General features: G+C 39.5%; 47 protein-coding genes and 4 pseudogenes (2 of these 51 running past the window's edge). 35 read left to right on the top strand and 16 right to left on the bottom strand.

What is annotated here, in order from left to right; translation table 11 throughout:
* Positions 1–26, top strand: the 3' portion of a protein-coding gene (rlmH, locus tag KS242_RS16440; protein WP_217322324.1) for a 23S rRNA (pseudouridine(1915)-N(3))-methyltransferase RlmH. The gene continues 454 nt to the left of window position 1, outside the view; the window shows 26 of its 480 coding nt (coding positions 455–480); the start codon falls outside the window, past its left edge; the stop codon is at positions 24–26.
* Positions 27–97: 71 nt separating this feature from the next.
* Here rlmH and KS242_RS16435 read toward each other — a convergent pair whose 3' ends face one another.
* Complete coding sequence (locus tag KS242_RS16435) at positions 98–412, bottom strand: nucleotide pyrophosphohydrolase (protein WP_217322323.1); 315 nt, start codon at positions 410–412, stop codon at positions 98–100.
* Positions 409–2,055 (bottom strand): DUF2075 domain-containing protein, encoded by a 1,647-nt coding sequence (locus KS242_RS16430; protein ID WP_217324207.1) that lies wholly within the window; start codon positions 2,053–2,055, stop codon positions 409–411. The genes KS242_RS16435 and KS242_RS16430 overlap by 4 nt, the downstream gene beginning before the upstream one ends.
* 503 nt (positions 2,056–2,558) lie before the next feature.
* On the opposite strand from KS242_RS16430, the gene KS242_RS16425 reads away from it, so the two are divergent.
* The 3 genes from KS242_RS16425 (at position 2,559) to KS242_RS16415 (ending at position 6,030) form a co-directional block, all read left to right on the top strand.
* On the top strand, positions 2,559–4,007 hold the full coding sequence (locus KS242_RS16425; protein ID WP_217322322.1) for a sensor histidine kinase: 1,449 nt from the start codon (positions 2,559–2,561) through the stop codon (positions 4,005–4,007).
* Positions 4,008–4,109: 102 nt separating this feature from the next.
* Complete coding sequence (locus KS242_RS16420; protein ID WP_217322321.1) at positions 4,110–4,742, top strand: copper homeostasis protein CutC; 633 nt, start codon at positions 4,110–4,112, stop codon at positions 4,740–4,742.
* Positions 4,743–4,929: 187 nt separating this feature from the next.
* Entirely contained in the window at positions 4,930–6,030 is a 1,101-nt protein-coding gene (locus KS242_RS16415; protein ID WP_254391749.1) for a hypothetical protein, read from the top strand.
* Between the two features lie 70 nt (positions 6,031–6,100).
* Here KS242_RS16415 and KS242_RS16410 read toward each other — a convergent pair whose 3' ends face one another.
* Both KS242_RS16410 and KS242_RS16405 read right to left on the bottom strand, forming a co-directional pair.
* Positions 6,101–6,853 (bottom strand): IclR family transcriptional regulator, encoded by a 753-nt coding sequence (locus tag KS242_RS16410; protein ID WP_217322320.1) that lies wholly within the window; start codon positions 6,851–6,853, stop codon positions 6,101–6,103.
* A gap of 178 nt (positions 6,854–7,031) precedes the next feature.
* Positions 7,032–8,486 carry a SulP family inorganic anion transporter gene (locus tag KS242_RS16405; RefSeq protein ID WP_254391748.1) on the bottom strand — a complete coding sequence of 485 codons (1,455 nt, stop codon included), beginning with the start codon at positions 8,484–8,486 and terminating at the stop codon, positions 7,032–7,034.
* Positions 8,487–8,835: 349 nt separating this feature from the next.
* On the opposite strand from KS242_RS16405, the gene KS242_RS16400 reads away from it, so the two are divergent.
* From KS242_RS16400 to KS242_RS16380, 5 genes are all read left to right on the top strand, one after another.
* On the top strand, positions 8,836–9,207 hold the full coding sequence (locus tag KS242_RS16400; RefSeq protein ID WP_217322319.1) for a DUF956 family protein: 372 nt from the start codon (positions 8,836–8,838) through the stop codon (positions 9,205–9,207).
* Between the two features lie 443 nt (positions 9,208–9,650).
* Positions 9,651–10,625 carry a mannose/fructose/sorbose PTS transporter subunit IIA gene (locus tag KS242_RS16395; RefSeq protein ID WP_217322318.1) on the top strand — a complete coding sequence of 325 codons (975 nt, stop codon included), beginning with the start codon at positions 9,651–9,653 and terminating at the stop codon, positions 10,623–10,625.
* A 37-nt stretch (positions 10,626–10,662) separates the two neighbouring features.
* Positions 10,663–11,472: a PTS mannose/fructose/sorbose transporter subunit IIC gene (locus tag KS242_RS16390; RefSeq protein WP_217322317.1), complete on the top strand. Its 810-nt coding sequence runs from the start codon at positions 10,663–10,665 to the stop codon at positions 11,470–11,472.
* Between the two features lie 20 nt (positions 11,473–11,492).
* Complete coding sequence (locus KS242_RS16385) at positions 11,493–12,404, top strand: PTS system mannose/fructose/sorbose family transporter subunit IID (RefSeq protein WP_217322316.1); 912 nt, start codon at positions 11,493–11,495, stop codon at positions 12,402–12,404.
* Positions 12,405–12,505: 101 nt separating this feature from the next.
* Positions 12,506–13,522: an oxidoreductase gene (locus tag KS242_RS16380; protein WP_217322315.1), complete on the top strand. Its 1,017-nt coding sequence runs from the start codon at positions 12,506–12,508 to the stop codon at positions 13,520–13,522.
* Positions 13,523–13,704: 182 nt separating this feature from the next.
* Here KS242_RS16380 and KS242_RS16375 read toward each other — a convergent pair whose 3' ends face one another.
* From KS242_RS16375 to KS242_RS16365, 3 genes and pseudogenes are all read right to left on the bottom strand, one after another.
* Positions 13,705–17,307: a family 78 glycoside hydrolase catalytic domain gene (locus KS242_RS16375; protein WP_217322314.1), complete on the bottom strand. Its 3,603-nt coding sequence runs from the start codon at positions 17,305–17,307 to the stop codon at positions 13,705–13,707.
* A gap of 388 nt (positions 17,308–17,695) precedes the next feature.
* Entirely contained in the window at positions 17,696–19,141 is a 1,446-nt protein-coding gene (locus KS242_RS16370) for a DEAD/DEAH box helicase (protein ID WP_217322313.1), read from the bottom strand.
* A gap of 290 nt (positions 19,142–19,431) precedes the next feature.
* Positions 19,432–20,100 (bottom strand): annotated as a pseudogene (locus KS242_RS16365) (YetF domain-containing protein).
* Positions 20,101–20,498: 398 nt separating this feature from the next.
* Here KS242_RS16365 and KS242_RS16360 point away from each other — a divergent pair.
* From KS242_RS16360 to KS242_RS16350, 3 genes are read left to right on the top strand one after another with little or no spacing between them, the layout of a single operon-like run.
* Positions 20,499–21,782: a M20/M25/M40 family metallo-hydrolase gene (locus tag KS242_RS16360; RefSeq protein WP_217322312.1), complete on the top strand. Its 1,284-nt coding sequence runs from the start codon at positions 20,499–20,501 to the stop codon at positions 21,780–21,782.
* A complete protein-coding gene (locus KS242_RS16355; protein ID WP_217322311.1) occupies positions 21,766–22,596 on the top strand; it encodes a DUF3100 domain-containing protein in 831 nt (276 codons plus the stop codon). The genes KS242_RS16360 and KS242_RS16355 overlap by 17 nt, the downstream gene beginning before the upstream one ends.
* Positions 22,574–23,062, top strand: coding sequence for a hypothetical protein (locus KS242_RS16350; RefSeq protein WP_217322310.1), 489 nt, complete (start codon positions 22,574–22,576; stop codon positions 23,060–23,062). Before KS242_RS16355 ends, KS242_RS16350 begins: the two co-directional genes overlap by 23 nt.
* A gap of 105 nt (positions 23,063–23,167) precedes the next feature.
* On the opposite strand, the gene KS242_RS16345 is transcribed toward KS242_RS16350, so the two are convergent.
* From KS242_RS16345 to KS242_RS16335, 3 genes are all read right to left on the bottom strand, one after another.
* Positions 23,168–23,764: a pyroglutamyl-peptidase I gene (locus tag KS242_RS16345; RefSeq protein WP_256444505.1), complete on the bottom strand. Its 597-nt coding sequence runs from the start codon at positions 23,762–23,764 to the stop codon at positions 23,168–23,170.
* 15 nt (positions 23,765–23,779) lie between these two features.
* Positions 23,780–25,765 carry a S9 family peptidase gene (locus tag KS242_RS16340; RefSeq protein ID WP_217322309.1) on the bottom strand — a complete coding sequence of 662 codons (1,986 nt, stop codon included), beginning with the start codon at positions 25,763–25,765 and terminating at the stop codon, positions 23,780–23,782.
* 119 nt (positions 25,766–25,884) lie between these two features.
* The gene (locus KS242_RS16335) at positions 25,885–27,015 is read right to left on the bottom strand and encodes an amidohydrolase (protein WP_217322308.1); all 1,131 of its coding nucleotides are present in this window, start codon (positions 27,013–27,015) and stop codon (positions 25,885–25,887) included.
* 188 nt (positions 27,016–27,203) lie between these two features.
* On the opposite strand from KS242_RS16335, the gene KS242_RS16330 reads away from it, so the two are divergent.
* From KS242_RS16330 to KS242_RS16270, 13 genes are all read left to right on the top strand, one after another.
* The gene (locus KS242_RS16330; protein WP_217322307.1) at positions 27,204–27,650 is read left to right on the top strand and encodes an Lrp/AsnC family transcriptional regulator; all 447 of its coding nucleotides are present in this window, start codon (positions 27,204–27,206) and stop codon (positions 27,648–27,650) included.
* 17 nt (positions 27,651–27,667) lie between these two features.
* Complete coding sequence (locus KS242_RS16325) at positions 27,668–28,726, top strand: M42 family metallopeptidase (RefSeq protein ID WP_217322306.1); 1,059 nt, start codon at positions 27,668–27,670, stop codon at positions 28,724–28,726.
* 58 nt (positions 28,727–28,784) lie between these two features.
* Positions 28,785–29,633, top strand: a complete 849-nt coding sequence (locus KS242_RS16320) for a M55 family metallopeptidase (protein WP_217322305.1) — start codon at positions 28,785–28,787, stop codon at positions 29,631–29,633.
* Between the two features lie 37 nt (positions 29,634–29,670).
* On the top strand, positions 29,671–30,597 hold the full coding sequence (locus KS242_RS16315) for an ABC transporter permease (RefSeq protein WP_217322304.1): 927 nt from the start codon (positions 29,671–29,673) through the stop codon (positions 30,595–30,597).
* A gap of 1 nt (position 30,598) precedes the next feature.
* Positions 30,599–31,549, top strand: a complete 951-nt coding sequence (locus tag KS242_RS16310; RefSeq protein ID WP_217322303.1) for an ABC transporter permease — start codon at positions 30,599–30,601, stop codon at positions 31,547–31,549.
* 8 nt (positions 31,550–31,557) lie between these two features.
* Positions 31,558–32,577, top strand: coding sequence for an ABC transporter ATP-binding protein (locus tag KS242_RS16305; RefSeq protein ID WP_217322302.1), 1,020 nt, complete (start codon positions 31,558–31,560; stop codon positions 32,575–32,577).
* A complete protein-coding gene (locus KS242_RS16300; RefSeq protein WP_217322301.1) occupies positions 32,574–33,530 on the top strand; it encodes an ABC transporter ATP-binding protein in 957 nt (318 codons plus the stop codon). The genes KS242_RS16305 and KS242_RS16300 overlap by 4 nt, the downstream gene beginning before the upstream one ends.
* A 21-nt stretch (positions 33,531–33,551) precedes the next feature.
* Positions 33,552–35,156, top strand: a complete 1,605-nt coding sequence (locus KS242_RS16295; RefSeq protein WP_217322300.1) for a peptide ABC transporter substrate-binding protein — start codon at positions 33,552–33,554, stop codon at positions 35,154–35,156.
* An 80-nt stretch (positions 35,157–35,236) separates the two neighbouring features.
* Positions 35,237–35,605, top strand: a complete 369-nt coding sequence (locus tag KS242_RS16290; RefSeq protein WP_217322299.1) for a DUF3899 domain-containing protein — start codon at positions 35,237–35,239, stop codon at positions 35,603–35,605.
* Between the two features lie 498 nt (positions 35,606–36,103).
* A complete protein-coding gene (locus KS242_RS16285; protein ID WP_217322298.1) occupies positions 36,104–37,714 on the top strand; it encodes a DUF262 domain-containing protein in 1,611 nt (536 codons plus the stop codon).
* A gap of 179 nt (positions 37,715–37,893) precedes the next feature.
* Entirely contained in the window at positions 37,894–38,289 is a 396-nt protein-coding gene (locus KS242_RS16280; RefSeq protein ID WP_217322297.1) for a (deoxy)nucleoside triphosphate pyrophosphohydrolase, read from the top strand.
* A gap of 83 nt (positions 38,290–38,372) precedes the next feature.
* A complete protein-coding gene (locus KS242_RS16275; protein WP_217322296.1) occupies positions 38,373–41,258 on the top strand; it encodes a DEAD/DEAH box helicase in 2,886 nt (961 codons plus the stop codon).
* A gap of 100 nt (positions 41,259–41,358) precedes the next feature.
* Positions 41,359–43,269: a DEAD/DEAH box helicase gene (locus KS242_RS16270; RefSeq protein ID WP_217322295.1), complete on the top strand. Its 1,911-nt coding sequence runs from the start codon at positions 41,359–41,361 to the stop codon at positions 43,267–43,269.
* Positions 43,270–43,508: 239 nt separating this feature from the next.
* Here KS242_RS16270 and KS242_RS16265 read toward each other — a convergent pair whose 3' ends face one another.
* Both KS242_RS16265 and KS242_RS16260 read right to left on the bottom strand, forming a co-directional pair.
* Entirely contained in the window at positions 43,509–43,979 is a 471-nt protein-coding gene (locus KS242_RS16265) for an antitoxin YezG family protein (RefSeq protein WP_217322294.1), read from the bottom strand.
* Positions 43,980–44,203: 224 nt separating this feature from the next.
* Positions 44,204–44,602 (bottom strand): annotated as a pseudogene (locus KS242_RS16260) (SMI1/KNR4 family protein); the annotation flags it as partial.
* A 284-nt stretch (positions 44,603–44,886) separates the two neighbouring features.
* Here KS242_RS16260 and KS242_RS16255 point away from each other — a divergent pair.
* Entirely contained in the window at positions 44,887–45,177 is a 291-nt protein-coding gene (locus tag KS242_RS16255) for a hypothetical protein (RefSeq protein ID WP_217322293.1), read from the top strand.
* A 238-nt stretch (positions 45,178–45,415) separates the two neighbouring features.
* Here the strand turns inward: KS242_RS16255 and KS242_RS16250 are convergent, their stop codons facing one another.
* Entirely contained in the window at positions 45,416–45,886 is a 471-nt protein-coding gene (locus KS242_RS16250; protein ID WP_217322292.1) for a DUF6985 domain-containing protein, read from the bottom strand.
* Positions 45,887–46,199: 313 nt separating this feature from the next.
* Here KS242_RS16250 and KS242_RS16245 point away from each other — a divergent pair, with 313 nt between their 5' ends.
* Both KS242_RS16245 and KS242_RS16240 read left to right on the top strand, forming a co-directional pair.
* Complete coding sequence (locus KS242_RS16245; protein ID WP_217322291.1) at positions 46,200–46,493, top strand: contact-dependent growth inhibition system immunity protein; 294 nt, start codon at positions 46,200–46,202, stop codon at positions 46,491–46,493.
* Between the two features lie 494 nt (positions 46,494–46,987).
* A pseudogene (locus KS242_RS16240) lies at positions 46,988–48,063 on the top strand (IS3 family transposase).
* Between the two features lie 191 nt (positions 48,064–48,254).
* On the opposite strand, the pseudogene imm47 reads toward KS242_RS16240, so the two are convergent.
* The 3 genes and pseudogenes from imm47 to KS242_RS16225 form a co-directional block, all read right to left on the bottom strand.
* Positions 48,255–49,048 (bottom strand): annotated as a pseudogene (imm47, locus tag KS242_RS16235) (Imm47 family immunity protein).
* Between the two features lie 26 nt (positions 49,049–49,074).
* A complete protein-coding gene (locus KS242_RS16230) occupies positions 49,075–50,733 on the bottom strand; it encodes an LXG domain-containing protein (RefSeq protein WP_217322290.1) in 1,659 nt (552 codons plus the stop codon).
* Positions 50,734–51,031: 298 nt separating this feature from the next.
* Positions 51,032–51,994 (bottom strand): bile acid:sodium symporter family protein, encoded by a 963-nt coding sequence (locus KS242_RS16225; RefSeq protein ID WP_217322289.1) that lies wholly within the window; start codon positions 51,992–51,994, stop codon positions 51,032–51,034.
* Positions 51,995–52,719: 725 nt separating this feature from the next.
* Here KS242_RS16225 and KS242_RS16220 point away from each other — a divergent pair.
* The 7 genes from KS242_RS16220 to KS242_RS16190 all read left to right on the top strand — a co-directional run.
* Positions 52,720–53,064 carry a hypothetical protein gene (locus KS242_RS16220; RefSeq protein WP_217322288.1) on the top strand — a complete coding sequence of 115 codons (345 nt, stop codon included), beginning with the start codon at positions 52,720–52,722 and terminating at the stop codon, positions 53,062–53,064.
* 24 nt (positions 53,065–53,088) lie between these two features.
* A complete protein-coding gene (locus KS242_RS16215; RefSeq protein WP_217322287.1) occupies positions 53,089–53,391 on the top strand; it encodes a WXG100 family type VII secretion target in 303 nt (100 codons plus the stop codon).
* The gene (locus KS242_RS16210) at positions 53,388–54,083 is read left to right on the top strand and encodes a DUF5081 family protein (protein ID WP_217322286.1); all 696 of its coding nucleotides are present in this window, start codon (positions 53,388–53,390) and stop codon (positions 54,081–54,083) included. Before KS242_RS16215 ends, KS242_RS16210 begins: the two co-directional genes overlap by 4 nt.
* On the top strand, positions 54,084–54,389 hold the full coding sequence (locus tag KS242_RS16205) for a hypothetical protein (protein WP_217322285.1): 306 nt from the start codon (positions 54,084–54,086) through the stop codon (positions 54,387–54,389).
* 3 nt (positions 54,390–54,392) lie between these two features.
* Positions 54,393–56,132: an HNH endonuclease gene (locus tag KS242_RS18135; RefSeq protein ID WP_254391746.1), complete on the top strand. Its 1,740-nt coding sequence runs from the start codon at positions 54,393–54,395 to the stop codon at positions 56,130–56,132.
* Positions 56,133–56,150: 18 nt separating this feature from the next.
* Positions 56,151–56,588 carry an SMI1/KNR4 family protein gene (locus KS242_RS16195; RefSeq protein ID WP_217322284.1) on the top strand — a complete coding sequence of 146 codons (438 nt, stop codon included), beginning with the start codon at positions 56,151–56,153 and terminating at the stop codon, positions 56,586–56,588.
* Between the two features lie 612 nt (positions 56,589–57,200).
* On the top strand, positions 57,201–57,671 hold the 5' portion of the coding sequence (locus KS242_RS16190) for a hypothetical protein (protein WP_254391745.1). It continues 216 nt past the right edge of the window; the window shows 471 of its 687 coding nt (coding positions 1–471); the start codon lies at positions 57,201–57,203; its stop codon lies beyond the right edge, outside the window.

Here is a 57,671-nt window from a genome sequence, read left to right as displayed (position 1 = left end):
TTAAGGGGGAACCGTACCATAAGTAATTAAGGTTTCTATAAGAGAATTCTAAACTGCGGTATCTCTAGGAGATTCCGCAGTTTAGGCTTAACGTATTTTAATTGTTAACATCCTCAACAGGATACTTTCTTTCATTCTTAACAATTTTCTCTTCAACAATCTTCTTAACATCCAATCCAAGATCAGAGCATAACATCAATGAATAGATTAAGACGTCTGCAATTTCCTCGCGAATATTTTCGCTATTTCTCATAAGAGCTTCACCACTGTTAATCCATTGAAAGTCTTCTAACAGTTCAGCTGCTTCAATGGATATTGAGATTGCAAGATCCTTTGGATTGTGGTACTGTCTCCAATCACGTTCATCTCTAAATTTGTTTATTTCGTCAATTAAATGCTGAACATCGCTCATGCCTTTCTCCTCCTGTCTAAATCTAGTAGGTGTTGTCTCAATGCAGGATCTGTCGCATAAATATATAATCCACGAATTCCGCGTTTCATTAGGACATTAATGGAATTGAGTATAATTTCTTCTTTGACTTCTTGATTCTTTTCATATGACAAATCTGAACGTGATGTGAATGCACCTGTATCTTTATATTTGGATGGATCAATAACTAGTAGACCTGTTCTTTTATCATAACCTACAGATGGGCCAAGAACTACACCGACATAGTTAAGGTCGAAGCCTTGGACAGTATAAATTGATCCAACTTCTCTAATAGATTCAGGATTTTCAGCCCAAGCTACGTTATTTGATGTATTATTCCAAGGCATGTTTATGCCTTCCTCATTAACAATGTAGGTTTCATTATCTTTTTTATGTAAATAGTCAAAGGTTGAAACAATACGGGATAATCCAAACTTATTATTTTTATCTTCTATAGCATGCTTAAATGACTCCGCATTTTCAAATACCTCAAGTTCAAATTCAGAACCTGTTTGTAAAGGTAATGGTAATATTTTTTTGGTTACAAAACGGTTAATCCAATTAATTGTTTCGTGGTTGGCGTTCATTCTCATTTGATCTGTCAGTTTTACTTTTTTAGCTGAATACTGATTGGTAATCTCTTCGAGTAAACGCTCATTCCAATAGCTTTTAATCTTTAGAACTTGTTTTGGGTCGAATATGACGACAGTAATCTTGCTGCGTTTTATAATCTCATCCAATTGATTATCATAGTGAAAATTATTATAGGTATCTTCCTTCGTTAAAAGTAAATGAGCTTCATCTATAAGAACGATGTCAGCACTAGTTCCCGACCTTGTTCTTTCATTGATGAAAGGCGTAGGCCTCTTAAGACTTTTTTTCTTAATGTTAGGTAGACTGTTAGCAATGCTTTTATATGTCTTCAGCATTTCACCATTGTTCACAAGAAGGTAATTATCAGTGCTTTCTAAGTTGGATCCTTCCTCCCTGGACAGATCTTGAATCGTGTTAAACAAAGAACTCAACAGAACACTCTTACCAGTCCCTGCATCTCCTTCGATTGTAATAACATGATTGCCATCTTTTTTTATATGTTCCTTACAGAAATCTAAAATATCATTCTTGATGTCAATCTGCAGAGGGGACAGTTCCTTATAAGGTGAGAGTTTATAGATATCCTTGTTTCGAAGGTTCTCAAGAGTATTACTTACAATATGTTCTTTAAGAAGGTTATCCCAGATTGTTTTAAAAAGTTCTTCATTGTAGAAAGGTTTATCATAGTAATTGTGCATTTCTCTTGTGCTGGTTTGACTTACATTTTGTAGCTGGTAGTGGTTATCGGCAATAAAAAAATTAATAAGATTGGACTCTATATTATATGTTGCAGACTGGTTGAACTTTTCGTGTCCAATTAGAATAGAGCGGTCTAGATTCTTCCGCCGCTTATTATCTAGATGATTCTTTAATCTTCTTGCAGCGTGAACTGTTTGTCCAATATACGCAGTTGGCTTCTTTTTTTCGTTATATAGAATATAGACAATAGGATAATTGTTTAAATGAATACCTTTAGCGATATTATAAGAATCTCTATTAAATTCTTGCATTTCAAATACTAGTTCACTCATAATAACAGCCCCGACAAGTTTATTTTGTCCTAATATTATCACAAAATTCTTTTGAGAAAGAGAATGAAATTCCAAGAAATAAAATCCTGTGTTGGTCTATATTCCGCAAGCTCCAAGATAGCTTTATTTATATAAAAGAAGGTCTGCGAAGGCATGGAGTATTAATTACACTAAAAATAAAAATTTTGTCGGCATCGAACTAAGTGTCTGCCAAGCATATCTGTATCTAAACGTAAACGTAATCGTAATCGTAATTAAACTGCCCCGCATGTTCTTTTAAGTTCTAACTACAATTTTAAAAAAGGTGATACTTCCCAACAGCTTTTCCTCCACTGACTGTCAAAGCGAAATGAAAACATCTGCTATAATGTAAGAACATAACTAACGAAGAAATATATATCAGAATAGCAGCTAAATCTACGGATATAGCTCCTAAATTGTGTAATGGAATCTCTACATTACTTTCACAAAAGAAAATAGTCAGCAGTTAGGGGTTAGTAGGTATGATTATTGGTATATTAATTTGTGCCATTGGGTTACTGCCGTTTTTTTTAGCATGGAGCATGAGCAAGGTATACGATGAAACAAAGTTATCGGCAGGCATGATTATATATATGATTTTGATTACAATTTGGCAGTTGGATACCGGAGTTCTTTATTTTAAGGATATTCTGTCAGAGGATACGGTTCTATTTCTGTTCAAGTTGTTTCGGATAGGACCAACTTTCGGTCTATCAATAGTATTATATGTAGCTTATAGAATTATTATAGACCAGCCATCAGTGGTGAAAAAGGGAAATTGGCTGGACGTTTTTTATGCTTTTTTCACCAAGAAAGCACTTATTGTCTTCACTATATGGAGTGCTGTTGTATATGTGATAAATTGGACTGACTTAGGTGTTAAAGGATTGACTGTGACCCATTCAAGGTTTACTGGTGTTTATTATTTTCCTGATTACGGACCGCTATTTTGGGTGTATCTTTTGCACATGGCTATTATTGTCTTTTTCTTAATTATTCTACCTATATTGTCGATGAGAATACGAAATTCATACTTTAAGAACTTCCTTATGGGTTTTTCACTTAATGCGTTGCTGCTGGTCATACCAGGAATCTTGAATTTCTTTCCTTTAACTGGCGTTCTTACTAGCAGCATTGGTGTCATTTTATTTTCAGTGGTCAACATGCACATTTTTGTGAAGTTGAATGTAGAATTGAAGGTTCATTCTTTTGAATTAATGCAAAAACAGAAAAAACTAGATTACACGGGTCACCTGACTGGCAGTTTGATTCATGAAGTGAAAAACACAAACTCTATTATTAAAGGTTTCTCCAGCTTGATGGACAAAAAGGGTTCCTTTGGTGAAGGGGATAAACGAAAACTGAATATGATAGCGAATGCATCGGACCATTTAGAGGAGCTGACAAATAATTATCGTACGTACATGAAGTCACCTGCAGTGACTTATAAAACAGATGATCTTGTGAAAATCATTCAAGAGTCTATTGCATTTACAGGAGGGATGCTCGAAGAAAACAAGGTTGAGCTGGAATTTACAAATATATATTCACCGCTCAATGTGTATCTGAATAAGACCAACTTGAAACAAGTGTTTATAAATTTGATTAAAAATAGTGTGGAAGCAATGCCTGAAAACAGGACGAGGAAGAAGATAACCATCAGCACCGAGGTTGATGATAGAAGTATAATTGTCCACTTTATAGACACGGGGGAGGGTATACTACCTGAAAACTGGGTGAGTATATTCGATCCTTTTGTGTCAGTGGGAAATAAAAGTGAAGGAATGGGATTGGGTCTGGCCTTTGTGAAGAAAATGATGATTGAACACCTGGGAGATATAAATATAGTCGACAGTTCACTGAATGGCACCCATTTCAAGCTGGTATTACCACAAGAAGGAATGCTGAGTGGCGGTGGCAATATAAGTTGATTCGGTAAGTGGAAGACAAGTACAGTTACCCTTCTTTTTCTAGCAGAAGACGGATTGACGCGCTTTCCTAGTGGTAACTTCATAAGTAAGGTGGTTATAAAAATGCTTAAAGAAGTCTGCGTAGAGAATTTTACAAAAGTCCCTGAAGTGATTGCTAAAGGAGCTGACAGGATTGAGCTTTGTGACAACCTTGCAGCCGGTGGGACAACAGTAAGCCATGGTGTAGCCGAAGTAACGATTAACTATTGCCGCAGTAATGATGTTCAGGTTATGACAATGATAAGGCCAAGGGGCGGCGATTTTGTTTACGGTAAAGAAGAAATAGAGATCATGAAGCGGGATCTTGTTCATGTAAAGAATTTAGGAACAGACGGAGTGGTGTTAGGTTGTTTAGATGCCGATGGCTGTATTGATGAACAAGCTATGAGCGGCTTACTAGATTTAGCCAAAGGACTAGAGGTCACCTTTCACATGGCATTTGATGAAATACGGCCTGAGAATCAGTTTAAAGCAATTGATTGGCTGGCCGAACATGGCGTGGAACGAATTCTAACGCATGGAGGTCCTTTAGCTACTAAGATTGAACAGAATCTAGTCAGGCTGAAGGAATATATTGCATATGCAAATGACAAAATTATTATTCTCCCCGGCGGAGGAATTACAACGAAGAATCTTACATCAATCACATCTGCTTTAAATATCCGAGAAGTTCATGGGACAAGAATCGTTGATTGAAAGAGCTATTGCATCTGTTAATGAAACTTTATCTTCCTACGTTTTAAAATTTCTCACTTGTGGTAAGTATAACAAGCAGCTTTTACATACAGGTTAATGAATACTAGATTTATAGTAGCGTGATAGGATACAATTTTCTTTGTTGGATCAACTATGAAATACGCATACATACAACAGGTGGGATAATTTGAAGAGATTAATAGGGACAGGAGCTATCTTGGCAGTCATGTTAGCTGGCTGTTCACAGAGCGCAGATTCACAACCAGATCAAATTGAAAAATCGGAGAAGGCCTTTACGGAGGAGCATTATGCAGAGGAGCAAATAGCTAGTTCACCAAGATTTGCTTCGGAAGCAAACTATCAAGCTATTGCACCGTCGGATTCAGCAGAGAAGCTTGAAACGCATTATACGGATAAGCAGCTGGCTGAAATGCCAAGTTCAGAGGCGCATGGTGATGATACGGATAGGAGTGTTCCGTTAGGCCAGACTTTGGAAAAAGGGGCAGAAGATCAAACGGATGGACCGCTGCAGGATCATCGAATCGTTTCCTATTATGGTCACCCACATTCAGAGAATATGGGGATTTTAGGTGAGTACAGCCCTGAAGTGTTAATGGATAAACTAAAAAACCAGACAGAGGCTTATTCCGAATTGGACCCGGAAAGACCTGCTATCCCTGCAATTGAATTGATTACCACAGTTGCGCAGCGAAGTCCTGGAGAAGAAGGGCATTATGTGCATGCAACACCGGATGAGGAAATTGAGAAATACGCCAAATTAGCGAAAGAAAATAATGCCCTGCTGATCTTGGATATTCAATTAGGGCAGGACACAATCATGAATCAAGTAAAATCTATAGAGAAATATCTGAAACTGCCATATGTTCATTTAGCGATAGATACAGAGTTTCATGTTAAAGAAGGACAAGTCCCTGGGGTGAATTTAGGGCGTGTTGATGGTAAAAATGTTCAAAAAGCCATCGACTATGTATCAAACCTAACTGAAGAAAACGGACTTCCAGACAAAGTAGTTATCGTGCACCAATTTGCCGATATCATTCTGACTAACAAAGATGCCATCCACCCGACAGCAAACGTAGAAGTCGTGTTAAACAATGATGGCCACGGGATCGCCGCGTTAAAACGATCAGGCTATCACCAATTAGTACATAATCAACCGATTCAGTACGGCGGGTTTAAGGTGTTTTACAAGAAAGACGAACCTGTCATGACACCGAAGGACGTGTTAGAACTAGACCCTGCACCGGCTTTTGTGAATTACCAATAAGCAGCTATCGAGCTGACATATAAGAAAAAGTGCCAAAATCAACTTTTGGCACTTTTTTTATACAGAACGGTTAGTCTTGTGCAATCGAAGTAGTGATTTCTTTTGCACATTCCTGAACTAAGTTTGCGTGATAGTCGTCTTTCTCTGTGGAGATGCGGACAGAAGGACCGGTCAAAGCAACGGCTGCGATGACTTTGTTGTTTTTCCAGATTGGAGCAGCAATACAGCGGACGCCTAATTCTCCTTCTTCATCATCAACACTATAGCCAACTTCTCGGATTTTTTGCAGCTCTTCCGCTAATGCTTCTTTGGTGACAATGGTATTTTCCGTATACGTTTCTAATGATAGTGCGTTTAAGATTCTTTCTCTGCTCGTTTCTTCGAGATGAGCTAAGATGCATTTGCCGATGGCGTTATGATGAATAGGACTGTTTGCACCGATTTCCATATGCGTTCTTGTCGTGTATTGTCCGTTCATCACCTGCGTAATAACAACTTCCAAATCCAGTAACATGCCTGTATAGATTGTTTCCTTCGTTTGCTGCCCCAGCTTTTTCATGGCAGGAACGGCTTTCCAGTCTAATTCATAGGAAGGAACATTTTCGTTTTGCAGGATCATGGATGATAAAGCATTGGATAGTTGATACCGGTTATTGTCAGTGCGCACAATAAATTGATTTTGTTCTAATGTGTTAACAAGTCTATATGTCGTACTTTTATTAATTTCCAGCGCATTCATGATTTCTAATACGGTAAGGTTAGGTTGTTTTAGTATCAACAAAAAAATGTCTAACCCTTTCTTTAAGGTGCCGACTTCATTCATAACTGACATACTCCTTCTAAACCTAAGTGTTTACGTAGGGACCGCTAAAATTAAGACAAACCAGACGCAGAAAAGTCCTCCTCGTACCGGATGAATCACTTAGCAGCACATTTAATCGCTATAGAAGTTCCAGAAACCACATTTCTCAAGAGAGGAATGTGGTTTCTAGGAGTGTTCATTAGGAACGAACAATTTCTTCTTTATGAAAATAATTTGTACTGTCTAATCCAATTATGGTGACAGAAATATTGTTTTGTTCGAATTTCTCTTTTACTTTATTTAATCCTTCAACAGCGGAATTGTCCCATATAATCGCATTGGTAAAATCAATATCAACAGATTCTACCGTATCGTTATAATCGAATTCTTCCATCAGGGCCGGTGAAGTGACAAAGAATAGCTGACCGCGAACAAAATACGTTTTCTTTGTTCCGTTTTGACTTAATTCAGTTGTCGTTTTTATTTTTGAGAAATTGGATACTTTCAGCATGAAGAAGAAAGCACTCAAAATAACACCTGCTAAAACGCCGATTGCTAAGTTATGTGTATAAACAACCAATGCAACCGTAATAATCATCGTGAATGCATCTGCTTTGGATACTTTATGAATCGTACGGACAGATCTCCAATCCATCGTACTAATAGCAACCATGAGCATAATACCGACAATTGCTGCCATCGGAATCTGGTTTACCACATCCGTGAACAGCAAGATAAGAATCATTAAAAATCCGCCTGCTACAAGCGTAGAAAGTCGACCGCGTGCTCCCAACGATACATTAATAACCGATTGTCCAATCATGGCACAGCCTGGCAGTCCGCCGAAGAATCCAGCGGTAATGTTCGCTATACCTTGGCCGCGACTTTCCATATTCTTATTACTGGACGTGTTTGTTGTCTCATCAAGGATCGTAGCTGTTAATAACGATTCAAGCAGTCCAACAATCATCATCGCAAGTGAATAAGGTAGGATGATTAAGAATGTCTCCATCGTCAACGGAATTTGAGGGAATAAAAACGTTGGTAATGTTTGAGAAAGACTACCCATATCTCCTACAGTATTAACATCTGCATGCAGATAAATGGATACAGCTGTTACAATAATGATCGCAACTAGAGGCGATGGCACTGCTTTCGTGATGCGCGGGAAGATGTAAATAATAGCGAGTGTTAGCGCCACAAAAGCATACATAATCCATGTTGCACCTTCAAAATGTTCGATCTGTGAGATGAAATAAAGAATAGCTAAAGCATTAACAAAACCTGTCACAACCGAACTGGAAATGAACTTCAAAAACCGTGAGAGCTTAAAAATACCAAAGAGAATTTGGAATATCCCAGCTAAAATCGTTGCTGCTAGTAAATACTGCAGACCGTGATCTGCCACTAAGCCAACAATCAGTAAAGCCTGCGCCCCCGTGGCAGCAGATATCATTCCTGGTCGGCCGCCCACTAATGAAATCATAATAGCAATACAAACTGAACCGTACATACCGACCATTGGGTCTACCCCAGCGATAACGGAGAATGCAATGGATTCAGGGATAAGTGCGAGCGCAATCACGATACCGGAAAGAACTTCTGTCTTGATACTGTTTCCAAACCATGAGTGTCTCCATGTTTGTGCTTTCAAATGAACAACTCCTTTTAATAGAATATAAAGTTATATAAATGACCCTCACTTTTATCGCTATCTGATATTTAGAACCGCGTCGTATAAGCACTATATTATAAGAGATTGTTTAATGGTGTGTCAATTATAGATAATGATTTCTCTATATTAGGGAAGGGGGGGCGTGGAGTGAGATATGCATGAACTGGTAACATATTTAATAGTATACCTCTAAGGAGCGTTATGAAGTAGGTACAAACAGTATAAAGTTCCTTATAGGTAGATATGATGGGGAATTTCTAGTGTTTTTGCTTAAAGCGGCAATCCGTGTATAATAATTATTAACAAAGGAAGAAATGGGGGAAACTAGATGGTTCAATCAATCAACACAAAAGTAGACTTCGTGATTGATGCAACTTCACATACAGGTATTTCGGCTTACGGAAAGATTATGGTTGGAGATAAGGGGTTTGAGTTCTTCAATAATCGTGATGCGCGCAAGTTTATTCAAATTCCTTGGGAAGAAGTTGATCACGTGGTTGCTTCGGTATTGTTTAAAGGGAAATGGATTCCGCGCTATGCGATTCAGACAAAGCAAAATGGGACTTATTCATTCTCTTCCAAAGATCCAAAAGGGGTTTTACGTGCGATTCGTGAATATGTGGAACCAAATCGATTGGTCCATTCATTGGGGTTTGTTGATGTACTCAAGCGTGGATTCAAACGTAAATCTGCCAAGTAACCTTTTATGGGAGACAAGCAGGAATTTGTCTGATTTTGCAGGACATATGCGGTGCTGGTCAACGATAGACTGTTACGGAGGAGGAGTAAGCTTAGCAAATTCCCGCTTGTAAGGGAAAAAGTAGTGTGATAAAATACTCATGGAAGCTCATAAAGTAATTCAGGCGCTTATTTTTTTGAACGATAATTAAAGCGCTTGCATAATAAATTTAATAGCTATCGCAATTATTTTTACGTGTTACTGATTCGATCAGGCATGAGTAAAAAGTGCGGTTAAATCGAAGCAAACAGGTCCTTCTATACCTCTGTCTTCTTTTAATCTACTTTTTACTCATGCCTTTTTTATTATCGGAAATGTAACCGGTTTATAGGAGCTGAAAAATTACTTTAGGGCTGACCATGATGATTGATGCTTTACCAAGTATTTTAATAGGAGGTAAAAGGATGGTAGGAATTATTATTGCCACGCACGGTGAATTCGCCGAAGGCATCTTGCAATCCGGCGAGATGATCTTTGGAAAACAAGAGAATGTAAAAGCTGTTACATTGATGCCGAGCGAAGGACCGGCAGATGTGAAGCTGAAGATGGAGAAAGCAATTGCCGATTTCGACAATCCGGAGGAAGTATTATTTCTAGTCGATCTGTGGGGCGGGACGCCGTTCAACCAAGCCAGCAGCTTACTGGAAGCACACAAAGATACATGGGCAATTGCTGCTGGTTTGAACTTGGCCATGTTGATTGAAGCCTTTGCATCGCGACTATCCATGGAAACAGCACATGAAATTGCAGCACATATTCTAGACACAGCGAAAGATGCGGTAAAAGTAAAGCCGGAGGAATTAGAACCAGCAACAGCACCAGCTGCCGCTAGTTCTGCACCATCTAACACAGCAGGAGCGCCAGGAACATTCAAATACGTGTTAGCGCGGATTGATACACGTTTACTTCACGGGCAAGTAGCAACGGCTTGGACCAAGACGACACAGCCAACACGAATCATCGTTGTATCGGATGAAGTGGCGCAGGATGAGCTGCGTAAGAAATTGATTCAACAGGCTGCGCCTTCCGGTGTACATGCACATGTTGTGCCTATCCATAAAATGATCGACCTTGCAAAAGATGATCAGCACTTCGGTGGCCAGCGCGCATTACTTCTGTTTGAAAACCCGCAGGATGTACTTCGAGCAGTGGAAGGCGGCGTTCCGTTGGAGACAATTAATGTTGGTTCCATGTCACATTCACCTGGTAAAGTGCAGCCGAATAAAGTATTAGCTTTTGATCAAGAAGATATTGAGACGTTTGCGAAATTAAAAGAAAAAGGCCTGCAGTTCGATGTGCGTAAAGTGCCGGGCGATTCGAAAGGCAATATGGACGACATTCTGAAAAGAGCGCAAACAGAGTTAAACAAACAGAGATAGATATAATAATCAGCAGATAAAAGGAGGATGAATAACCATGGATTTAACGATGATTCAGATAATATTAGTTGTTCTCGTGGCATTTTTGGCCGGTGTAGAAGGCATCTTGGATGAATTCCACTTCCACCAGCCAATCATTGCTTGTACATTAATCGGCTTGGTTACAGGCGAAGTAGTACCTTGTCTCATATTAGGCGGTACGCTGCAATTAATCGCGTTAGGCTGGGCAAACATTGGAGCTGCTGTAGCACCGGATGCTGCTTTAGCATCCGTCGCATCTGCCATTATTTTAGTATTAGGCGGACAAGGTGAAGCTGGTGTAACTTCTGCAATCGCCATTGCAGTTCCACTTGCAGTAGCAGGTTTGCTTTTGACAATTATCGTCCGTACGCTCGCAACAGGAATCGTGCATTTAATGGATGCAGCAGCGAGAGAAGGAGACTTCAAGAAAGTTGAAATGTGGCATATCATCGCGATTATCATGCAAGGGTTGCGTATTGCCATCCCAGCTGCACTGATTGTGGCAATTGGTGCCGCTCCGGTAAGAGATTTACTTACAGCAATGCCGGCTTGGCTGACAGACGGTCTGGCAGTTGGTGGAGGAATGGTTGTAGCTGTTGGTTATGCAATGGTTATCAACATGATGGCGACAAAAGAAGTTTGGCCATTCTTTGCAATTGGTTTTGTATTAGCAACAATCCCATCCATCACACTTTTGGGACTTGGCGGTATCGGTGTCGCGCTGGCACTTATCTATCTGGCGCTTACGAAACAAGGTGGTTCAGGCGGTAACGGTGGAAATGGAAACACAGGAGATCCATTAGGCGATATTATTGATAACTATTAATCAGAGGAGGAGGACAAAAAATGGCACAAGAATTGAAATTAACAAAAAGAGATCGCGTAGCTATTTGGTGGCGTTCCACTTTCATTCAAGGTTCTTGGAACTATGAACGGATGCAAAACGGCGGCTGGGCATTTTCCATGATTCCTGCAATTAAAAGATTATATAAATCAAAAGAAGACCGTGCAGCTGCACTAAAACGTCACTTAGAATTCTTTAATACACATCCATATGTAGCGTCACCTATTATTGGGGTAACGTTAGCGCTGGAAGAAGAACGTGCGAACGGAGCGCCGGTTGACGACAAAGCAATACAAGGCGTGAAAGTCGGGATGATGGGACCGTTAGCAGGTATCGGGGATCCAGTATTCTGGTTTACGTTAAAACCAATCCTTGGTGCATTAGCAGCATCACTTGCTTTAACAGGTAACATACTTGGACCAATTCTTTACTTTGTATTATGGAACTTATCTCGTATGGGCTTCACATGGTATACGCAAGAACTCGGCTACAAAGCGGGTTCCAAAATTACAGAAGATCTATCTGGCGGCGTGCTTCGAGATATAACCAAGGGCGCCTCGATACTCGGGATGTTCATCCTCGGTGCACTAGTTAACCGATGGGTATCGGTCGCCTTTACACCAACCGTTTCCGAGGTAGAGCTTGATGAAGGTGCTTATATTGATTGGGATAACTTGCCCGCTGGTTCAGAAGGAGTGCGCACAGCATTAGAACAGCAAGCCGCCGGCAGGTCATTAAGCGATACGAATGTAACAACTTTACAAGACAACTTAGACAGCTTAATTCCTGGTTTAGCAGGATTGCTGATCACACTTCTTGCGATGTGGCTGCTTAGAAAGAAAGTTTCGCCAATTGTAATGATTCTTGGATTGTTCGCAGTTGGTATCGTCTTCCACGTTATTGGCTTGATGTAAAATAAAGAAGTACCTTCTGGTATGATGAACTTATCAATCTCAGAAGGTATTTTTCTTTACACAGAAAAATTACATATAAATAAATTTTAGGAGGCTGCTAGATGCTAACTATCGGTTATATAGGAAATGGAAAAAGTACAAACAGATATCATCTGCCATTCGTTTTGCAAAGAGACAATATAAAGGTGAAAACAATTTACCGGAGAAGTCCAGAACGAGACAGCTGGGATAAAATCTCTGGAGTAACCTATACCTCTGATTTAGATGAAGTATTAAATGACCCCGACATTCAGCTTATTGTCATTTGTACAGGACATGACAGCCATTATGATTATGCAAAACAAGTATTAGAGCATAACAAGCACTGTTTAGTCGAAAAGCCATTTATGGAAACATCCGACCAAGCAAAAGAGATATTTGCATTGGCAAAAGAAAAAGGATTACTCGTGCAGGCATACCAAAACAGGCGCTTTGACAGCGACTTCTTAACGGTACAGAAGGTTATTGAAGGAGGGAAGCTCGGGGACTTGCTAGAAGTCGAAATGCATTATGACTATTACCGTCCCGAAGTGCCAGAATCTGTTCAATCTTTTGACCCTGCACAATCCTATTTGTATGGCCATGGCTGCCATACTTTAGATCAAGTGATCAGCTATTTCGGCAAGCCAGATCACATTCACTATGATGTGCGGCAATTATTAGGCCAAGGCCGAATGAATGATTATTTTGATTTGGATTTGTATTACGGCACGCTGAAAGTATCAGTAAAATCCAGTTACTTCCGAGTGAAAGAACGACCAAGCTTCGTTGTGCATGGCAAAAATGGAAGCTTTGTGAAAGCAACAAAAGATCGCCAGGAAGAACACTTAAAGCTATTCTACATGCCGGATAATAAAGATTTCGGTATCGATACATTACAGCATTACGGTGTGCTGACTTATGTGGATAAAGAAGGTACCGTTCATGATGAAACAGTGAAATCGGTCGATGGTGATTATGGACGTGTGTATGACGATTTGTATGAAGCGATTATAAATGGGAAAGAGAAGACTATTACAGATGAGCAGACGGTGCTGCAGATGGAGATATTGGAAATTGGGGTTAGGGATCTAAAGTAAAATAAGATAACAAAACAAGCGGAATGATTAAGCATCAAGTTATAAATTTCGATCTGCACCATGCTTATCAAGATGAAAAAGGTGTCATTTTAAAAGTGTCCTATATCCAGTGTAGTGGATATAGGACACTTTTTAGGGTTCTAATTTATTTTTATGAACAATCGTAAATTTAGAGGCGTCTTTTATTTCTCTCTTTTTCCTTTGTTTTTTTCTAATACATATCCATCCATCAGTGTCACTTTAAGCTTCCCTTTTTTCACGCTGAATTTATACCCGCCAGCTTCTAAATCAAATACAGCTACTTTATTGCCGGAGCGTTCTTCTATTCCTTTGTACTTAACGCCAGGAATATCTTTAGCAATGGATTCATCGCCTATTGGTAAATAAAGTGTGGCGGAAGTATTGGCTGGGACGACCGCATCATATGACTTCAATTTTCCATCGGCAGACTTCCAATTAGATTCTATTTCTCCATAATAGGAGTCGAATTTTGATTGTACACTGTTTATTCGTTCTTGCTCATTGTATTTTTCACCTGTATCCATGGTCGGCTGCAATATGATGTGTTTAAAACCTGGGTTCTGCTGATCCTTCTGAATTCCTGCCATATATTCAACCATCCATTCAACTACTGAACCGTACGCGTAGTGGTTAAAGGAGTTCATGCCTGCATCATCAAAGCCATAATCAGATGTATATGCATTCCAGCGCTCCCAAGTGGTAGTTGCGCCAAGCTTTACATGGTTAAGCCAGGATGGCATGTCATCTTGTAGCAAGAGATCATACGATTTATTAGAAAGTTGGTTTTCCGTTAGCACTGGCAATAACTCATTCACACCTAAGAATCCTGTAGACAATGTGTTTTCTCCTGCGTTGTATCTTTCTGAGCGGTTTTCATTCGCAATATTTTTGAGAAGGTTTTCGATAAAATTCTGCTTCTGTTCTTCAGAGTCATACAGCCCCATTTTTAGTGCATAAATGATGCTTGTTTGAGAATTGTCTTTGAACAGATCAATTAGAAATGCTCGGTCAAAATCATCAGCGCTAACAGAAAGGATATTATCGTTTTCATCCACATATTTTTCTGTCGCCAAATTAATCACCCGTTGTGATTCTTCAGCATACATGTCAGCATCCTTCGTTTCACCTAATATGGTGGCAATTTCTGTCATTCTTTGTGCATCTAGCGCATGATACATGGCACTCATAAACTCTGGCGCAGTACCTTCCATGGCTACCCAATCGCCATAATTAGCATTCATGCCGTCCGTCATGACATTGTCCATGTACTTCTGCATGGTCTCATATGTTTCTTCTAGGACGGTAATATCACCAGTGTGCATGTAGATATCCCACGGCAGTGTAATAATGACATCTGACCAACCTGCATTTGTAGCGGTGGTCTTGTTAATCGTCGGTAGGTATTCAGCTATATGCCCATCATTGTTCTTAGCATAGTCCTTGAGTATATCCAAATAATTATTCAAGAACGCAACGGAGTCATAATTGTAGAGTGCCGTATCTCCAAATACTTGAATATCACCAGTCCATCCTAGACGCTCTGAACGTCCGGGAGTGTCGGTAGGTATGGATAAGAAGTTGCTTTTTTGTCCCCATAGAGCATTTTGGAACAATTTATTAACGTTCTCATTATTCGTTTTAATGGATAAAGTATGATCGGTCGATGACGTAATTGGCTGTCCGTAGACATCTCGTATGATGATATCGTCAGTAGCTGTAATTTCGAGATACTGGAAGCCATGGTAAGTGAAGCTTGGAAGATAATGTTGTACTTTCTTCTCATTTAGGGTGTAGTGATCAGTATACCAATTTTGATCTTTCTCTCGTCCGCGAGTGATGCCTGACCAATAAAGTGTTCCCTTTGGTCCGTCACTTCCAAAGCTGCTGTTTTCATGATCTCTTCCATCATTAAGCATTTCAGCTCCACGCATACTTACAGTGGTACCTTTATCACCAGATACAGAAATGCCGGCTACTCCAGCTATGTTTTGACCAAGATTTACAATAAGTGTTTTACCTTTTGCAAGTTTTATATCCTTAGTTGGATCAACACTTTTTCGTTTTACTTCACCTAGTTTTAATTCTTCGTTGGAGTAATCGATATTCTTTGGATCAAAAATAAATGTATCTTTGTTGCCGGTAGGATGTATCCTGTCCTCCTTCAAAAGATAAGCAGCACCTTCACTGCTAGCGACAAGTTCTCCCTCGTAATCCAATATATTTACCTTATTCCATTTGGAATCATCAAACCCATTATTATTCCAACCAGCGACGTTTTTCTCCAAACGTGCATCATAGGTTTCGCCTATAAACAAATCATTAAGCTGAATGGGGCCTTCTGTGTATACTTTCCAATCTTTTTGATTGGATGTAATAACCTCTTCCTTCCCGTTCTCATAGGTAATAACAAGTTTAGAGAGAAGAGCCAATTCTTTTTCTAAATCGTTACCAATTTCATTGTAGATATTGCCGCCGCCATTACTTCCCGCCTGTCCGCCATACCATCCAGTACCGATTTTAACTCCCAACGTTACATTTTTTCCTTTCATATAGTCGGTAACGTCATATGACTGATAATTAACGTAGCTATGGTAATCAGTCCACCCGGGGTTAAATGTATCATCTAATCTCTTCCCGTCTTCTTTTGTAACCATCACTTCTTCTCCGTTGATATACGCTTCATATGCACCTAGGGAGGTTATATACAAACGAGCGGAATCAATTTTCCCTTTCTGTTTCAATTTCTTCTCTGTTCGGAACATTGGCATGGAAGTAAGCTCTTCTTGGTATTCTACAGGTTTTCCCTGGTAATTCTTTTGATAAGCTGTTACACCACTCAGTTTAAGGGTACCGTCATCATCCAGCTCTGCACCAGTGAATGCTGTGATTGGCTCTTCTTCTTTATCCACTGTGATTGCTACATCCTCGAAGCTCGCCTTTTGAGTTGGAGTATTTCTGCCGGCAGCATTTGCCGCAAGGGCGATATAAGATCCTTCAATTGGATAGGTTTTAGAGATTTTATTTACTAAAGATCCGTTGATATAGGTTTTGATGGATTTTGAGTTTGCTGTGACTTCTAAATTAAACGCCTCATTCACTGCAATTTTATCTTTTAAATCTACAGCTCCAATTTGTTTTGTCACACCATCTTTTGTAACACTCTGCGTAAGATTTGTCCCATTAAAACTCCAGACAAGTCCATTTGACTTATTTTTCATTCCCCAATTTAAAGTGAAACCACCTTGTTCTATCGTTGCATTCAGAGAAGTGCCTACACTTTTTTTGAAAAAGTCCTCTGATTCTTGCTTATGATAAATCCAATCTGCTTTGCCAAAATCTGTTCCTGTTTCAAAATATGCAGACTTAGAGTTCACTTTTTTTCCATTGGACAGCCTGATGTTAACATCCCAGGTGTAGCGTGATTCCAATTTGAGTTTTGGACCTCTATATGAGATACCGACTGATTCTGACTCTTTAACGACGCCACTATCCCATACTTTTTTTCCTTTTTCGTCTTTGACAGTAATCTGGTATGCTTTCTGTTGTATTCCTACAACATTAGATGAGAGCATCCAGCTAAAACGGACATCATCGGATTCTACTCCAATCGGATTCTCTTGATAATTTGTCTTCAAATCACTTATTTCAGTCTTGTCTTTTATTTTCTTAGCACTGGTAATACTGCTGGGAGTAATAGACATTAGTAATAATGAAAAAATAAACAAGAAACATAGCATAACGCGTGAAGTTCTCTTTGCTCTCATTATTTAACCTCCATTTATTCAGATAATAACTTTTGACAGTAAAATTATCACCAGACTACACATCCTGACCAGATATATCCCTCCCTCTAATGTATGCGCTTTCATAAATGGTAGCGATACTAAAGAAATAGATGAAGGAGGTGATTCTCATATTGGGGAGTTAAATGTCGGGTATTCTCAAAAGAATCGGTAAAATAATTACTAGATGTCTTTTTTTAGGAAGAAATAGAAACGGGGGCATATCTAAATTGTCGCCAAGTAAAGGAAGGGAATAGGTATGGTGTAGCAGAATGTGGCTTGTCTAAACCTAAAATAACATGTAGCACTGTTGCTGTAATGAAATAAGAATCCCCTAAATCTTTTGTATAGGGGATTCTTATTTTGGTAATTATTTAATTGCCTTGCTCACTCTTAATTTCTTCCCTTTAATCGTCGTGTTCTCCATTGCCTGTAAAACAATCGAGCCTTTACCGTTTAGAATATCAACATAAGACATTGTATCTTGAATGTTGATAATGCCGATATCTTCAGCTGTGACGCCGGGGATTTTTGCGATCGTTCCAACAAAATCAACTGCGCGGATTTTTTTCTTTTTACCGCCGTTGAAATGGAGCTTCATAATATCTTGATTGATGCGGGCTGTTTTATTATTTTTTACAATACGCTTGCTGCTCAGTTTTTCCTCGAAAGAAGCCTTAGCACCAGCTACTTCCGATTGGCTCGGTGCTTCTTCAGCAGGGATATCAAAGCCGATATATCTCTCGATTGCTTTAAGAAACTTTCCTTCGTAAGGTGTCGAGAATGTAATGGCTAGTCCTTTATTTCCGGCACGGCCAGTTCTTCCCGTACGGTGCACGTAGCTTTCTTTCTCCATTGGTACATCATAGTTGATAACTAGGTTTACATTATCAATATCAATACCACGGGCAGCGACATCGGTAGCTACTAGATAGCGGAATTTGCCCATTTTGAAACCTTCCATAACAGCAAATCGCTCATCTTGTTCTAGTCCGCCATGAAGCCGTTCAACAGGATAGCCAGCTTCATCTAGTTCGCTATACACCGTATCGACGTTTTCTTTCGTGCGGCAGAAGATCATGCAGCTGTCTGGATTTTCTACAACTGTGACATCTTTTAGTAGTGAAATTTTGCCTTCTTCTTTCACTTCTATTAAAGCATGTTCAATCGTATCGGCTGTTACCCCGGTAGATTCAATCTCAACATGCGCTGGATCTTTCATATATTTGTGGCAAAGGTTTTCAACATCCTTTGGCAAGGTAGCAGAAAAGACCATTGTCACACGGTCAGCAGGCAACGATTGAATGATTGCTTCCACTTCATCAATAAACCCTCTGTTAAGCATTTCGTCTGCTTCATCGATAACAAGATATTTTATTTGGTCCAAATCAAGTGTTTCGCGGTCGATATGATCCATTACACGTCCAGGTGTTCCCACGACCACATGCGTTTGCTGCTTTAATTCATCTTTTTGTTTCTTAAACGGCTCTTTTCCGTAAACAGCAACCGCTTTAATACGCTTAAATCTGCCGATATTCTTAATATCTTCCTGAACTTGAACCGCCAATTCCCGAGTTGGCGTAAGGATCAAGGCCTGTGGCTTCTTCTCTTCCCATATAATCATATCGTTCACAGGAATACCAAAAGCGGCAGTCTTGCCGCTGCCGGTTTGTGCTTTTACTACAAGATCTTGCTTTTCCATTGCTAGCGGAATAACTTTGCTTTGCACTTCTGTTGGCGTTTCGTATCGTAACACATCGAGTGCTCGTTTAATATCTTCGCTTACCTGATAATCCGAAAAACTTACATTACTCATTTTTTAGCCCCGTTTATTGTTTTTTCGTTATATGAATAGAATTCTCACCGAGAAATTTTATATGCATTAACTGAATTAGGTTCATTATACTTGAAAAGCAGGGGGCAAAACGGCTTTATCTTAAATTTACAACAGAAGATATTTGTCTCTGCATTGAGTTGAATTAAAAGTCTTCTAAAATTAATCTAAAACAATATATAAAAGGTATCTTATATAGCTTGAAGTGATCTTTCGCAAACAGAAAAGCCCACTCTGCGTTCTGTGAAGAAGGGCTCTTGTTAAAGAAGAAATCAACGATATAAAAAAACAGTAAGCTTCTCATTTTTATCAAGCGTCGCAAGCAGCACATTTCTAACATCAGTGTGATAACTGCTGCTTAATTGTGACACAACCCAATCTTCGTCCTTAGAGGTTTTCCGTAACTCTTTCTGAATAATTCTCCCATCTTTTATGATTGTCTGCGGCATTTGAAAAGGCTGGGTTTCTATCTGCATGAGCTCAGGAGTGACGGCTTCATATTTTGGATCGAGAAAGAACGACACCCTTCCTTCCGCTTCCCAAAGTGCTAACGCCACTTTTGTAACGTCCGCTACCTTCCCTTTACGCAATTATTCCAATAACACATCAACGGATATTCTGGCGTGCCGCAAGCCTTCAAAGAGAATCTTTCCATCTCGAACTATCGGAATTGGCTTGTGGTTAATTAAGTTCCGGAACCAAGGCCACCTTAAAATGAGAAAGATTCCCCCAAGGTATAAAAGCACCAATACAACTGTTGTAATGAGCGAGCCTTTCAAGCCCAAGTCTTCATCTGATAACGGATGGGCGATAATATTCCCGACAACTAAAGCAATAACAAAATCCAGAAGCCTAAGCTGTGAAATAGACCGCTGCCCCAGTACCTTCGCGACAATCAACAAAAAGATAAAAGAAACAACTGCTCGAAGTATCCATTGCATCGTAGTGAGTGTTTCCTGACTGTGGAAGAACTCCAAATATGACACATCCTTTTTTTGATAAGAACTCGTTTGGTTTATTTATTATTTCCCGATAGGTCATGCATATCCAATGGAATGGAGAGCCAATAAAAGGGTGTAGGAATTTGACATATTTTAGAAGGAGGTACTTTAGGCTGAATTTACTAATTAAATTTTATTAATAGTCTAAATGTTGTTAGGTAATCTGCATATGACGAATTATTTTATTTAAATATAAATAAAAGTTCGGTTTTATATTGATTTATAGCGTTTTTTAAGCAAAAAACAAGAATTATATCGTCTAAATCCGTTTGACAAGAATCGACACTTGTAGTTATATTGGTCTCAAATACTAAAAACGCAGAGGGAGTCGGGATACCTTGCAATCTGGTGGCAATTATGAAGAAATCAAAAAGCTTGGAGAATCAATCTATGCAAATCCGGAATTGGGATACAAAGAAGAACGGACAAAGCAGACCGTTGTTGAGTACTTGAAACGTTGTAATCCATCCTGTGAAATAGAGGAGTTTAGCACAACAGGTATAAGGACTACACTCGGAGAAGGAAAATCAATGCACCTTGCTTTCCTAGCAGAATTGGATGCGGTTTATGCCCCAACGCACTTCAAAGCAAATCCTGATACAGGTGCCGCTCACAACTGTGGTCACTATACGCAGGTAGCCATTGCTCTTTCCCTATACCAGCAACTAGTTGAAACAAAGGCTTATGAACAGTTTGATTATACAATCAGCTTCATTTTTGTTCCGGCAGAAGAATATTTGGATCTTCCTTATCGAGACCAACTCATGCAAGATAATGTCATTTCGCATTACGGCGGTAAACCGGAAGCAATGAAACTTGGAGTATTTGATGATATTGATCTTAGTATTTGTGTACATGCCATTGGTGGCGAAATTAAGAAGCGTACTATAGAAATTGATTGTGATCTGGCAGGATTTTTGTATAAACGTTACACATTTCAGGGCAAGTCGTCACATGCCGGATTTGATCCTTTCTCCTCTGTAAATGCTTATAATATGTCTACTTTATTCCATACTGCAATCAGCCTAGGGCGTCAGCAGCTGGATGAAAAGGAGAAGGTACGGCTGAACCCAATTGTTATGCAATCGGATATGTCAACGAATGTAATTCCAAACTATATTAAAGTCGGGACTGATCTGCGCACCTTGTCTACGCCTTATATGAAAACCGTGGCCAAACGTCTGGATGCAGCTGCAGAAGGCAGTGCGAAGGCGCTTCAAGGTGAAGTGAATATTGATACACAAATGGGCTATCTGCCATTCAAGCAAGATCGCTATCTATCTACGTTCGTCAAGGCTGCATATCAGATGAACAACCAAATTGAAGACATTTGGGAAGGTAACAGCATTAGTGCTGCTGGGGATATCGGTGATTTGTCTTATATGATGCCATGTATCCAAATTGGCTACAGCGGTTTTACAGGGACGATTCACGGCGATGATTTCATCGATGTAGATCCCGAATACATTTACGGTATTTTTCCAAGCTTTCTCTTCCAAGTACTTCACCAAATGAACGGAAAAATAGACAAAGCAAAGCTTTATAAGCGATCTTACCAGGAGTATGTACAAGTCATTCAATCTATATTGGACGAGAAAAAGGAGAATGGAATTGAAGCGTAATTATTTATTATTAATCATTTTCGCATTACTTGTTATTACTGCTGCAGAATGGATTGGATTCCAATCGATAGAACTTGGACCTGTTTCTATTTCGGTCCTTCCGCTCGCTTTTGCCATTGTAATTACGATGATTCTTGGCTTGCCGATTATTCGAAAAGGTATTTTGAAAAAGGTGTATAGCAAAGCCAATGTCCAATTTTCCAGTAAGTATTTGATTTTCATTATGCTGCCGCTAATGGCGAGATACGGTGCAGATGTAGCGCCACAGCTCAGAGAGATTTTCAGCGTAGGCTGGGTATTTATCGCTCAGGAATTAGGTAACCTTGGAACTGTATTGTTAGGCCTGCCGATTGCATTATTGATTGGCCTTCGCCGGGAAGCAATTGGAGCGACGCTTGGGCTTGGCAGGGAAGGGGAGCTTGCCTATATCTCAGAAAAATACACATTGGAATCCAAAGAAGGACAGGGCGTACTTTCCCTATACGTTATCGGTACACTTTTCGGTGCTATCTTCTTTAGTATTATTGCACCTGTCTTACTTGATATCGGATTCCGCGTAGAGGCCTTAGCAATGGCGTCTGGGGTAGGATCTGCCAGCATGATGACGGCTTCCTCTGCTACATTGGTGGAACGTGTGCCTGAGATGGAGAGCACAATTTTGGGTTATGCTGCTGCAAGTCAGCTGCTGACCAGCTTTCTTGGAACCTTTACGATGGTTTTCCTAGCGGTACCATTGCAGCGTTTTCTTTATAATAAACTGACGAAATCAAATAAGCAGCAGGAGGTGGCAGATGATGTCCGTGCAGCTGAATAAATATGTGAAATACGGCCTGGTCGTTTTACTTAGCACCGCATTAATTCTGTTTACACAGCAAATTAAGTTGTTTAAAGACCCATCCTCAGCACCTATCGAATTAATGACATTTATGGGTTTAGGAACATTGTGGCTTTTTTCTATGATGGGTATAGCACTAGCGGACGTCATGAAAAAAAGCCCGGTAAAGTTCTTACGAGACTTTCCGATACTAGGCTGGGTGTCTATCATATCGCTTCTCTTATGTATGTGCTTTGATTTCTTTGTCCAAGCAATTGGTCATGTTGATTTTCTTTCCATTACAACGCCGATACTGACTTTCGCAGGGGTTTCAGTCGTGGACCGTCTAACAGACTTGCGTAAAACTTCATGGAAGGTTGCAATTGTTGCTGTGTTCGTTTTTACTGGCACATATGTCGGAAGTGCATTGCTTTCAGAATTAGGATTATTATTAGCAGGAAGATGAGCTGAAGGGTAACTACCAGCTTCAGGCTGTCGAGGAGGTCTCGACAGCCTTTTTATTTGGAGGCAAAATAAAAGTACAGGACAATTCCTGCACTTTCATCTTTTATCATATTCCTTCAATAATAACTCGAACCGCTTCTTCTAAGTCCGTTATCGACCATGATGGCAGCTTGGGATTTGTTATTGCTAATGCATGATGTGCTGGTATGTGAACGAATCCAGATACGATATCTAGCTTGTTCGTTTCTATATGATGCCTTGCGGTGTACATTATTTGATTACATAAATAAGTGCCGGCCGTGTTAGAGATAGTCGCAGGCAGGTTATGCGCTTGCAGTCTTGAGACCATTTCTTTAATAGGTAGCGTTGAAAAATAGGCATCAGGTGCATCTTCTATTATTTTTTGACCGTTGTACTGATTGCCGCTATTATCTGCTTCGCCGTCCATACAGTTTATCGCTATGCGTTCTGGTGTGATTCTATTTCTGCCGGCAGCTAATCCTAAAGATATAACAGCTGCTGGCTGATAAGCTTTTAGATGTTCTAAAAGGATACCTGCGGATGTTGTGAAATCCACCGGAAGCACCTTTCCGATTATTTGTTTCCCGCCTATTGTGACACCGTCTAGCTGACGGACAATCACTTCTGTTGGATTGGAGGCCATTCCCAGAAAAGCTTCAAATCCAGTGAGTAAAATCTTCAAATCGATTACCTCTCTTTATTGTAAGTACTGATCAAACCAATTTGTTATCTCGTTCAGTCGAACGATTCGCAGGCTCGGATCTCCGCTTCGAGACAGCTCATGATTGGAATCAGGGAAACGGACAAAACGTGTTGGTTTCTTTTGCTGTTTTAAGGCTACATATAGTTGCTCGCCTTGTTCAATTGGACAGCGATAGTCGTTTTCACTATGCAAGATCAGCAGTGGTGTTTGGATATGCTTGACGTAACGAAGCGGTGAGATTCTCCATAGCTCATCAGGGTCCTCCATGATGGTCGTCTTATGCTCCCATTCGGTAAAGAAGTAGCCAATATCACTAACCCCATAGAAGCTAACCCAATTACTAATAGAGCGTTGCGTAACAGCAGCTTTAAATTTGTTCGTATGGCTGATAATCCAATTCGTCATGAATCCGCCATAGCTTCCGCCCGTAACACCTAAACGCAATGGGTCGATCCAATCGTATGTGTCTAACGCATAATCAAGAGCGGTCATCACATCATCATAGTCTACGCCTCCATAGTTTCCGCGTACGGCATCGACAAACTGTTGTCCATAGCCATGACTTCCTCTTGGGTTCATAAACAGGACACCATAACCTTTACTAGCGAGGACCTGAAACTCGTGCATGAACGCGTGGCTGTACATGGCGTGCGGTCCACCATGAATTTCTAACACAAGTGGATAAGATTCGCCTTCTTTCAATCCGACCGGCTTGATAATCCAGCCTTGCAAGTCAGTTCCGTCATTTGCTTTAAAGGAGAAATCTTCTGGAATAGCAATATCCTTCGTCTGCAGCAAGTGCTCGTTGGCTGCTGTTAAACGCTGTTCTTCATCTCCTGAGAAAGTGGAGAAGAATAGGTCACCTGGAATATCAGACTGGCTAACGGCATACACAAATTGCGCTTGATCCTTGTTTGTACTAAATGCATAAACTTGTCTTTTCCCACCAAGTATTTTGGTAATCTGTTTATCGAGTGTCACTCGATATAAGTTTGTTGCCCCTTGTTCACTAGCAAAGAAGTAAAGCGAATCATTTTCCTTGTGCCAGATGGCTCCCATATCTCCTGCACCAGTACCCATATCATTAATTGCCATATCACTGCACTCCGCATCCCACTCACTCGTCAAGCAAGTCAAATTCCTGGTTGCAAGGTCGAGCGACCAAACTCTAGTAAGCGTGGAACCTGCAAAAGCTAGATTATCTCCTAATAACGAGAGCTTTGTCCCATCAGGAGAATACTGCGGGGCGCGAAATCTTTTGTCGCTGCTCGTCAGTTTCTCTGTATCTTTCGTCGCTAGATTCAGCTGATAAATATCCGAGAAAAATGTTTGTTCCGGATCTTCGGAACGGTTGGCAGTATAAGCCACATGTGTTCCGTCTGGTGAGAAGACAGGATAATGATGATCATACACTCCATCTGTTAACAAAGTCTCTGTGCCAGTTTCTAAATCGATTAAGACAAGATGCTGAAATGTTTCATCGGAAAAACCACTCATGTCGGACTTGTAATGCAGTTTTGTTGTGATATAAGGTTGTAATTTGTCTTCTGTCGCTTCCTGCTTTGTTTCCTTTTCTTCTAAGCTATCTGATTTCGTGAGCGGCACTATGACAACCAGCTGTTTGCCATCGGGAGAACAAACTGGCTGTGAGGCACCTCTCTTGAACGAAGTGACTTGTGTTGCTTCACCACCGCTAAATGCAATACGCCAAATTTGCTGCCTTCCAGAGCGATTGGAGGTGAAGAATATGTCTTTCCCGTTAGCTGACCATCTAGGCTGCGTGTCGGAGAAATTGCCTTGGGTAAACCGGGTGACTTCCTTCGAATCTACATGTAAGACAAATAGATTTGATTGATATTTTTTCTCTTCATTGATAATGCGCTTTATAAAAACAACCCAGCCGCCATCTGGTGAGAGCTGTGGATCGGATAAGAATGAAAATTCAAACAAATCATCTGCTGAAACCCCATTGTTTGTCATCGTATGCTACCTCCATTACTATCTGAATATTTATCTTGTTATCTTGTTATAGAACAAGTCTCCTGATTTACTGCCACACAACAATCGTATGGCAGATCAGGAGACAGGGCATGTATGATTTATACTAATTCACCGTTGATATAGGTTTGTACGACTTTGTTTCTTAGATCAAACGGATTGCCATCCCAGAGAACAAAATCTGCGTCCTTGCCAACTTCTACGGAACCAACTCGATCGTCTACGCCTAGATGTTTCGCAGCATGCAGTGTAATAGCTTTTAATGCTTCTTCTTCTGGCAGACCATATTTAACGGCTAGAATTGCACTCGTCATCAAATGCTCAATGGCTATTACGGGATGATCTGTCGTGATAGAGAATGGAACAGATGCATCTGCTAGAGCTAGTAGGGTGTTCCAGCCTTTATCAGCAAGTTCTATTTTCGAACGTGGTGTCATTGTCGGTCCCACGGATACAGGGATATCATGCTTGGCGATAAATGGTGCGATTTGGTGGCCTTCTGTACAATGCTCAATGGTTAGATCAATATCAAACTCTCTTTTTAAGCGTAAGACAGTGACGATGTCATCGGCGCGATGGGCATGAACACGAAGGGGGATTTCTTTATTTAATACTTTAACAATATGTTCTAATCCAAGGTTTCTCGCCGTTTTTCCAGTTTTGCGCTCTTCCATATACGTTTGGGCTGCTATTAATTTTTCACGAAGAATGGCGGCTACTCCCATTCTTGTTGTTGGCATTCTTCCTTTATCGCCATGAAATCGTTTTGGATTTTCACCTGTTGCCGCTTTTAAGCCAGAAGGATTTCGAATGACCATCTCATCTACAATTGTGCCCGTGGTCTTCAATACACACATCTCTCCACCAATTACATTCGCACTTCCTGGCATCACTTGTACGGTGGTGACACCTGCTCGCCTGGCATCCGCAAAACCTTGATCTTTAGGGTTAATGCCGTCAATTGCCCGTACTTGCGGTGTAGCAGCTGCACTCGTTTCATTAAAATCATGACCTTCTTTACCGATTCCTTCTTCATGTACGCCTAAGTGGGTGTGCACATCAATTAGTCCCGGAGTAAAATATTTTCCCATCGCATCGATTACTTCATAGCCATTGGGAATGCTGGATGCTTCTCCTATTGAAGTGAATTTTCCATCCTTTATTAAAATCGTTGTATTACGTAAGTTCTTGCCAGTTCCGTCTACACCAGATACATTCGTGATGGCTTTCATCGTATAACCTCCATTAAAATCCGAATTATCATTGATTTCTGAAAATTTAACTTGTATAATACCCTCTATACCTGATTCCTTATAACGATAGTAAATCAATAATTAAGGAATGTAAATGTTAATTTATCTGACAATATGTATCTAAAAGGGTAATTTAATTGTAAATAAGTCCGAAAGTAGGAAGTATAGTGGAGTATCAAATTGATGAGTTAGACCGCGGTATAATCCGAATGTTATCAACAGATGGGCGCTTGCCATTTTCTGAGATAGCAAATGCATTAGATGTGTCAGAGAAAACAATCAGGCTTCGGTACAAAAATCTGGTTCAAAATAAGATTATCGAAGTTGTCGGTGTCGTGAATCCAATTGCGCTTGGTTTAAAAGCTGGAGCAATTATTCAAATAAAAACAGAACAACGGATGATGGCCAAAGTGAAGGAAGAACTTAGCACCTTGAAAGAAGTTCGCTATATTACGATGACATCAGGAGAATATCCGCTGCTTATTCAAATTAACGTAAGAAGCCAAGAGGATATAAGAGACTGTGTGCTTAACCTGGATCGTATTGAAGGGATTACAGCCATTAATACAATTATTCAATTAGAAAATTATAAAAATACGTTCGAATATCTATAGAAAGGAGCTTCTGTGACTTGATTGATTTACTAAAGACATTAACTAGCCTGCACGGTCCAAGTGGTTATGAGCAAGAAGTGAGTTATTTTCTTAGAGACTATTTGAAGGATAAAGCAGACCAAGTTGAGATAGATCCGATTGGTAATGTCATCGCCAAGAAAAAAGGAGCGAAACCAGGACCTGCTATTCTGTTAACAGCCCACATGGACGAAGTGGGCTTTATCGTCAAGAAGGTTGAGACAAACGGGTTTCTGCGATTTGAAAAGCTTGGCGGCAATGATGATCGAAACCTGGTTGCACAGCCGGTAAAACTATTAGGAGAAAAAGGGCATATCAATGGAATGATAGGAACACTTTCTGCACATTTTGCGAAGTTTGATGATGCGCAAAATGTGAGAAAGCATAGCGAGTTATACATAGACGTTGGCGCAAGCTCGTTTGAGGAAGTAGTCGACATGGGCATTGAGGTTGGGACACCAATTACGTGGGGGACCGACCTCCAAACCCTTGGAACAGCAGACGAACCGAAAGTACGTGCGAAATCATTGGATGACCGGGCAGGTTGTGCCGTTATCTTGCAAGTGTTGGAAGAGGTAGGGAATGATTTCGCTGGCGAGCTCATTTGTTTATTCACGGTTCAAGAAGAGGTCGGGTTAAGAGGGGCGAAAACAGCATCCGAACATATCGAGGCCGATGCAGCAATTGCCATTGATACAACAGCAGTAAGTGACACACTCGAGCAAACAATGGACCAAACTCTCCATCTAGGCAAAGGGACAGGAATCAAGGTTATGGATGCAAGTTTAATTGTTCCCAAGACAATGAAGCAGCAGCTTATCACGCTAGCGAAACACTGTCGAATTCCATATCAGCTTGAAGTGTTTACCGGGATTGGCACCGATGGCGGGGCAGTTACTTATGCAAACAAAGGTATCCCGACAGGTGTGTTATCCATTCCGTCTCGGTATACACATTCAGCGATTGAACTTGTAGATGTAGGGGATCTTCTCGCAACGAAGGAGTTAGTAAAAGCATTCGTAAAGAGTATGACGCCAGATTCACGTTTTCCGTTTTAGGGAATTTTTTAAGCTAATTAGTGTGAAAATTTATAATTATCAATCAGGGGTGATGGCGATGAAGATCTTTATTTCAGCAGATATGGAAGGTATTTCAGGAGTAGCAACCAACCAGCAGTTAAAAACAAATTCCGAGTATCAGCGATTCAGAAAGCTCATGACAGCAGATGTAAATGCTACTATCGAGGGTGCTTTCAACGGCGGGGCCACAGAGGTGGTCGTAGCGGATGGGCATGGCAATATGTCCAACATACTAGTAGAAGAGTTGGATGCTCGTGCAAGACTTGTGTCTGGTAATAACCGCGTCATGTGTCAGCTAGAAGGATTAGATGATACGTTCGACGCTATTATGTTTGTTGGTCATCATGGACGTGAAGCAGGATCAGAACGCGCAGTCATTAGTCACACTTTGGCAGGTATTTGTGTAAATGAAATGAAAATCAATGGCAAGGTCGTTGGCGAAACAGAAATGAACACGCTTGTAGCGGGCAGCTTTCATGTCCCTGCTATTTTCATCAGTGGTGATGATGCTTACGTAAAAGAAGTCCAAGAAACATTACCAGACGTAAAAGCTGCTGTCACCAAGCGTGCTGTAGATCGTTTCGCGGCCGAGTTGATTCATCCAGAAATTGCTCAAAAAGAAATTCGTGAAAAGGCCGAGGGAGCAGTGAAGAATGCAAAGTCCTATAAACCGCTACGAACAGAAGGTCCTGTTACGTTCGATATCGAGTTAAAGGGGCCGCAGCAGGCGATGATGACAACAACGCTGCCTACAGTAACCTTAACTGGTCCAAGAAGCATTCGTTTCACGTGTGACAATATGGTAACCGCCTACAAACATATGTGGGGCTGCGTAATCATTGCCATGACAGCTACAAATGGTGTACTTGGCAGCGTGAATGCCTAGAGCGGTGCAGCTAGAAAAATAGCGGAGGTGAATCTGCATGTATATTGTAAAACGATTACTTACCATGCTGCTTACGATATGGGTCATAGCGAGTTTGACATTTTTGATCATGAAATTTATCCCTGGTGATCCGTTTGCATCGGATGCCGATGTGCTGCCGGAAGAAGTGCTACAAAATATGCGAGCGAAGTATAACTTGGATGAGCCAATTGCTGTGCAATACGTCTTATATATGAAGGATTTAGTGACATTTGATCTGGGATACTCCATTCAATCCGAAACTAGATCGGTTAATTCTATTATTGCCGATGGTGCACCAGCTTCCGCGCTACTAGGATTGCAAGCAATGATCGTCGCATTAATTTTCGGACTGCTGCTAGGAATTATCGCAGCATTGAATCAAAACAAAGCACTGGATTATGTGTCTATGTTTATCGCCATTATCGGTATCTCAGTCCCTAGCTTTATCCTGGCTCCGCTATTAATTAAGTACTTTGCCGTTGAGTGGGGGATGTTACCAGTAGCCTCATGGGGGACTTGGCAGCATTCTATTCTGCCAACACTCGCATTAGCCGCAACACCGCTAGCTGTTATTGCGCGGTTTATGCGGTCAAGTATGCTCGAGGTAACAAATCAAAACTACATCAAGACAGCAGATGCTAAAGGGCTGTCAAAATCAAAGCTAGTCATCAGACATGGCATTCGAAATGCGATTTTACCGGTCATTTCTTTTATTGGACCACTCTTTGTATCGTTAATTACCGGAACCTTCGTTATCGAAAAGATATTCGCTATTCCAGGGATCGGCCGTTATTTTGTAGATAGTATTTTTAACCGCGATTATCCGGTCATTATGGGTACTACCATCTTTTTCAGTACCTTGCTCGTGTTGACGTTATTCATCATTGATATTTCTTACCGTTACATTGACCCAAGAATAAAACTAACAAGTGGAGGGGAGTAAGATGGAAGAAAGACGCGTTACAGTTGATGATTCCCTTTTTCGCCCCTTATCACCAGAAAACAGGGGCCATGATCCGATCCAGCGCCCGAGTATGAGCGTGTGGAAAGAAACCATTCTTAACGTTGTAAAAAATAAGATGGCTGTACTTGGATTTACCTTGTTAGTCGTCATTGCCTTCTTTGCCATAGCTGGTCCGCATATGGTACCGTTCGATCCTGCTAAACAAGAACTGGGTAACACAAATGTTGCTCCGAACAGCGAGCATTGGTTCGGTTCCGATGATTTAGGTAGAGATGTTTGGTCCAGAACGTGGTATGGGGCTAGAGTATCGCTAACGATAGGTCTCGTTGCCGCAGCGATTGATATTATCATCGGGGTTACAGTTGGCGGTATCTCTGGTTATATGGCTGGCCGCAGTAAGTTTGGTGATCGAATTGATGGCTCTTTAATGCGTATCGTTGAAATTCTATACGGAATTCCGTATCTATTAATCGTTATTCTGCTGATGGTAATTATGGAGCCAGGTGTAACCTCAATTATTATCGCCTTATCTGTCACCGGCTGGGTAGGAATGGCCAGAATCATTCGCGGTCAGATCTTGCAGCTGAAATCCCAGGAATATGTACTGGCTGCACAAAAAATGGGGACTTCCCACGGAAAGATCATTTGGCGGCATTTGATTCCTAATACAGCTGGCATCATTATCGTCAATTTGACCTTTACCATACCGCAAGCAATCTTTGCTGAATCATTTCTCAGCTTTCTCGGCTTAGGAGTGCAAGCGCCGTTTGCCAGCTGGGGAACAATGGCGAACGATTCATTAGGTGTTATTTTAAGCGGGCAGTGGTGGCGTCTCTTTTTCCCAGGCTTTATGATTGCCCTCACCATGTTTGCCTTTAATGCATTCGGTGATGGTCTGCAAGATGCACTGGATCCGAAAGCGAATAAATAGGAGGTGGGATGTTGGAACACTTACTAGAAGTGAACAATCTGGAAGTTCGTTTTAAAACATATGGAGGAGAAGTGCAAGCCGTTCGGGATGTTTCCTTCCATGTGGATAAAGGAGAGATCTTAGCGATAGTTGGAGAGAGCGGCAGCGGAAAAAGTGTTACTGTGCAGTCCATCATGGGCCTCATCCCAACTCCGCCAGGCAAAATAAAGAACGGAGAAGTACTCCTAGAAGGACAGGATCTGCTAAAGCTATCCAAACGAGAAATGCAAAAAGTAAAAGGTTCAAAGATTAGTATGGTCTTTCAAGATCCGATGACATCATTGAATCCTACCATGAAGGTCGGCAAACAAATTACGGAAAGCATTACAGCACACCAAGATATAAAAGGGCAAGAAGCGAAAGAACGCGCGATTGAAATGATTCGTCTTGTCGGTATCTCCAATCCTGCAGAACGATATAATCAGTATCCGCATGAATTCAGCGGGGGGATGCGGCAGCGAATTATGATTGCTATTGCACTTGCTTGTCATCCACAAGTTCTATTAGCCGATGAACCTACGACAGCATTAGATGTTACCATCCAAGCCCAAGTGTTGGACTTGATGAAGAACCTCCGAGATGAACTAGATACTTCCATTATATTAATTACCCATGACCTTGGCGTTGTAGCCGAGACAGCAGAACGAGTAGCGGTTATGTATGGCGGCATGATTGTCGAAACGGCACCAGTAAATGAACTATTCAACAATCCAAAGCATCCTTATACGTGGGGACTGCTAGAGTCGATTCCAGATATCCATGCAGCAGATAAAAAGCGATTGGTGCCAATTGACGGCGCACCACCAGATTTGTTTTCTCCACCGAAAGGTTGTCCTTTTGCACCGCGCTGTAAATACGCGATGGACGTTTGTGTCGAAGCAATGCCTCCTGCGTTTTCCATCGAGCATGGACACGAGGCGAAATGCTGGCTGAACGATTCACGAACACCAGCCCTACAAGAATTAGCAGCCGGGAGGGAGCAGCTATGACGGAGACAATCATTCAAATCGATCAAATGAAAAAATACTATCCAATCGGCAAAGAGTTAACCGTGAAATCGGTTGATGATATCTCGATTGATATCAAGCGCGGCGAAACATTTGGTCTAGTAGGAGAAAGCGGCAGTGGAAAATCGACACTAGGCAAAACGATCGTTGGCTTGGAAGGTCCGACGTCCGGAAAAATTGTCTACAACGGTCTGGATCTAAGTGAATTAAATAAAAAGCAAAAGAAACAGATTAACCGAGAGATTCAAGTCATTTTCCAAGATCCGCATGCTTCATTAAATCCGAGGATGCGCGTTGGCGACATTATTGCTGAAGGGATTGATGCGCATAAGCTAGCGAAAGGCAATAGCCGCCAGGAACGCGTTTATGAACTGTTAGAAAGAGTTGGATTACAGCCAGGGCATGCCAAACGTTACCCGCATGAGTTCAGTGGCGGGCAGCGACAGCGAATCGGCATTGCTCGCGCTCTGGCGGTTGAACCGAAGTTTATTGTAGCGGATGAACCGATATCCGCACTGGATGTATCAATTCAAGCACAGGTTATTAATCTATTGGAAGACCTGAAGGATCAAGAAGACCTTACGTACTTATTTATTGCGCATGATTTAGGTATGGTTAAGCACATTAGTGACCGAATTGGTGTGATGTACTTAGGGAAGATGATGGAACTTGCCGACAGCGATGAACTGTTTCATGACCCGCTCCATCCGTATACCAAAGCGTTATTATCAGCCATTCCAGTTACTAATCCGGAAGCGCAGAAACGTGAAAGACTTGTGTTAGAAGGTAATCCGCCAAGTCCAGTTGACCCGCCAAGTGGCTGCCGATTCCGTACACGCTGTCCATTTGCAATGGATGTTTGTGCACAATCGGTACCTGAGTGGAGAGAAGTGAAAGACAATCACTGGACAGCTTGTCATCTTTACAATAGTTAAAAATCTGAAGGGGGCATTATGATGAAAAAATGGCTAAAGAGTCTAGTATTGCTAGTAGCTGTCGCTGTATTTGTCGCAGGTTGTAGTGGGGGAACGTCAGGAAGCGGAGATGTAGCGCAGGAAATTACCGTAAATGCCATGAGTGAGCCGCCTGATCTTGATCCAGCATTAGCGACCGATACAACATCAGGTTGGGTTTTAGATCATGTGTTTGAAGGACTTTATACTAAAGATGAAAATGGAAATCCAGTGCTGGGAGCAGCGAGTAATGCGGATGTTTCCGAAGACGGGAAGACATATACCTTTACCATTCGTGATGATGCCAAGTGGTCAGACGGATCAAACGTAACAGCTGGTGACTTTGAATATGCATGGAAACGTACGCTGAATCCGGATACAGGTAGCTCCTTTGCCTTCTACTTGTACTATCTTAAAGGCGGAGAAGCTTATAACAAAGGGGAAGGTTCTGCAGAAGATGTTGGCGTAACGGCAGAAGATGACAAGACACTCGTCGTGGAATTAGAAGCACCACTTGGATACTTTGATGAGCTATTAACAATGTGGTCATTTTACCCGGTGAAGCAGGATGTTGTCGAAGAGAATAAAAATTGGTCTGCAGAAGCAGATACGTATGTAAGTAACGGCCCATTCCAGCTTACAAAATGGGAGCATGATAGTGAAGTAGTTATTGAGAAGAGTGAGAACTATTGGGATCGTGATGTCGTAAACCTTGATAAAGTAACTTACAAAATGGTAAACGACGCTACAACGTACTATCAAATGTTTAAGACAGATGAGTTGGATCTTATTCAGACATTGCCATCTGATGTGATTGATCAAGAAAAGGATTCTGAAGAATATAGTGAAGTGCCATACTTTGGTACGTACATGTATATGTTTAACGTCGACAAAGAACCATTCACCAATGCGAAAGTCAGAAAAGCATTTAATCTAGCGGTAGATCGTGAGACATTAACAACAAATGTAACCAAAGCAGGCGAAACGCCAGCACGTGCATTTGTACCAGAAGGTGTAGAAACGCCAGAAGGTGACTTCCGAGAAGCTGGTGGTGCATACTTTGAAGATGATGCCGCAGAAGCGAAGAAACTGCTAGAAGAAGGTATGAAAGAAGAAGGCTGGACCGAGCTTCCAGAAGTAACGCTGCTTTATAATACGTCTGAAAACCACAAGAAAATTGCCGAAGCGGTGCAAGCTATGTATAAAGAGAATCTTGGTGTAGACGTGAAATTGGAAAACCAAGAGTGGAAAACGTACCTGGATACAACAAAACAAGGTAACTTCCAAATGGCTCGTATGGGCTGGATCGGCGTGCTGGTAGATCCAGTGGTAATCCTTGATTACTATCTAGGCGACAGCCCGAACAACCGTACCAACTGGGTGAATGAAGAATACGATCAGCTAATGGCCGATGCCAAAGTAGAACAAGACCCAGAAAAACGTTACGAACTATTGCATCAAGCAGAAGCTGTATTAATGGAAGAGCTGCCGTTCAACCCAATCTACCATTATACAAACAACTACTTAACAGCTCAGAACTTCGAAAACATTGTCTATCCAGTAAACCGTTATCCTTACCTGAAATGGGCAGAAAAAGTTTCTGAATAAGAAAAAAACTAAATGAAAGGAAAGCGGGATCTCTTGCAGGTCCGGCTTTCCGTTACATAAGAAAGGAGCTTGCAAATCACATGAAATGGAAAGTATCTTTGTTCTTCCTCACCATCCTTGGCTGGTACGTGGCAACATTAGCTGTTCCCTTTACTAAGGCAAGTCTCTCCAATGCCGCATTTTTAATTGGCCTTTTCCTATTACTCATTGCAAGTATCGCAATCATCTTCAAAACAGGCTTCCTTACTCCAGTCACAGAAGGTTTCAGGATAATTGGAGAGCGAGTGATCCGCAAATCAAGAGCTATGGAGAGAGCAGATAAGCAAATAAAAAATGATTATACGATTCAGTCCTTTAAAACAAATCTGGGAGCTTTTATTACGCAAAGTACGTTCATCGTTGGTGTTGGTTCTATTCTTATTTCTGTGATTAGTATAGTGATGCTTTGAGAGACCTTTCTGCGGCGCGGGAAGGTCTTTTTTAGCTGCGTAAATTTTAGTTCCATTTCATAATTTCAAGCCAAAAGATATTATTTTTATATAGGGTTTGAGTAATTTCATCTTCTCTGAAACCTTTATCGTCATCGAAACCCTTGCCACACTATGCCAGCATTCGGATTCTCCGATTCAAGTCATAGCAGGAAGAATGAATGTTAAGAAAGGGAATTGTGCTATTCGGTACATCCCTCTTAGCTGCTTGTTCACAAGACAAACAAAATACTGCAAATACAACGACACTAGCTTAAATGGATTTCGAAGAAACAGCAAGTGCAGAAGAGAAAGGGGAAAACATAGAGTCATAAAATTCGAAAGCCACTGAAGCAATAGGGGAAGCTAATCCAATCAACGGGGTAATTGATTAATTATTAGACCATTCAAAAAAACTACTAATATATATTATTTTCATGTACGCTTATAGATGTAAATCTATTTTATGGGGGGAATAAGATGATACAACCTGAACCACAAAGTACAGGGCTATCGTCACTGCTAAATGATATTGAAAGTGGCAGAATAAAAATACCGCAGTTCCAAAGGCAATATGTTTGGGAAAGAAAAGCAGCGGCGCAACTATTAGATAGTATTGCCAAGGGCTTTCCTATAGGTACCTTTATTTTATGGGAAACACAAGAGGAACTGCGATCTATAAGGAATATTGGAAACCATAACTTACCCGAGACGCCAGCAGGACACGTAGCACAGTATATTCTTGATGGACAGCAAAGGATTACAAGTTTATATACTTGCTTTAAAGGGCTTAAGATTGCAAGAAATAGTAAGGTAGAAGATTTTGCTCAAATATATGTGGATTTAGAAGCAAGTGAAGACGAAGATATAGTTACGTTAAACTACGATGAAGAAAACCCTAAAAGATATGTAACTATAACTGACTTGTTGAATGGGAAGATGAGTGTCTTAGTAAGACAATATACAGAAGAGGGACTGGATAAGATAGATTTGTATAAAGAAAGATTTAAATCGTATCAGTTCTCTTTAGTAATACTAAAAAACGCTTCTTTGGATGTAGCAACTGATGTTTTTACTCGGCTTAATGTTGGTGGAAAGACACTAACACTTTTCGAAGTAATGGTAGCAAAAACATACGATTCGAGTCAGGATTTTGATTTATCGGAGAAATTTGATCAATTAATAGAAGAAATAGGTGAAGATTTTAAGACGATTTCAAGCTCTACTATTCTACAAGTTATTTCCCTGATATTGAAGAAGGATTGTACCAGAAAGCAAATTCTGAGATTAGAAAAACAAACTTTTATTGATACATGGGAATCCGTTACAATAGCAATAAAAAAAGCTATAGATTATTTTAAAAATTATTACGGCATACCTGTATCTAAGATACTCCCTTATGATGCTTTAATTGTACCGTTTTCTTATTTCTTTTATTATCATCCCGATAGGCCACTTGATCAAAAGAGAGAATATCTACAAGATTTCTTTTGGAGAGTATCTCTAACAGAAAGATATTCAAGCGGAGTAGAGACTAAGTTGGGAAAAGATATCAGAAGAATTGAAACTATTCTAAATGATGAATTACCTAGTTATGATTTTGAAGTGAACATCTCTACAGATCGAATAATAGATCAGGGTTGGTTTAGTATTAGTAGGAGCTTTATTAAGGCTATATTGTGCTTATATGCATCTAAAGGACCTAGATCATTTGCAGATAATAGCAGAGTCCATATAGATAACGCTTGGTTACAAATAGCAACTAGCAAGAATTATCATCATTTCTTTCCAAAAGCATATCTAAAATCAAGAGACGAAGACGAGTTTTATATTAACCATATTCTTAATATTACGATCGTCGATGACTATTTAAATAAGAGGGTAATTAGAGCGAAGGCACCATCTATTTATATGAGTGACTTTAAAAAGAAAAATAGTCACCTTGACGAAACGATGTCAACACATTTTATTGACCCAGACACTTTTGGTGTATGGGATAATGACTATGATTTGTTTTTCAGTAAAAGAGCGGAAATTGTAAGTGATGAACTACGAAGTAAATTAATAATTAAAGAAAAGGTTCACACATAAAAAGCTTAGAATTAAAGCAGCTCTAATTTCATAACTAGAGCACCACATCAAATCCGATGTTTTACAACACTTTTAATACTTTGAATGTACGTTTGGTTTTTTTAACTAAAAGGCGTGGATAGCTTTAAGGTAAGTCAATTTAATAGAATAAAAGAAAGTATGAGAATAAGGGAGATATTATGAAAAAGATCATAAACGTAGTAGGCGCAGTAATCAAACAAAACAACAAAATACTATGCGCTCAAAGAGGAACAGAAAAATCGCTGCCATTAAAATGGGAGTTCCCAGGAGGCAAGATTGAAAAGGGTGAAACACCTCAGGAAGCACTAAAAAGAGAACTCACAGAAGAGATGCAATGCATTATTTCGATCGGAGAAGCAATTGAAGATACTACATATGAATATGACTTTGGGATAGTTAACCTTAAAACATACTATTGCGAATTAGAAGAAGGGGAACCAACCTTAACAGAACATGTAGCAATTAAATGGCTAGCCCCAGAAGAGTTACACACCCTGGACTGGGCACCAGCAGATATTCCAGCTATTGAAAGAATCCAAAAAGACCATAAATAAGCACATTTTACTAATTATCCATTTACCCTATCGATAAAAAACATTACAATTAAGCTATTAATTGGTAATGAATGGTGGAGTGAATGGATAATTTTATTAGCAGCTTAAAGGACTCATTGCATAATGGATTTATTGATCATACATATAGTAATCAAAAGAATTTCAATCCTCAGCTGTTGGTGAACAATCACCAACAGAATACAACAGTGTTGCAATCGCTATTGGAGGAGTTAGAAGTTTGTCAGAGTTTCATTTTCTCGGTAGCTTTTATTACAGAGAGTGGATTAGCCACATTAAAAACAGTTCTTTATGATTTGGCGCAACGAGGGATAAAGGGACGTATTTTAACGTCTACTTTCTTGCAGTTTAATTCGCCAAAGGCTTTTCATGAGTTGTTAAAGATTCCAAATGTTGATGTTAAACTGACGGATTTACCTGGTTTCCATGCCAAAGGTTATATTTTTCACCACGAGACGCATCATACATTGGTTATTGGTAGTTCTAATCTTACTGCGCAAGCACTTCAGGTGAATTACGAATGGAATGTGAAGCTTACTTCGCATCAAGATGGGGAGATTATTCGTAACTTCTCTAATCAATTTGATGATGTCTGGGAAAAGGCTTTTCCACTTACGGAAGAGTGGATTGAGAGATATGCAGTTGCCTATGAAGATAGTAAAGAGAAGCGAGCAATTGAGAAAGTAATTGAGTTACCTGCTAATTATCGGATCAATACGATTCAGGATGCTTTAAGTATTGAACCAAATAAAATGCAGGAAGCAGCTTTAGCGCAAATCCAAGCAGTAAGAGATGCGGGCCATAATAAGGGGTTAGTTATTTCGGCGACTGGAACAGGGAAGACGTTTTTGTCTGCGTTCGATGTACGCAGTGTGCAGCCAGAACGCATGCTGTTTATTGTGCACCGTGAACAGATCTTGCAGAAAGCAATGCGTGACTATAAAAAGATTCTCGGTGGGCATGATGAGCAATTTGGTATCGTTTCTGGATCTTCTAGAGAGATAGATAGAAAGTATGTATTTGCTACAATTCAGACGTTGTCCAAACAGGATAATCTCGATTTATTTGAGAGAGAGGCATTTGACTATGTGCTGATTGATGAGGTTCATAAAGCTGGAGCCAAATCCTATCAAAGAGTAATCGACTACTTTGAGCCTGCCTTCATGTTAGGAATGACAGCAACGCCAGAGCGTATGGATGACTTTAATATTTATGAGCTGTTTGACTACAACATTGCCTACGAGATTCGCTTGCAGGAAGCTTTAGAGGAGGACATGCTTTCTCCTTTCCATTATTACGGAGTTACTGATATTGAGTACAATGGTGAATTGATTAGTGATACAGCCATGCTCGCTCATCTAGTTACCGATGAACGTATCAACCATATTATTGAGAAGGTAAATTATTATGGTTATTCTGGTGAATCGGTGAAAGGGCTTATCTTCTGTAGTAGAAAAGAAGAGACGCATCAGCTAGCAAATGCACTAAATGAAAGAGGCTATCGTACATGTGCTTTAACAGGTGATGATTCACAAGAAGCGCGTATAAGCAGGGTCGAGCAGCTCGAGAATGGGGAACTAGATTACATCTTGACGGTAGATATCTTTAACGAAGGAATCGATATACCATCTATTAACCAAGTTGTGATGTTACGACAAACGGCATCTAGTATCATCTTTATTCAGCAACTAGGAAGAGGTTTACGCAAGCATAATTCAAAAGAATACGTGACTATTATTGATTTTATCGGTAACTATAAAAACAACTACTTAATCCCAGTAGCACTATCTGGTGAAAGCTCTCAAAACAAAGACGCCATTCGACGTCGCATGAAGAACACAGATTATATTAAAGGAATATCAACGGTTAACTTCGAGGAAATAGCAAAGAAACAAATCTATAAGTCTATTAGTGACAGTAAGTTAACAGCGATGAAGACATTAAAAGAAGCCTATACAGCTTTAAGAAATCGTTTGGGCAGAGTTCCATATTTGCAGGACTTTATCCTAAATCATTCGATTGATCCTGAAGTACTTGTTAAAGCTAAAGATAATTATCATCTATTCCTTGCTTCGGTAAAAGAGGATGTACCCGCAATCTCAGACTACGAGAATAGAGTTCTGACAATGGTTTCGCAGGAGCTGTTGAATGGAAAACGCCTCCATGAAGTTTTGTTGTTAGAGATGCTAAGTGAGCATGAAGAGATCTCTTATGAAGAATATAGACACACATTAGCTGATATAGGGCTACAAGATGATGATAAGACAATAGCATCTGTACTTCGTATATTTGATTTATCCTTCTTCAGCCAAACGAACCGGAAAAAGTATGGCGATTGGCCGCTTGTTATCGTGGAGAACCATACCTTGAAGCTGAGACAGGAACTGAAGGATAGTATTGCTAACAATGATACCTTTGCCCATCTTCTGAAGGATGTACTTGCAACATCTAAGGAAAAAAATAAGCGATACAGCAATAACATTCTTACTCGCTATGAAAAATACACTCGAAAAGACGCCTGCCGACTACTAAATTGGGACAGCGATGAAAGCTCTACTATTTATGGTTATAAAACAAAGCATCAAACCTGCCCAATCTTTGTCACATACCACAAAGATGAAGATGTAGAGTCTAGCGTTGCCTACGATGACACTTTCTTGAATGAACAAACATTCAAGTGGTACACCAGAAGCAAACGAACCACTGAGTCAAAAGAAGTAGCAGAGATCATTAACGCAGACCAAAACGACATCGATATTCACTTGTTTGTGAAAAAAGATGATGATGAAGGAATTGGTTTCTATTACTTAGGTCAGGTACATCCCGATAAACAGACTGTTCAGCAGGAAGAGATGAGAAACGGGGAAGATAAAGTCATTCCTGTTGTGACGATGAATATGGTTTTGGAAGGACCTGTTGATAAGAAGATTTATCGGTATATTGTTGAGTAATTGATAGCTGTACTTGTGTTTTATGTACCCCAACCAACTGCATGGTTGGGGTTTTCGTCAAATCATTTGACCCCATAAAGGGGAGAAGGGGTTATAACTTGTGGCTTACACTGTACCAGAATCAATAAGAACCACCGCAACCGCAGGAGAGCGGTTACTCTTTTCTACATTTAAGAACTATTTACCGGATGATTACATTGTGTATTTTGAACCTGATATTCATGGCAGAAGACCAGATTTCGTTATCGTTGGTCCAGATCTAGGGTTACTAGTTTTAGAAGTGAAGGATTACACGAAGAATACACTTTTCCAGCTGAATCAAGATGAATGGACAATTGTAACTTCAGCTGGTGAACAGACGAAGGTGAAGAGTCCACTAGTGCAAGCTCGGGAGAATATGTTTCACTTGGTTAACACATTGAAGAAGGACAAGAACCTTCTTCAGCTTGAAGGAAAATATGCTTACAGCTTGAAGTTTCCTTATGGTTCTGGGGCAGTTTTTACTAGGTTAACACAGAAGGATTTTATCCAGCATGACTTGTATGCGGTTGTGGAGCCATCCCTTTGTTTAACGAGGGATGAAATTAACCCAGACGATGAGGCGTTTTCTGAAGAGATTCTTATTGAAAAAATCTTGAATATGTTTACTGTGCCATATCGTTTACGGGAACCGTTAAATAAAGCTGATATTGACGCCATTCGTTATCATTTATTTCCGGAAGTTCGAATCAGTGCAGAATTTAAGCAGCCTTCTCCTTATCAAGATCAGTTGTTATTGTCGCTGCACAACATTAAAGCAATGGATCTCCATCAAGAGAATTTGGCGAAGCAAATTGGAGATAAGAATCGTTTGATTCGAGGCGTTGCAGGGAGTGGTAAAACATTAATCTTGGCAAGCAGAGCGAAGTTACTAGCAAAAGAGAATCCAGATTGGAAGATACTAATTCTTTGCTATAACATCTCTCTTGCACGCTTTATTGAACAGATGGTTTCACAAATGATGCTGCAGCCTGATAATTTATTTGATTTTGATGAACAACAAGATAACTCAAAGCATGGTATCGAGGTACGCAATTTTCATGGATGGTTGAAGCATGATTTAAAATGCTCGGACCAATCGATCCCGAGTATGCTCGAAAAACTTCGGAATAAGGAAGCCATTTTGCCGAAATATGATGCTATTCTCATTGATGAAGGACAAGACTTTGAATCTGAATGGTTTGAGTTAGTAAGTGAGTTACTTAACGAGAATACAAAATCTCTGCTGCTTGTGGAAGATCGTGCTCAATCAATTTATAAGCGTAAACGTTCCTATGTGAAGGATACTGGATTAGATTTCCGCGGGAGGTCTAAAATTCTCAATATTAATTATCGAAACACCGCTCAAGTCGTTAAGTTCGCCTGGGATTTTTACCAAGCGCACTCGAAACTAAAAGATAAGGTAGTGACGAAAGAAACAGAGGGTGAAATTATTGCCCCACAAAGTACAAGAAGAAAGGGCTTCGAACCCGCAATCATAAAAGCAGAGTCCTTTGCAAAGGAAGCAAAGATCGTCGCCAAACAAATGAAGAAGTTACATGAACAAAAGAAAGTCCCGTATTCAGAAATGCTCATTCTGTACCGAGTAAAAGGAACTTACAAAATGAGTTACATAGATACACTAATTCGAGCATTAGAAGAAGAAGGAATCGCGTACTACTGGCTCACCGAGAATAGCCAGTCCAAACGCAACTTCCAAAAAGATGATGAATCCGTAAAAATCAGCACAATTGACAGTAGTAAAGGACTCGATTTCCAAGCAGTATTCATTGTAAACGCAGATAACATTCCATATGCTTTGCAGGATGATGAAGAAAGGGAAGCTTCCTTACTTTACATAGGCATGACGAGAGCAAAAGATTATTTATGTATTTCTTATTCTGGAGAATCTGTTTTTACGCAGTATTTTGATCAGGTGTTGGAGGCGAGGAAAAGAGACTTAGGAGATGCAAAAGGTTTTAAAAGTGTATGAAAATCTTTGTTGAAATAAAGCTAATTTTATTTTTTCTTAAAACATAATATATGGAAAGTGAGATTAACAATGATGAAACACTATAACGGAACTATCCCTGAGAAGTGTCCTCTTACCAGGGATAGTTCCATTCTGTGTATGGCATGATTAAAAGATAAAGAATGGTATAACGCCATTTTGTAGTTTCAGAGTCATTTAGCCAATTCCTCGTTATAATAAAATAATTAAAAACTTAGTACTTATTCCCGTGTAGAGAGGTATTTTTCTAACTGCTTCTTCCCAGAATTACTTTTGGGTATAATGCCTAGATGCTCATATTTCCAGATGGTTTTCCTTTCATGAGAGTCTACATTTGAAAGATCATCATAATTAAAATCGATTTTAAACTTTCCTGCCTTATCAAAGAACATAGTGAAATTTGTCCAAGTCTCTTGACCATTGTCTTCAAATGCTCTCCAAAGTTCTTGAATTAAATCAACTAATCGGTTCCACTTTTCGGTATATTCTTGTTCGATAACTGAAAATAATTCAGTTATTTCATGACTATATACAGGCTTATCGCTACGATCTGGATAATAATAAAAGTAAGCAGTCTGAGATCCTTCAACAACCTCACCGTATAAATACACCTTAGACCACGTTTCTGGAATGGTTTCTACAATAATCACAGCTATCTGTTGATATAATAGGTCAATTTTTTCTTCATTCATCTAACTATCTCCCCCGCTCAGGAACAATACAAAACGTCTAAATTCCTTTTGGCCATCATTAAATTAACTGCGGATCGCAGCTTTAATTGATAACTCAAAGGCAATTATAGTGGTCTAAAATACTCCTTATAGATTAAAACTACAATGGTATGTAAATCACCAAAAACAATGGGTAAAGAATAACGAGTGTTTCTATCTTAGTTTAAATCCTATCAAGTATTTATCTATTCCGTTAGAATATTTAAAAAGTCTTCAAAGCTACTACTTATCTTCTTTGTTACAGGATTCAAATCTGAAGACTCTTCCTGATCCCAAACGCATACAATAGGCTCTTTAGGGTTATCACGGTAATCTAAGCAAACAAAATCACCCGCAAATAAAGTCGCTATCGGCAGCAATTCAGTACCTATTAGATCTTCATCAAACACAATTCTTTCTTCTAATTGTGTTCTAACTACTCCTATATTGTAATACTCATCTTCTCTTTCCCCGGTGACTTTTAATATACATAGAAACCTATCAATTACATAAACATGGTTGTTATATTTAAAACTATCCTTTGTAGGACTACCACCGTTATATTTCTTTATAAATTCTTTATATGTCTGTGGTAAATCTACACGCCATTTACGTTGTTTTTAAGAAAGTAAATTATTATCAGGTAAGGGATAAATTATTGATTCATTCTTAACGTCCATCTCTATAACCTCTCAATAGTATTAAGATTCACATAATGTTTTTCAAAAGGATTCATTCCCGTAAGATTATCATAGCCAAAGTAAATACTCAGATTTAAGTGACTCCTTAATTCTCGTCCTTGATTTGCAGATTCCTCCAACTGGGTTGTGGTAGTCCATCATAGGAATTATCTTTAAAATATGTTATATAAGGAGGGGGATAATGCACGATGAGTACAAGGAATAAATTAACGAAACAAGTGAAATTAGTATTGAAAATCCTTGAAGAAAATAATAGAGATAGGAATGGATTAAACAACGGAATAATAAGCTTAATCTATTGCAGATACATTAACGCATTAAGCATCTTGGAAAAAAACGAAAATGCGGAAGGGATAGTGATTGCAGGCGGTGTACGTGCCTATCTAGATGCATACAACAACTATGATAACTTATTATTAGAAGCTATGCACAAAGCAGAAAAGTCACTTGAGAAACTCTTGAAAGAAGGAATGTTATAACTGGGGTTTACTCCCTTACGTACGTTTATCTTGGATCACTATAGGTAGTTATAGATTTCGTAACTGTCATATAAGTAATTATTACTTCGAAAATACAAAAGTACCCCAAAGATTAATTGTAGCTCGGACTTTTAGGGTACATCTGATCACTATTAGAAGATTAACCAGTTAAAGCTAAGTCTCAGTTAAGTCTTAGAAATCGCTCTTGAATAAGGAAGGAACGGCATATTATAAGATTTCATATTACAACATCTTGATAACCCACCTCAGTTATCTTTCCTTGTACGAAACAAATACCTAATCCATTCTCCGAATCCCACGTACAATCAAACATAAGTCCAATATCAAGAATTTCCATTAAGTCTTTGTCTGCAATAAACATTCCAACTAAGGTAATCTTATCTAACAGTTGATCATTTTTCTCGATTAGAGGGTAGTTTTCGTTATCTTCTACATTATAACCAAGATCCCGTCGGGTCTGTTTATAATATTCTAATAATGAGGCCGAGATATCTTGTTGAAGTTCATTCCAATTAGCAAAAAATGAATTATATGTGGAATATTGTTCTTCTTCAAATTGACCGTCTTCTTCACCGCGAATCATCAATGAAACTATAACTTCTTCCGCAAAAAAGTCTATAGTTTTACGTCCAATCCAATCGTAACCATTAAACTCCAACTCTCCAAAGACTGCATCATTTATTGTCATGTTTTATCTCCTCTTTTATTTATTAGCAAATCATCATATTTCAAAAGCTCCAGCATATATCTCACAAACACCACTTAAGTGGGAAAAACTCAAGAATGACATTACTATTATCCGCCAACAATTAAAAAAATAATATATTATTAATACTGACTGCTGGAAGGTACTAACTTTGGAATTAGATGTATTCATTTACTTCACACTGTCTTTCCTATTGCAGGTAGCTGTAAAGGAGAAAAGCTAAATCAGCTTTCTACTTTGTCTCTTAGGTGAAATAAAGTGGAAGTGTATGAATCAACAATGGAGGGATATTAAAATGAATGAAGAAAAACTTGAAGAACTCTTTCAGTTCCTAGCAGGGAACTTTCACCAAGATATAGAATCTCCTGAACTTGCGCTTGATGAGTTCCTAGCTGAAACTCCCCAAAAAGCCATAGAGCAAACAGTTGTCATTTGCGAAGAATTTCTAAATAGTGAGTTAACTAATCAAGAAAAAGAGGATATTATCCAATCTAGCGCAGAGATCTACTTCCCAGCAATCGGCCATAGCCCGATGGGATGGTTGCGAGAGGTAGTGGAACAGCTTAAAAGCAGTTTGGAGAGAAACTAGTACAGTTGCTGACAAATGAAAAGAGATGACAAAGCATCAAGAAAGTGGGAGTAATAAATCAAATTTGTGAGGGTTATTTAGATAGATAAACTATGATAAGTGATATTGTTGTTGATATAAGAAACAAGTTCATAGGTGTTAATACAATACTAGAAGGGCTTGAATAAAACTCTTTATTATTCATAATTAGGTTTTAGGGGCTTAATCACTATAATGACTTATCAATAATTTCATTTACGCTATATACAAGGGCGCTACTAAGTACATCTATGTAGTTTTGAAAACTTTCAGAGTTTAGAATGATGTCATCAAAAACTTCTTTTAACTTTCCATCAATAAATAATGTGAGTCCTTCTATTTGTTCCTCTGTACCTTCCTTTCCGAATGAATCTTTCAATATTGTAAAAGTATCTTCTAGATAGGCTAAACTTGATTGGACAGTTTCGTTAAGGGGCGTTAAACTTTACGAAATAAACAGTCGAGGAGAACAGAACATGACAAAACGAAATCGTCGTACTTTTACAGAAGAATTCAAGAAACAAATTGTGCAGCTTTATGAAGCGGGGAAATCAAGGAAAGAGATTATTCATGAATATGAATTGACGGCTTCCTCTTTCGATCGCTGGGTAGCCAATACAAGAAGCGGACAATCGTTCGTTAGAGGAACAGGAATTAATCCGACTAAGAAAAGAAAATAAACAGTTAGCCATGGAAAATGACATTTTAAAGCAAACGCTGATCATGGGACGAAAGTAGATGTAATCCGGCAAAACCGGCATATGGTATCAGCAATGTATGCTGTCCTACAACTTCCTAAGAGTACGTTTTATTACGAAGCGAAAGAGTGAGATAGCTCTCAAGATAATGAGATTACAAGGTTGATTGTAACCATCTTTCACCAGAATCGACAGAACTATGGTACAAAGAAAATAAATCACGAACTACACAAGAAGGGATATACCGTCTCTCGCCGGAAAATTGGACGGATTATGGGGCAAGAAGGGCTAGTTCCTAAATACACAATAGCGCAATTCAAGCCGGTGAAAAAGGCTGTAAATGAATCCGATCAAGGTAATACACTGTGGCATTATAGTGGTGAGTGATTTAACGTATGTGCCAATGCATACAAAATGCATTATAGTTGTACCATTTTGGACTTGTACAATCGTGAAATAATTGGATATAGCCCTGGTCCAAATAAAGACGCTGCATAGGTGCAGAAAGCTTTCGCTTCCATTGATGGCAATCTCAACGATATTGCATTGTTTCATACCGACCGAGGCAATGATTTCAAGAATACTATCATAGAAGAACTATTCTATTGGAGACATTTGAGATCGATCTTTCCATAAGCATGAAAGGCTGTCCTTATGACAATGCCGTAGTAGAAGCTACCTATAAGGTGATGAAGACAAAATTCATTTACAGACAAATGTTTGCGAGCCAGAAGCAACTGGACCTGGCTTTATTCGACTATGTCCATTGGTACAATAATATACCAATTCACGGAACTTTAGGCCATCTTAGCCCGGTAGAATTCAGAGAAAGCCACCTTAATAAAATTGTCTAGTTTTGCTCCTTTACCCCAAGAGTTAAGAGACCCTATGAGCTGTGTAATCCGTGCAAACTTTATTCTATCAAAAAAAGCACCTGATGCCTAAGAGACAATTCAAGTACCTTTTGTGTAGCTACATATAGTATTTCACTTGGTAATTGGTAAATGATAAGGTGGTGTTAAATTTCTCTCATCTAGTTATCATATTAAATCAAGTGTCCATAAAAATATTTTTGTCCTTTGTTCCAGTTCTTTTTTGCAAGTCTATCGACATACTCAATGAAGTCTTTATAATTGCTTTCGTTAATAATTGTATTAAATTCTCCAGGTACTTTCTCACCAGTCCACACAGAAAGTAATGATGGAATCAATTCTAACCTTAATGGCTCTTTATTATTTACTGCAACCATAACTCTATGGATTAATTTTTTGCTAAGTTACCAGGAAAAGCTAATTTCTGTTCAAAGTAATAACTTTTTGTATCATTCTCCTCACAATATTTAAAATAGAGATCTCCTAATTGTTCTACAGTTACCTCATTATCAATTTGTTCTTCAAAATTTAAAAAGAAGTCAATAGAGTCTTTAATAATTAAAACCGTCTCACTAATTTCATCCCATTCTTCAAATAATGCCAATAAATAAGGAACTATATCAAGAGATAGTGATGTTATAGCTGCGGAAGCGAAAGTGTCTATGGTTTCTTCTGAACTTTTACTAAGAAAGCGAAGATTGTTCGAATCCTTTATGTCATCGTGAGTTGCAACAGCTAAAAATACTCTAATGCATAAATTTAAAACAGCTTCATCTTTGGTCTGATTCATCAATTGAATTAATAGTGGTTTCTGTGTAAAGTCACCTGTTTTATATAATTCAATAAGGTTCAGCAAAACTTCTGTTTCTGTATTAGATTTTAAAATGTTTTCTTTAATTTCAAATTGAGACAAAGTTGGTACTTCACCAAACCACACACTGTTCATTAAGTTTACTGTTTTCCCCATAGATACACCTACTTTCATAAATTGATTTATCTTTTTCCGTTAACACGCTGCCATTTCAAGACTCTATTTTGGAAAGTGGTTACTTCGGTATGTTGTGGATTGTTACCAAATAATATAATTCCATCTTCGTTTTCATGTATTTTCAATACCTTTGCATCCTTTTTACCATAACCTACCTCGTGATAGAAATCCAAATTCAAATTATCAATTTGCTCACGGCGAATAGTCGATTCTCCGGTTTTCTTAATATTTGAATTTAAATTTTCCCCACCAAAAGCTAAACCTTGTCGATGGTGGCCTTTTTCAAGTTCTCCTCTTCTTACTAACGCCTGATAATCTGCTCTAGCTTCCTTTAGTTCATTTGCTTTTACTATACTAGATTCATCAGGGTTAGGATACCAATCAGGATTGCTATCATGTAACTTTTTAGCTTCCTCATAATAAGGACCATAAACTTCATTATTAGAATGGTTATCACCACTCGTATCCTTCGTATCTTTAATTTTTTGGTGATTTGGGTCACTGTGCTTACTATCTATTTCCGATTTTTTAACTACAGACTTACTATCACCAAGTTCTTCTATTAGTTTAACGCCATTAACAGCAAATCCACCGGTAGCCTTATCCAAAAGCTTAATCGGCTTCGCTATTGGAATAAACATAGCTAATGCAAAGATTTTTTCTCCAGCAGATGCTTCCGGATCAAAGATAGTCGCAATATCTTCCGTAAAGAAGTCCCATGTCCACTTAAGAGCCTTACTAAACCAGTTATCAGGAGCTGCTCGGGGGTCTGGAATTTTATCCACAAATTCATAAGACACACCGCCAGTATCATGCTTGTATTCCCGCACGATTCTGCCGTCTTCTAATGTATAATACCTTCCGTGCCATTCATAGTGACCATCAGAGACATATATTTCGTCTTTTTTATAAGGATACAGCTCGTTGAAATCTTGCTCTGTAATCTCTGCCTTATCACCAGTCGCAAGTGCATTCCTGCCTTTTGCCAAGAGCTTAAACTCATCATGGTACTCAAAGAATTCACCTTTGAATTGCGTTATATTGAAAGAATCAACACTGATATTATTCTTATCAATCGCATTTCTCAGCTTTGCCAGATATGTCTTCATCTGCTGAATATCATCTTCTGGCTTATCCAGCTTGCTAGTAGCGCTGGCGTCCATATCGTACATATTAGAAAGGGTGTCTGATAGTTTTTCTTTTCCCTTATCAATATCTTCTATGAACGGATCGCTTTTCACAGATGATACGTTAGCGATATCCCTAACGTGAAGCAGCTGCTGATTAATATCTATTGTTGTGGAGGTTAAGCTAGTGGAGGCTTTCACTAGCTTAGCTTTCAAATCGTCTTCTAAAAACGCTTCCCGAATAAAACCATGTTCATTAGATTCAAAGGAACGAACTTCCTCCGTGACGGAACTCAATGCCTCTTCATATTGTACCAAAAAGCTCTCCATGAATTCGAGGAAGGGTTTGTGGGTTTCCTCATAAAATGATCGGATGGAGTCGGCGGTTTTGCCTTTGAATCCATCATTCAGTGTTGTGATGCCGTTTAAGGCTTGCTTGACTTGTTCGACGCCTTCTTTTGTTTTGTTGATGAATTTTTTCGTACTGTCGACTTGCTGCTGGATGTCTTGTACATCTATGTTTTTAATTGCTTTCACCACCTAATTTTCCGTTAACTGTCTCCTAATAAGTAATTATAATAAAGGAAAAATATGGTGAAAGGGTTTGTAGTGAAAACACATCTATATTACCAGTAATAAACAGTCGGTTTCTTGATAAAACGAGTCGGAAGTCATAGAAAACAGAACTGAGTGGATTTTTAATTGTTATAACATGCAGTCGTGGAAGTAGTAAGTCATCATTGTGTGGAAGGACAAACTGGAAGGGGGAAGATAGAGGAGGCTGCTATAGATGAGAGAAATAAGCCACCCTCAACACAAAGGATGGCGAATCTTACTAAGAGATCTGCTGCTTAGGAGCTTCCTCCTTCTTGCGGTTACCCATCTTCGCAAAGATATTAGCCAAGATAGACCCCGAGATGTTATGCCAAACACTAAAGATAGCGCTCGGAACAGCTGCGAGTGGGGAGAAGTGTGCGGTTGCAAGCTGTGCACCTAATCCTGAATTCTGCATGCCGATCTCGATTGAAGCTGTCTTACTTTTTGGCAGATCCATGCGCAACAGTTTAGCGAAGCCAAATCCAATTAGGTAGCCGAGTACGTTATGCAGTACGACAACCCCGAATATTGCCAAGCCTGTTTGTGCAATTTGCTGTTGGCTATTGGATACGACGGCTCCGACAATACCGATGATCGCGACGGCTGAGACAAGCGGGAGCACTTTTACGCTTGCTGTGGCTTGTCTGTTGAAGAAGCGCTTTACTAACAAACCTAAAACGATTGGTATAATAACGACTTTCACAATGGAGACAAATAAAGAGACAGGACTAATGTTAATCCATTGGCTCGCGAATAAAAGAATAAGTGCAGGTGTAACAATTGGTGCAAGAACGGTCGTAACGGCTGTAGCAGTTACAGATAGGGCAACATCGCCTTTGGCTAGGAAGGTCATAACGTTAGAAGACGTTCCGCCTGGGCAGCATCCCACTAGAATAACGCCGACAGCCACTTCTGGTGATAATTGCAGTCCTTTAGCTAAGGCAAAGGCAAGCAGCGGCATGATTAAAAACTGTCCGGCCACGACTACAAACACTTCAAATGGACGCTTTACCACCCCTTTAAAATCATTAGCAGACAATGTTAAGCCCATTCCGAACATGATAATTCCCAATAATGGTGTTATGTAAGGCACAATCCATGTAAATCCAGAAGGCAGCAAGAAAGCCGCTACCGCAAATAAAATAACCCAAAAAGCAAACGTACTGCCGACAAATTGACTAAATCGTTCTAAGGATTTCATCATCCACCTCTTCTTTGACTGTTTGTCAGATTGTATAACATATCTAAATAAAATTCAATATTATAATTTTTCAGATATATTAAAGTGATGAATTATAGAAAAGGGGATATGGTAATTAATTATTTTGCACTTATTTAGGGTTCCTGCATAACCAGTCCTAATTAATTTAGACGGCTAGCGGAGCTATTAATCTCTCTGTTGGGAATGGTATGCTCTATGATAACGGTGTTAAACAAGTCTTCATCACTTAGATCTAAATTAGCGGGGAAGCGGATACCGGACAGAGGAAATAAAAAACGATTGGGCCTTTCATTTGGGTAAAAGATGATGATTGCAAATTTAGGATATATCTATATAGTCAGAAGTTCACCAAACGGAACGCATTTTTAGCTCTCCATAACACAAGAAGGTGTGCTGAATGTTATATAAATTATACAGAGAAGCAGTTCAGGTCGTTTTAGGGCTGAACTGCTTTTTTGGTCTGCACAATGCGCTTAATGAGGCATAAGGAGTGCAAATGCAACTTTTTCACTAGGTGAAACAGTCTTTAAATGGTAAAACAAGGCAGAAGTCTTACTGAATTTTCACTTGGAATCCTTTACTGTAATAATAATGAAGTTTTTTTGAGAAAAGGAAAACGGATAAAAAAAGATTGCCAGTAGTGAGCACGTACATACTGGCACTGCTTACAGAGTATAGTGCAGATTTTTGAAGGGAATGAACATATGGGCTGGTTTGGCTGGTTTGATACGGAGACTGAGAATAAGCGTGATGCGTACATGAAATTGTATCAAGAAATTGAGGACACAATAGCAGAGCATGACAAGCTGGTAAGCGAAGCCGAATCGGCGTACTCGTCTTATAAAAGCGGCATTCCTTGTATGCCTGAAGGTGCTATTCCGACAAGCGATTATATTCCGGCACAAGAAAGACTAGATCAGAAACTACTAAATTATTTAGATGGTGAGATAGAGCATCGAGGAAAGTTAGTCAGAGCGAGAAACGACGCATACGAACGCTATATCTACTATAAAAACAAAGCGATTGCCGAAGCAAAAGAAGAAAAGTGATTAGCTGGATAAAGGAGAGGTTTTATGGCTGAAGATGTTCAGATCAAGTCTAGTGAACTGCAGCGCGTACAGAGGGCGGCGAAGAGATTACAAGCATCCTTGGATAAATCGTATGAGCAATGTGAGGCTTTGCTTAAGGCTGCGAATGTTGACGGCTGGGAAGGAAAGTCTCGTGATAGTTTTCTCACGTATTTGGAGTTGATTGCGCAGTACCATGCAGATTTAAAGGCTGCCGCAGAACTGCAAGGAAAGGCATTGGATAATTTAAGAGACTACAAGTATGACTTTCTGAACAGTGCATTGGTAAGGGAGGTGCGAGATGTATGAAGGATAGCTTTCTGGCAACAGAGCTATATCTGCTTGCAGCATCGTTCGGAGCGTCTATTCTTTATGGTTTACCAGATAAGAACGTGTATGAGCTGCAGGGCGATGAACCATTCAGACAAGCACATGAACGCTTGATTGCCAAAGGTTATTTGACAGAAGAAGGGGCTTTTACAGACGAAGGTGGATTTGTAGCGGAAGTGATTCGCCAGTATGTACGTAGTAAAAAATACGTTCAGTGCAATCATCTTATGTTCGCCTTTGGAGAGCAAGACGCTGATAATCTCGTTATGCTGGTTGAAAAGGAACACGGAACAAGCTATCAGCTATTTCTTATTGAAAAACCGCTCGTCCTGCAGCTGCTTACAGAGCGCTTGCCGGTTATGAGCAGAGAGCCGCTGCCAATAGAGAAAGAGTTCCTGATGAAGGAACTCAATAGGAATGAAAGAGAAAAGATAGAGCAAATTGGGGTCAGAGATGACTTCCTCAGCTTGGATATCTGTCATAAGTCTCAAGAGCCGCGTTCGCTGAGCAATTCAGACTTTCTGCAAAGTTGGATTGTAATGATAGAGGGAGAGAAATTGATTATGATCGATTGTCTGCGGAAAAGATTCTATCATGCTAGCCAGCATTACTTCATGAAGATAATCTTCGATGCAATGGACTTTCCCTATCAGAAAAAGGAGGGTGCTTAAATGGCGAGTTCTACCATTACAATCAATCCAGAACAGATGACAGATGTGTATAACCGTTTACTCGCTATTGCTACAGAGCTGCAGACAAATGCAATACCCGCCATCAAAGAAATCATGGATGTAGAGTTTTATACAGAAGGCAAAGCAATAGATGCCATTGCAGCATATCCAGAAGCAAATGAGAAATTCTTAGAGCTTGTAGAGCATTACAATCGTATTTCCACGTTGGTAAACGACACACTCACTCAAATGATGCAGACAGATGAATATGCAGCAATTCGCATCATAGCAGCATTGGAGGTGTAGCAAGTGGATGTGAAGTTTCACAACGATCAGTGGAAGAAGGTAGAAAGCAGTATCCAAGGGCTCACACAGTCTGGCTATTTTCAACTTGGACAAGGCATCTTCTCTTCCTTGGAAGATATCAGCAAGAACCTGGAAAACCTGCAAGATAAAATAGCAAGATATGATTCAGATGGTGTCGTTTCCTTCTCTCATACAAATCATAAAAGTAAGTATAAAGCGCTGAACGAGGATTATGCAGTCCTTCAAGAATACAGTAAAAAAGTTGGCGATCTTATTGAAGAAAAGATAGATCAGCCATTTTATGAAGATATGGATGAATTTGTAGAAACCATGCGTGACGCTACTATTTCCAACTACAGCACAACCAACCGTATCGATGCAAAGGAAGAAAGAGAGTATAAGGATGAAACGGGAACCTACAAATTCGAGCTGGATAAGAAAGAAGTAACCATCAATGACCTATTCAGCGGAGATAATTATTATGCTGACAAAATGATGCAGGAATTTACTATATGGAAACAGCAATCGGATAAATCAGAAACTGACGATATCTCGTATGATGATTACAGAGATGTAAGGATGAACAGCGGGGCTTTTCAATACAAATCCATTGAAGATGGGCAGTTATCTACTGAATTCTGGGTTAACCTGGGTATCCTAGGCGGTGTAACTATAGCAACTATCTTAGTTCCGCCCGCAGGGGCACCACTGGTAGCAGGATTGTCGGGTGCAGGACTGGGTGTTCTGGAAGCCTCTAGTGCCGTTACGGGAAAAGATTGGATAACACAAAGAGACATAGCTGCTGATGAGAGAGCTATACGAGGAGCCACATCTATCTTAGGAGCCGTTCCTATACGAGCAGGTGCAGGAGCTTTCCGATCATTTGGCAGTAATTTGTCAGCAACTAGTGTAAAAGATATCGCTGCTGTATCAAAAGTAACAGGAAAAAATCTTACAAATACAGCAGCAAAACAAGGCTTAACACCCCATGAAATGTTACAATTAACAAAACAGACAGACACACTAACAGACGGTGCAAACCAAACAAACTCCATTATGCGAAACAACACAGTAAGCCTAATGGAATGGAAAGAAGCCAAAGCAATAAAGCAGCTCCAAGATGCCCAATACAGTAAAACAGACCAACTGTTGAAAGGTACAGGAACTGATGGTACACCAATCATGTTCAAAAACAGTGGAAGTCCTAATTCAGTGATGTATGGATCAGGGAAGGTGGATACCGCGGGGGTTGGTGTAAGGGCGTCGGGGAGTGTTTCTAAGGGTACGGGTAATGCTAAAAAGTTAAGAATAGAAGATTTTACTAAAGAAATATTGGAGACTAAACCAATGAACTCTCCAGTACCTGAAAAGTGGTATAAAAAAGGTGGAAGTATATCCATCGAAGATAATGATACTTGGACTTATACTAACAAGTCGGGAGTTTCTGTAAGGTATCCGGATGGGTACCCAGATTTTACTCCTTATATGCATCCAAATGTTAAGCCAGTAAAAATAGAAATTCATTCGCCTAAAAACAATCCGAAAGACTTTGAAAATGCAAACAAAGCAGCTAGACTTGCAAAAGATACTGATCCACCAATAATAGATATTAGAAAGCCGCCAGACGGTTATACGTGGCATCATCATGAAGATGGAAAAACTATGATGCTAGTAGATGAAGATATCCACAGAGAATTTAGGCATCTTGGTGGTCAATCAAAGGTTAACGGGAAAAATAAGTAATGATATAGGAGTGAGAGTATGACCAAAATGCTTAGTGTAAATTCAAAAATTTCTTTAAAGGATATAAAACAATTTGAACAAGAGTATGAAGTTACGCTACCTAAGCAATATGTTGATTTTCTATTAGAGTACAATGGAGGGTTTCCTCAAGAATCTAACTTTAAAATCTCTGATGATGAAGGAAGAAGCTTAGTCAATAAGTTTTATGGAATTGGTGACATGAAAAGTAATTTAGGTAAAGTTTTTGAGGTTTTAGAAGGAGAAATACCAGAAGGTTTTATTTCGATTGGTAATGACCCTGGAGGAAATGAGATTTTATTAGGAGTTAGTGGAAAATATCAAGGAAAAGTATATTTTTGGATTCATGATATAGAACCCGAAGACGAGATGGACAATATTTTTATCCTTGCAGATAGTTTTACTGGGTTCTTTAATAACTTATATGAATCTGAATAATGGATTCTATGGAAAGCTGGAAAGCTACATTTAATGGATGGATTTTTCATAATAATATAAATACGAATGATAATTAGGCGAGATGACATTGTAAACATACGTTGTATTGTTATAGGGAACAAACCAAAAACTTACCAAATTAAACAGAATCGTTGGTCTAAAGATAAAAATAATAATGAATAACTTTATATAGCTAACTATAAAGCACTTGTTTGTCTATCAGGCAACAGGTGTTTTTGTTCTTGGGTTAGAAACAATATATACATGGTTAATATTGGGATGTGATTGAGTGAAATTCATAACTCATGAAGTTAGTACCATCAAGGCATTCTGTTTCTTTGGCTTATAATTTATGGGTTGTATTTTTACTAAAGACGGTCGTATAATACTCGCTATTCTCTAATAGCGTTACATAAATTGTAATTTTGTAACAGAAGCAAGAAGAATTTGAACGCATCGGCTATATACGAATCTCTGCTAGAGGACAGACCATAGAATATGAAGTAGTTAAAATTCTACTCACTAATAAAGAAAAAGAAGAGAGAATAGCGAACACTAACAGACGGTGCAAACCAAACAAACTCCATTCTGCGAAACAACACAATAAGCCTAATGGAATGGAAAGAAGCCAAAGCAATAAAGCAGCTCCAAGATGCCCAATACAGTAAAATAGATCAACTGTTGAAAGGTACAGGAACTGATGGTACACCAATCATGTTCAAACATAGCGGAAGTCCTAATTCAGTGATGTATGGATCAGGGAAGGTGGATACTGCGGGGGTTGGTGTACGGGCGTCGGGGGATATTGGGAGAGTTGCTAAGGGTACGGGTAAAAGCACGCAAGGTGCAAGATATGGTGAAAGGAAAATTTCTGACCAAACATATGGTAAATTAAGAAGAGCTTCTCCTTCTTCCAAAATACAAAAAGAAGTAAATAAAAATATAGATGATATAATTGGAACAGAAGACTTTGCTTTACCTGGTAAAATAATTGATAAGAAATTACACGCAGACCATATTGTTTCATTGGAGAAAATAGCTCGTATGGAAGACTTTGACACGTTAACTTATAAACAACAAAAG

The organism is Terribacillus sp. DMT04 (assembly GCF_019056395.1).
GTDB lineage: Bacteria > Bacillota > Bacilli > Bacillales > Amphibacillaceae > Terribacillus > Terribacillus aidingensis_A.
This window is presented reverse-complemented; position numbering and strand designations above follow the sequence as displayed.

What these genes read in the sequence shown, in the direction of transcription:
- KS242_RS16435 (WP_217322323.1), bottom strand. Translation starts at nt 412, where the DNA reads ATGAGCGATGTTCAGCATTTAATTGACGAAATAAACAAATTTAGAGAT.
- KS242_RS16430 (WP_217324207.1), bottom strand. Translation starts at nt 2,055, where the DNA reads ATGAGTGAACTAGTATTTGAAATGCAAGAATTTAATAGAGATTCTTAT.
- KS242_RS16425 (WP_217322322.1), top strand. Translation starts at nt 2,559, where the DNA reads ATGATTATTGGTATATTAATTTGTGCCATTGGGTTACTGCCGTTTTTT.
- KS242_RS16420 (WP_217322321.1), top strand. Translation starts at nt 4,110, where the DNA reads ATGCTTAAAGAAGTCTGCGTAGAGAATTTTACAAAAGTCCCTGAAGTG.
- KS242_RS16410 (WP_217322320.1), bottom strand. Translation starts at nt 6,853, where the DNA reads ATGAATGAAGTCGGCACCTTAAAGAAAGGGTTAGACATTTTTTTGTTG.
- KS242_RS16400 (WP_217322319.1), top strand. Translation starts at nt 8,836, where the DNA reads ATGGTTCAATCAATCAACACAAAAGTAGACTTCGTGATTGATGCAACT.
- KS242_RS16395 (WP_217322318.1), top strand. Translation starts at nt 9,651, where the DNA reads ATGGTAGGAATTATTATTGCCACGCACGGTGAATTCGCCGAAGGCATC.
- KS242_RS16390 (WP_217322317.1), top strand. Translation starts at nt 10,663, where the DNA reads ATGGATTTAACGATGATTCAGATAATATTAGTTGTTCTCGTGGCATTT.
- KS242_RS16385 (WP_217322316.1), top strand. Translation starts at nt 11,493, where the DNA reads ATGGCACAAGAATTGAAATTAACAAAAAGAGATCGCGTAGCTATTTGG.
- KS242_RS16380 (WP_217322315.1), top strand. Translation starts at nt 12,506, where the DNA reads ATGCTAACTATCGGTTATATAGGAAATGGAAAAAGTACAAACAGATAT.
- KS242_RS16375 (WP_217322314.1), bottom strand. Translation starts at nt 17,307, where the DNA reads ATGAGAGCAAAGAGAACTTCACGCGTTATGCTATGTTTCTTGTTTATT.
- KS242_RS16370 (WP_217322313.1), bottom strand. Translation starts at nt 19,141, where the DNA reads ATGAGTAATGTAAGTTTTTCGGATTATCAGGTAAGCGAAGATATTAAA.
- KS242_RS16355 (WP_217322311.1), top strand. Translation starts at nt 21,766, where the DNA reads ATGGAATTGAAGCGTAATTATTTATTATTAATCATTTTCGCATTACTT.
- KS242_RS16350 (WP_217322310.1), top strand. Translation starts at nt 22,574, where the DNA reads ATGATGTCCGTGCAGCTGAATAAATATGTGAAATACGGCCTGGTCGTT.
- KS242_RS16340 (WP_217322309.1), bottom strand. Translation starts at nt 25,765, where the DNA reads ATGACAAACAATGGGGTTTCAGCAGATGATTTGTTTGAATTTTCATTC.
- KS242_RS16335 (WP_217322308.1), bottom strand. Translation starts at nt 27,015, where the DNA reads ATGAAAGCCATCACGAATGTATCTGGTGTAGACGGAACTGGCAAGAAC.
- KS242_RS16320 (WP_217322305.1), top strand. Translation starts at nt 28,785, where the DNA reads ATGAAGATCTTTATTTCAGCAGATATGGAAGGTATTTCAGGAGTAGCA.
- KS242_RS16315 (WP_217322304.1), top strand. Translation starts at nt 29,671, where the DNA reads ATGTATATTGTAAAACGATTACTTACCATGCTGCTTACGATATGGGTC.
- KS242_RS16310 (WP_217322303.1), top strand. Translation starts at nt 30,599, where the DNA reads ATGGAAGAAAGACGCGTTACAGTTGATGATTCCCTTTTTCGCCCCTTA.
- KS242_RS16305 (WP_217322302.1), top strand. Translation starts at nt 31,558, where the DNA reads ATGTTGGAACACTTACTAGAAGTGAACAATCTGGAAGTTCGTTTTAAA.
- KS242_RS16300 (WP_217322301.1), top strand. Translation starts at nt 32,574, where the DNA reads ATGACGGAGACAATCATTCAAATCGATCAAATGAAAAAATACTATCCA.
- KS242_RS16295 (WP_217322300.1), top strand. Translation starts at nt 33,552, where the DNA reads ATGAAAAAATGGCTAAAGAGTCTAGTATTGCTAGTAGCTGTCGCTGTA.
- KS242_RS16290 (WP_217322299.1), top strand. Translation starts at nt 35,237, where the DNA reads ATGAAATGGAAAGTATCTTTGTTCTTCCTCACCATCCTTGGCTGGTAC.
- KS242_RS16285 (WP_217322298.1), top strand. Translation starts at nt 36,104, where the DNA reads ATGATACAACCTGAACCACAAAGTACAGGGCTATCGTCACTGCTAAAT.
- KS242_RS16280 (WP_217322297.1), top strand. Translation starts at nt 37,894, where the DNA reads ATGAAAAAGATCATAAACGTAGTAGGCGCAGTAATCAAACAAAACAAC.
- KS242_RS16275 (WP_217322296.1), top strand. Translation starts at nt 38,373, where the DNA reads ATGGATAATTTTATTAGCAGCTTAAAGGACTCATTGCATAATGGATTT.
- KS242_RS16265 (WP_217322294.1), bottom strand. Translation starts at nt 43,979, where the DNA reads ATGAATGAAGAAAAAATTGACCTATTATATCAACAGATAGCTGTGATT.
- KS242_RS16255 (WP_217322293.1), top strand. Translation starts at nt 44,887, where the DNA reads ATGAGTACAAGGAATAAATTAACGAAACAAGTGAAATTAGTATTGAAA.
- KS242_RS16250 (WP_217322292.1), bottom strand. Translation starts at nt 45,886, where the DNA reads ATGACAATAAATGATGCAGTCTTTGGAGAGTTGGAGTTTAATGGTTAC.
- KS242_RS16245 (WP_217322291.1), top strand. Translation starts at nt 46,200, where the DNA reads ATGAATGAAGAAAAACTTGAAGAACTCTTTCAGTTCCTAGCAGGGAAC.
- KS242_RS16225 (WP_217322289.1), bottom strand. Translation starts at nt 51,994, where the DNA reads ATGAAATCCTTAGAACGATTTAGTCAATTTGTCGGCAGTACGTTTGCT.
- KS242_RS16220 (WP_217322288.1), top strand. Translation starts at nt 52,720, where the DNA reads ATGGGCTGGTTTGGCTGGTTTGATACGGAGACTGAGAATAAGCGTGAT.
- KS242_RS16215 (WP_217322287.1), top strand. Translation starts at nt 53,089, where the DNA reads ATGGCTGAAGATGTTCAGATCAAGTCTAGTGAACTGCAGCGCGTACAG.
- KS242_RS16210 (WP_217322286.1), top strand. Translation starts at nt 53,388, where the DNA reads ATGAAGGATAGCTTTCTGGCAACAGAGCTATATCTGCTTGCAGCATCG.
- KS242_RS16205 (WP_217322285.1), top strand. Translation starts at nt 54,084, where the DNA reads ATGGCGAGTTCTACCATTACAATCAATCCAGAACAGATGACAGATGTG.
- KS242_RS16195 (WP_217322284.1), top strand. Translation starts at nt 56,151, where the DNA reads ATGACCAAAATGCTTAGTGTAAATTCAAAAATTTCTTTAAAGGATATA.